Genomic DNA, 57,671 nt, shown 5'->3' on the forward strand with positions numbered 1-57,671 from the left:
AGGCAGAGCTAAAATAGTTATTTTTAACCGTATACACATTAATTTGTAATCATTACAATTACAGAAATGAAATTTACAAATAACTATATTTATATAATTTTTTTCGGTTCATATTTTTATTTAGCAGTAAATTATCGAGCATAATCGACAAAATTTTTCTATTTACGCATTAAAAATTTAATGTTTTAATGAACAACATAACTGGTATGACCAGACAGAAAGGAGAAGGTTACGCTAATAGGAATTATAGTGAAGTTATAAGTAACATTATGTTGGGAATATTTTTCTGAATAGTCTTTTTGTTTATGAGAGGTCAAGAATCAAATTGGTAATAAACGTGTTCTAAGTTTCTGCATAACAAAAGTGAAGTTATTCCGCAATAAAAGTATAAGCAATGTACAGTATAATTTCACCTTTTGTTGTCTAGTAAGGAGTTTGCTGACAAAACTAAGAGGGATATTATCAAATTGAAATTAAACAATGTTATGACAAGATTAACTGTAAGCATTGGTTTATTGATCCTCACGATTCTGTAAGTTAAACCGCAACTTTAGGAAAGAATTAATAATTTACTACTCATAGGGTGCCTGATTCAAATATAGTTAATAAATTTTTGTTATTTATATTTTAAAAAATAGAGTATCGAAATGAGAGATAAATAAAATCCTTACATCCTATTAGAAGTAAAAAACAACGATATTAACGTATCTGAAAGATTTCTCCTTCTTCTCCAGTTTACAAAGAGAGCGGTCGTACAAGTTATATGAATTAAGTTATAAAAACAATGGTAAAGGAGTGTACGGAATGAAAACTAAAATAATGACAGGATTTTTAATAACATCCATTGTAACTGGAGCAACTATTCCTATCAATACTCTCGCAACACCAATCGTTCAAGCAGAAACTCAACAAGAAAACATGGATATTTCTTCATCATTACGAAAATTAGGTGCGCAATCTAAATTAATCCAAACGTATATTGATCAATCTTTAATGAGTCCTAATGTACAGCTAGAGGAAGTCCCAGCTTTAAATACCAATCAATTCCTAATCAAACAAGATATGAAGGAATGGTCATCGGAACTCTATCCACAGTTAATTCTATTAAATTCAAAAAGTAAAGGATTTGTAACAAAATTTAATAGTTATTACCCGACATTAAAATCGTTTGTAGACAATAAAGAAGATAGAGAAGGGTTTTCGGATAGACTTGAAGTACTTCAAGAAATGGCTATGACGAATCAAGAAAATGCGCAACGACAAATCAATGAATTAACAGATCTTAAATTACAGCTTGATAAAAAATTAAAAGATTTTGATACTAATGTGGCAACTGCGCAAGGCATACTAAGTACAGATGGAACAGGAAAAATAGATCAGTTAAAAAATGAAATATTAAATACCAAAAAAGCAATTCAAAATGATTTACAGCAAATTGCATTAATACCAGGGGCTTTAAATGAACAGGGATTTGCTATATTCAAAGAAGTTTATAGTCTTTCAAAAGAAATTATTGAACCAGCTGCTCAAGTAGGGGTGGCAGCGTATAACAAAGGAAAAGAAATTAACAACTCTATTCTAGAAGCGGAGAAAAAAGCGGCGCAAGAAGCGACAGAACAAGGTAAAACTGCTCTAGAGATTGAATCAGCAAAAAAAGCAGCTCGTGAAGCAATTGAGAAAAGCAAACAAGGTGAAATAGCAGCCGCAGCCGCAGCAAAAACACAAGAGTATGACCTGATGAAGGTCATTGATACCGAAAAGATTAAGAAAACATTTGGTGTTTTTGCTGAAGTAAATAAATTAACAGCAGAACAGCGAGCATATTTAGATGATTTAGAGAAACAAAATCAAAAAATATATGATTTAACAACGAAACTATCAATAGCTGATTTACAAAAATCAATGCTTCTTCTTACACAAAATGATTTGCATACGTTTGCAAATCAAGTAGATGTAGAACTGGATCTACTAAAGCGCTATAAAGAAGATTTAAATCTAATAAAAAATAGCATTACAAAATTATCTACTAATGTTGATACAACTAACGAGCAGTCTCAAAAAGATACATTAAGACAATTAAAAAATGTAATAAGTTACCTTGAAGAACAAGTATATAAATTTTAATATTGCGTTTTTGGGGAATTCATAAAGATTATAAGCATTTAGCGAAAGAAGGAGAATAGTCATGAAAAAATTTCCATTCAAAGTACTAACTTTAGCTACATTAGCAACTGTTATAACTGCTACTACCGGTAACACTATTCATGCATTTGCACAAGAAACGACCGCTCAAGAACAAAAAGTAGGCAATTATGCATTAGGACCCGAAGGACTGAAGAAAGCATTGGCTGAAACAGGGTCTCATATTCTAGTAATGGATTTATATGCAAAAACAATGATTAAGCAACCAAATGTAAATTTATCTAATATCGATTTAGGGTCAGAGGGGGGAGAGTTGCTCAAAAATATTCACCTTAATCAAGAGCTGTCACGAATCAATGCGAATTACTGGTTAGATACAGCGAAGCCACAGATTCAAAAAACTGCTCGTAATATTGTAAATTACGATGAACAATTTCAAAATTATTACGACACATTAGTAGAAACTGTACAAAAGAAAGATAAGGCAGGTCTAAAAGAGGGTATAAATGATTTAATTACTACAATCAATACAAATTCAAAAGAAGTTACAGATGTGATTAAGATGCTACAAGACTTCAAAGGAAAACTATATCAAAATTCTACAGATTTTAAAAATAATGTTGGTGGTCCAGATGGGAAAGGTGGATTAACTGCAATATTAGCAGGTCAACAGGCAACGATTCCACAACTTCAAGCTGAAATTGAGCAACTTCGTTCTACTCAGAAAAAACATTTTGATGATGTATTAGCATGGTCAATTGGTGGTGGATTGGGAGCAGCTATTTTAGTTATTGCAGCTATTGGAGGAGCGGTAGTTATTGTTGTAACTGGCGGTACAGCAACACCGGCTGTTGTTGGTGGACTCTCGGCTCTTGGTGCAGCTGGTATCGGTCTAGGAACTGCGGCTGGTGTCACAGCATCTAAGCATATGGACTCCTATAATGAAATTTCTAACAAAATCGGAGAATTAAGTATGAAAGCAGATCGTGCTAATCAAGCAGTTCTTTCACTTACTAACGCGAAAGAAACATTGGCATATTTATATCAGACTGTAGATCAAGCGATATTGTCTCTAACAAATATTCAAAAGCAATGGAATACAATGGGCGCAAATTATACAGATTTATTGGATAATATCGATTCTATGCAAGACCACAAATTCTCTTTAATACCAGATGATTTAAAAGCCGCTAAAGAAAGTTGGAATGATATTCATAAAGATGCAGAATTCATTTCAAAAGATATTGCTTTTAAACAGGAGTAGAACTGAAATTTAAAACCTAAATTGGAGGAAAATGAAATGATAAAAAAAATCCCTTACAAATTACTCGCTGTATCGACGCTATTAACTATTACAACTGCTAATGTAGTTTCACCAGTAACAACTTTTGCAAGTGAAATTGAACAAACGAACAATGGAGATACGGCTCTTTCTGCAAATGAAGCGAGAATGAAAGAGACCTTGCAAAAGGCTGGATTATTTGCAAAATCTATGAATGCCTATTCTTATATGTTAATTAAGAATCCTGATGTGAATTTTGAGGGAATTACCATTAATGGATATGTAGATTTACCTGGTAGAATCGTACAAGATCAAAAGAATGCAAGGGCACATGCCGTTACTTGGGATACGAAAGTAAAAAAACAGCTTTTAGATACATTGAATGGTATTGTTGAATACGATACAACATTTGATAATTATTATGAAACAATGATAGAGGCGATTAATACAGGGGATGGAGAAACTTTAAAAGAAGGGATTACAGATTTACGAGGTGAAATTCAACAAAATCAAAAGTATGCACAACAACTAATAGAAGAATTAACTAAATTAAGAGACTCTATTGGACACGATGTTAGAGCATTTGGAAGTAATAAAGAGCTCTTGCAGTCAATTTTAAAAAATCAAGGTGCAGATGTTGATGCCGATCAAAAGCGTCTAGAAGAAGTATTAGGATCAGTAAACTATTATAAACAATTAGAATCTGATGGGTTTAATGTAATGAAGGGCGCTATTTTGGGTCTACCAATAATTGGCGGTATTATAGTGGGAGTAGCAAGGGATAATTTAGGTAAGTTAGAGCCTTTATTAGCAGAATTACGTCAGACCGTGGATTATAAAGTAACCTTAAATCGTGTGGTTGGAGTTGCTTACAGTAATATTAATGAAATGCACAAGGCCCTTGATGATGCTATTAACGCTCTTACTTATATGTCCACGCAGTGGCATGATTTAGATTCTCAATATTCGGGCGTTCTAGGGCATATTGAGAATGCAGCTCAAAAAGCCGATCAAAATAAATTTAAATTCTTAAAACCTAATTTAAATGCAGCGAAAGACAGTTGGAAAACATTACGAACAGATGCTGTTACATTAAAAGAAGGAATAAAGGAATTAAAAGTGGAAACTGTTACTCCACAAAAATAGGGAAATATTAATTCTGTTGTAAAGTGAACTAAAACATAGAAAGTCTATGATTACACTGTTAAACAGAAAAGTAATAATTAATAAATCCTTATATAACAGAAAGGCGGAGTCTCATTAAAGACTTCGCCTTTCAATTATATATAAGTATGATTCGAATAAAAAATAACCTTGTAGTTTAATTGCTTTTTTTAAATTTGCAACAGAATCGGTTAATTTGAAGTAGATTATATACATTTTCTTTAATACTTAATGATTTGAAGGCTGCTAAAGAAAGTTCAAACGATATTGATAAAAGATGTAGAAATCATTTTGAAAGACATCGCTTTTTAATAAGATTAGAACTTGAAACCATGCCTTATATAGGAGGAATACGAAATGATGAAAAAAATCCCTAATAAACTACTCGCTATATCAGCGTTTTTAACTATAACAACTACTTATGCAGTCATACCACTAGAAACTTTTGCAATTGAAATTGAACAAACGAACAATGAAAATATATCTCTTTCAGCAAATGAAGAACAGATGAAAAAAGCTTTGCAAGATGCTGGTTTATTTGCAAAAGCTATGAATGAATATTCTTATTTGCTAATTAATAATCCAGATGTGAGTTTTGAAGGAATAACTATTAATGGAAATGCAGATTTACCTAGTAAAATTGTACAAGATCAAAAGAATGCAAGAGCACATGCTGTTACATGGAATACACAAGTAAAAAAACAGCTTTTTGATACATTGACAGGCATTATAGAATACGATACAAAATTTGAAAATTATTATGAAACATTAGTAGAGGCGATCAATACTGGAAATGGAGATACTTTAAAAAAAGGGATCACAGATTTACAGGGAGGAATTCAACAAAATCAAAAGTCTGCAAAAGCATTAAAAGAAGAATTAATTCAATTAAAAAATGCTATTGGAGAAGATGTTAGAACATTTGGAAGTCATAAAGAGACATTGCAATCGATTTTAAAAAACCAAGGTGCTGATGTGGAGGCTGACCAAAAGCGTCTAGAGGACCTTTTAGGACAAGTAAAATATCAGAAAGACATAGAATCTAAGGGCTTAGACATGGTGAAAATCCCCTTTATTCCAACCTTGATTGCTGGTGGCATAATGATAGGTGATGCAAGAGGTAAGTTAGGTTGGCTAGAACCTGAATTAGCAAAATTACGTCAGACTGTAGATTATAAAATAACATTGAATCGTGTAGTTGGAGTTGCATTTCATAATATTAGTGATATGCATAGTATGCTTGATAGTGCTATCACTGCTCTTACTTATATGTCTACGCAATGGGAGGATTTAGATTCTCAATATTCGGGTGTACTGGGACATATTGATAAAGCTGATCAAAAAGCTGATCAAAATAAATATAAATTCTTAACCCCCAGCTTGAATGCAGCGAAAAACAGTTGGAAAACATTAAAAACAGATGTTGTCACTTTGCAAGAAGGGATAAAAATTGCAGAGAAAAAAGAACAGGATTTTTTGAATCAGCTTCGTCCATCAAACGTTTTCTACTTTTATAAAAAAATTCATAACGCATACACTTTTGAAATAAAGACTGGAACAAATGCGCCAAATGCGTCTTATAAAGTTATGAATTTAACTAAAAACACTGTTCATAATATGTGGAGTGGAGGGGCTAATACTAACATGTGGGCTGATTGGCTTTCATTCAATCCAAATGATGAATTTGCGGTAGTAGCAGTAGTGGATGGTAAAGAATATGTTGTGTATAAAGACAAAGTACAAAATATAATGAACTGAATCTGAAAGTAACGAAGTAATTGGAGCTGGAGAATAAACTAGACACCAAGTTAATTGAAAAATCTCCTTATATCCTAGAATATTTTGCTCAAGAAAAAGAATTTGTTCAGCGAAAAAGTAAATATTGAACCAAGGAGTTAGTTGTATTATGTGTATGGTTTTACCGAAAGGTTTCAAGTACATTACTCATACAATTATGTAGTTATCCTGAAGCATCTACAGGTGTTCTTATCGACCTTGAAGAACTACTTAGCTTCCTAAGTGGAGTGACTTTATGCAAAATTAAGTGAACGTTTTTGTACATAGATTAGTTGACATTTATATAGATTTTTTTCATTTTCAAAGATAGTTTTGTTTTTTATGTTATTTTTCAAAAATTACTGTTGAAGTTTCTATATTCATGACTCAGTATATAATCATTGTTTGATGAAATGACATACCACGTCCCTTAGAGTTTCATACGTATTACGATAACTTAAAGAAAAAAGATAATAGTAGTCAACGGTTACTATTATCTTTTTTGAACTATTTTTCATTAAAATATCTCATCTGCTGTGCTCCTTATTTACTTTTCCAGATTTTATCCTAGTTTAAAATTTATGCATTTGAACTGTTTATACAATTTGTAGGATTTTTAGCTTTTTTGTCGAATACACTTAATGCAAGGAGGGACATTACATGATTATTAAAGATTATTTCATCAACCTTTCTATTTTTTCTTTATTAGTTAGCGCAGCAATATTTATTCAAGTGTTTACAATTAATTCTAGTCGATATTTCGAAAAGCTCTATGGAGGGATTATTGCAGTTACGTTAATGTTCTTTTCTTTTCCATACATGGGATTTTCCTACGATCTTCGAGTTGTTCCTCTTATTCTATCTTTTATTTACTTTGGTCGTATTGCTGGTTGGATTACGTTAATTAGCATAATTGTAATGCGCATCTTTTACACTGGAGGGTATTGGGAACCTCCTGTGATTGCTTATTTAGGTATGGGGATTCTATTTTCTACTTTTAAAACTTATTTTAAAAAACTACATCCTTTTAAAAGTGCATCGTTATATTTTTCTGTTTTTATTGGAATAAAGTGGTTAGTTGGCGTATTATTTAATACTACATTACTTTACACAGGAGGCCTATTATATATAGCGTTAGGACTTTTAATTGGGCTATTTCTTATGGAAGCCTACCAGAGATTGTATCATTTAACACAGGACTTATCTAAAATGAATCGAGAATTAAAAAAATCGAAGCAAGAACTTGCAGATACCGTACATGAGCTTCAAGGAGGAATTTTTAAATTTAAAAAAGTGGGTAAGCACTTTATACACACTTTATGTGATGGACAGTTTTATTATCAAAACGGGTTTTATTCTGAACAGGTGGTAGGAAAAAGCTTACGTACTATTGATGCTTCTATTGTTCCTCCATATTTAGTTCCACAATTGATGAAGTACTATCTTCAGGCATGGGAAGGAAAAGAAATTATATTTGAATTACCTTGGCCAAATGATAAAACTATTATTCTTATTGCGCTTAGGCCGATTAAACGAAATGGACAAGTTATTGAAGTTGTTGGTTCTACAGTTGATATAACCGAAAGGAAAAAGGTAGAATCAGAATTAAGCGCTACCAAAGAATTATTGGAATCATTTATAAAGCACAATCTAGATGCTATTACCATTTCTGATCGAGAAGGGCATATTTTACAAGCGAATAAAGCTTATGAAAAGATATTTGGGTGGTCATCACAAGAAATCATAGGTAAGAGATTACCTTGTGTACCAGATTTTTTAATGGAAGAATCGCTTAGAAATATTCAGAAAATTCTAACAGGAGAATCTGTGGTTACTAGATTAGAAACTGTTAGACAAAGGAGTGATGGGAGTCTTCTTGATGTTAGTCTGACAGTTTCCCCTATACTAGATGTAAGAGGAAATGTGATAGCTTTATCAGCAATATGTAGAGACATCTCTGAAAGAAAACAAGCAGAAAGAGAACGACATCGATTACACCAGCAATTAAGAGATAGTGAAATGAAGTACCGTGCACTAATCGAACAAGCAACTGATGCGGTATATGTAGTAGAGCTGAATGAAGAGAATGCTCCAAGTCGATTTATTGAGGTAAACCCTGTTGGGTGTAGAAGGTTTGGATATAGTAGAGAAGAGTTGCTCTCATTATCATTTTCAAATATAGTACCACAAGATTCTCAAATGATCGTAAGGTTATTAGAAAAAATTAAAAAAGGACAAACTTCCTTCACTTTGCAAGATGAATATGTTTTTCCAACAGGAAAAGTAATAACAACTGAGTTTAGTGTTCGTGTTTTTAACTTAAATGGTAAAAAAGTTTTCCTAAGTATTTCTCGTGATATCACTGAACGGCTAAAAACAGAAGAATTATTACGAAAATCTGAAAAACTTGCTGTTGTAGGACAATTAGCGACTGTAATGGCTCATGAGATTAATAATCCATTAACTGCAATGAAAGGGTTCATGCAATTACTAAAATCAACGGAAAGTGAGAATAATCAGGGTTATATTAATATAGTATCATCAGAGATTGAGCGTATAGAGAGCATTACAACTGAATTTATGGCGGTAGCCAAACCACAGGTGGTAAAAATGCAACCTAATAACATTAGTGTGCTAATGGATCAAGTTTTAATGCTACTACAACCTCAAGCAATGATGCATAATATAAAATTTAGAATCGATCTTAACCCTGGTATTCCATTGATTTCATGTGAAGGAAATCAATTAAAGCAAGTATTTGTTAATATATTAAAAAATGCAATTGAATCTATGCCGATGGGAGGAGAAATTCTCATTCAATTAAATATACTTGATAATAATCAAGTAAGTATTCGTTTTATCGATCAAGGGTGTGGGATTCCAAAAGAACGTATACCATACCTCGGAGAACCTTTTTATAGTATTAAAGAAGAGGGGATTGGCTTAGGGTTAATGATCTGTTATAAAATCATTGAAACACATCAGGGAAAGGTATTTATTGAGAGTAAAGTGAATAAGGGGACTATAGTTGAAGTCACGCTCCCTATTTGTACACTTCAAAATTAATATATTCTTTTTACTGAAATTTTTTAAGAAACCATACAAAATGTAATGCTAATGTTACTTAATGAAATAATAAAGAGAAGAATACTGGTAAATGTACCCTATAGAATAGACACTTGAAAAAACCTGTTATAAAAACATCCTTTCTTTAGAACCAAAAGAAAGGATGTTTTTAATATTGTAATTTTTCTTGGAGACATTTCAATTTTTTACTTGTAATACATTTTTTAACTAATTTTGGTTAAGTTAGTTAAAAAGGAATTATTTTTAATGAGCATATTGACATATAAATATCCCTCATTTTTAAAATAGAAATTTCTAAAAACTATATATAGGTTCTTTTTGAAAGGAAGGGTATTATCAATTGAAACCACATGAAAAAGTACCTGTTCACTCTATAAAATCTTTGCAGGAATTAATGCAATTACTAAAAAAATCTAAAGATTTTATAACGTTGGAAATTGCTTCTAATAATTCCTCTATAGTCATTTCATATTTTAGAACATTAATCGATTTAAATATATTTCATGAAGAGGTTTTGACTTATATAAAAGAGAAGAGCTTCGATTCGTTACAAGATATTCACTCTGTCTTACCTTTTGAGAATTCAAAAATAACAAATCAAATGGAAGATATTCAGGATAGTATTTTAAATGGCTATATACTTATTCAGTTCGATACAGATAAATTAAATTGTTTGTTAGTAAATGTGTCAAAGAAAGAAAAAAGGGATATTACAAAAGCTGAAATTGAATATAATATTGTGGGTCCGCAAATCGCATTTGTCGAAGATTTAGATGTAAATTTAAATTTAGTACGTAGAAAGCTTCCAACACCTTATTTACAAATGAAAGAATTGAAAGTAGGATCTCTCTCTAACACAACTGTTGCGATTGTATTTATTGAGGGAATTGTAAATGATCAAAATCTACAAGAAATTATAAAAAGGGTAAGTCAAATAAAAACAGACCATGTTTTGGATAGTACTTATTTGATGCAGTTAATTGCAGACAACCCGAATTCTATATTCCCTCAATTTTTGAATACAGAACGTCCGGACCGTGTGGCAGCTGTATTAGCAGAAGGGAAAATTGCACTTTTTGTAGATGGCTCGCCTTATGCCATCACTCTTCCAACAACATTAATTGATTTTTTTTCTACGACAGAAGATTACACCATGCCTTGGATTATAGCCTCTTTTTTTCGTCTATTAAGGCTTTTTGCTTTTATATTTTCTGTCTTAACGACGCCATTATATGTCTCGATCTTAACATATCATTACGAGCTTATCCCAAAAGAACTTCTTGAAACGTTAATCATATCGAGAAGTAAAGTACCTTTTCCTCCATTAATTGAAGCACTTTTTTTAGAAATAACAATTGAATTACTGAGAGAAGCGGGGGCACGTTTACCAACTAAAGTGGGTTTAACTGTCGGTATAGTAGGTGGTATTGTGATTGGACAAGCATCGGTAGAAGCAAGTCTTACAAGTAACGTACTTATTATCATTGTTGCACTTTCAGCTCTTAGTTCATTTACAGCACCAATATATCGTATTGGTAATACAATTCGAGTAATTCGTTTTCCTTTTATAATATCTGCACACCTATTGGGCTTATTAGGAATTGTTTTAACAAGCTCTTTGCTTTTAGCACGTTTATTACGTACAGAATCATTAAGACGTCCTTATTTGTTTCCTTTTTATCCTACACGCCCTACAGATTGGAAAGACAGTATTATACGTATGCCGATCTCAGCGATGTTTCGACGTCCTATTTTTTCAAGGTCTAAACAGCGTTTTCGCTTTAATCCAGAAGAGGTAGAGAAAAATAAAATACTATCAAGAAATGATTTTGATGATTGAATTTAACAGGGAGGAGCATTATGAAACAGATCCCAATTGAGTATCAAGTCTCTCCATATATGGTATTTTTTTTAATTATTACTATACAGATGGGAGTTGGTATGCTTGGTTTTGAAAGGATTAGTGCAAAATTAGTTGGAAATGATGCGTGGATTAGCACGCTACTTTTTGGAATATCTGTTAATCTTATGATTTGGATCATATATCAGATTTTAAATCAGGGCAATGGAGACATCATTGCAATCAATCAAAACGTACTTGGAAAATGGATTGGTGGATTGCTCAACTTCATTTTTTTATCCTATATTGTATTGTTAGGTGCAACAACACTACATACTTATATAGAAGTAGTACATGTTTGGATGTTTCCTTCAATTTCATCTTGGGTTATAGCGGGGGCGTTTTTGGGTCTATGTTATTACATTGTGACTGGAGGATTTCGTGTAGTTGCCGGAATCGGCTTCTTTGGAATCGTTATCCCAAGCATTCTAATCTTCACATTTTTTTATCCTTTGCAGTATACAGATTTCCGGAATTTATTTCCAATTGCACAGCATTCATTCCTAGAAATTATGAAAGGAATGAAAGGAAATATGTTTAGTTTTTTTGGATTTGAAATGTTATTGTTGTACTATCCATTTATTAAAAAGGCAAGAACGTCTCAAAAATATGCGCACTATGCAAATTTAGTAACGACTATTGTCTACACATACCTTATGATTTTAACTCTTGCGTTTTTTAGTGAAAAGCAACTTGCGAACGCGATATGGGCATATTTAAGCATGATTAAAATTATACAATTTCCCTTTATAGAGCGGTTTGAATACATTATTGTTTCTGTTTGGGCTTTTTTTATATTACCGAATGTTTCCTTTACATTATGGGGAGTAAGTCGTGGTATAAAAGAGGCACTGGGAATAAAGCAAAAATATGTTTTGCCAGTTATCATCCTATTCATCTTTATTTTGTCATTTTTCTTGAATAACCGTAATAAAATTAACTTATTAAATACTTGGACAGGTCAAATTGGCTTTGTATATATATATGTATACCTACCTGTACTATGGCTAATTCAAACGGCCAAAATAAAGTTAAGGAGATAAATATGAAGCGCTGGATACTTTTCCTTATATTGGGTGTCTTCTTAATAGGTTGTGCTAAAACAAAAATTGTGGATGACATTGATTTAGTTCAAGTTGCGGCATATGATACTGAAGCAGAAGGTAAGCTAAAAGGAACCTTTGCGATTTCAGCTTATAAAGGAGGCGGGGAAGGTGAAACAAAAATCTATTCAGCATCAGGCCAGACTGGTAGAGAAGTTCTTGCAAGAGCATCCGAAAAATCTTCTGGACCTCTAGAGTTGGGGCAATTGCGTGTTATTATTTTTAATGAAAAAATAATTGAAAAGGGAATGCAGGAAATTTTAGAGACTTTGAACCGCAATCCTAGTGTAGGAAATGCAATTTATTTAGCAATTACAAATGTAAAAGGGGAATCACTATTAAAGGGGAACTATTCTAAAGAAAAAGAAATTGCTTCTTATCTATCCTCTTTACTGGAGCAAAATATGAACAATGGAACGCAACCAAAAACAAACTTTTTTATGTTTTTAAATCAACTTGATGATGATGCGAGAGATTCCTATTTACCGATGATATCTAAAAAAGGGAATGTGTTGGAGTTAAATGGAATAGCACTTTTTAAAAGATGTAAAATGGTTGATAAAGTGAACCCTAAAGATTTATTTGTATTTAAATTGTTGACAGATAATTTTAAACAAGGTACATACCAATTCAAACTACCTGGTTCTTCAAACACTTATGCCACGATAGAGAATATAAAAGCTAGAACAAAATATAAGATGGAGGGGAATAGTAAGCATCCATTCGTAAATGCTCATATTCAAGTTAAAGCTGAAATTCAAGAATTTACAAAAACAAAAAATCTAGATAATCCTAAAGAAATAAAAAAATTAGAAAAAATTATGGAAAAAGAAATAGAAAAAAAAGCAACTACATTGATAAAGAGATTTATTAAAAAAGACACAGATCCTATAGGACTTAGAAAGCTTGGTAGAACTCACGTAAGAAAATGGAACAGTCAAGAATGGGAAGAATCCTATAAACATTTACGTTTTCGTGTAACAGCTGATGTAAAAGTAACCCAATCTGGTGTTACAGAATAAATAAATCAAATAAGATATGGAAAATTTCAATAAAAAAATATAGTCTCGCAGGAGATTAGGGAGAAGAGAAACTATTAACAAAGCATTTCATAAACATTAAGATGCTTTGTTAATAGTTTTTATACTTTTATAGCCATATCACTAATATGGGGTATAGAATTCCAGAAGGCTGGCGGATATGTGGTGAAAATGTGTATGCTTGTCATAGTATTCACTATATAGCACTGACGTCCTATTTTTATGTCTTTTCAATATGGAATGAGAAAAATGAATGTTTATCGTGGGATGCAACAGTTGCATGGTGTAAAAAGTTAGGCCTTGCACACGTTCCATTGTTATATCGGGGCCCTTATAATGAAAAGGTAATTTATTCCATTTTAACTTGGTGAACGGTAGAGAAAATACAATGAATTGTAAATGAAATCTGTACGGGAATCTAGTACCGTATAGTACAGTGCATATGAAAAACTCCTCAATGCTATCTCTCAAAAAATAATAATTCTCGGCTTTATAAACTGTATTTTCAAAAATATTGCGAGCTTGTAAGAAAGATGAAAGGTAATTCAATATGAGATAAACAACTTTACTACTACAATGAAAAACAGAATCATTCTTAAAAATCATGAGATACGATATCAAGTTATTTGCGTGTTTAATTCATTTTACTAAATATTCCAGTTTCAATAAGGAAAGTCGAATCAGACTATTAACGAATGGTATATTATTCGTATTTTGGAAAAGTCAAAATGAAGACAAGTATCTTCTATCAAATCTCATTCTTGGTGTATACATTTGAAGGGAATTTCTCATATGAAATTAGTAAAAGTAAAAGATCTTAGTTAGGAGAAGGATGATAATGTTAACAAATTCTATGGGAAGGTGAAGAAAGAAGGTAGCGTAGGCCTAATCATTAGGGGGCAGACGCCTCTCTTTTTTTATGTCGCAAATAGCATTAATTCGTTAATTAATTTATATGAGATTATCTTAAATAAGTTAGTTAAGAAAGAAAAATAAAAGTGAGTAAAAAGATAAAAATACACAGGTACGTAAAAAATAAGGAAGTTGTATTTGCAAGTGTTTTAGTTGGGTGTGATATCAATTGTATTGGTAAAGGTGAATATTACGTTTAAATTGCCATGGATGGAAAAGGAGGAGTTTCAAAATCTATGGATGGTAAAGTGACGCGAAAGGAGTATGAATATACATTATCGGGTTTTGATAAGGAAGGTAAAGAAAAAGAGTTAGAATTTATTGCACAAAAGAATCTTCGTAAAGAAGCATTCCTACGTGTATATTATTCAGATAAAAAGGTGTAACAGCTTGGGAGGAAGTGCAGGAAGACGAGCTCCCGAAGAAAGCAAAAGAAAAACTAGGTGTGAAATAATCATTTATTTATGATGGTGGATTCTTCTAGGTTGAGGGTCCGCCGTTTTTTATTATATGTTATGTTGTAGTTTTTATATAAAGCATATTGAAAAGATAGGTTAAATCTTCTGGAATAATATCTCCATAATTAATAACTTGTACAATAACCTTTCAATTATCACTAAATCCATTCATATCAACAAGTTGTGCCATATATCCGTTTGTAGCAATATCTTTTAAAGTACGCTAAAAATACCTTTTATTTTATCTTATCTTTATCTTATCTTTACCTTATCTTTAAATTTTTATATTAAACTTGAAACCTTAAAGTATTGATGTATGAGTCTAAAAAGGGCGGGAGATAGGTGTTCATTACATAGTTTGTATATAACCAATTACCTTTGAAAAATTGAATTTCTTATACGAGGAGGAATATATGAAGGATACAAGTAAAAATCAAATTATAAAAGCGTTCCTTATTAGTATTTTAGGCTTAGGAACAATACTTGGAATGCTATATTTTAATCATAAAACCAATATTCAACAAAATAAAGCGCAAGCCACCGAAAAACGTGTATTGCAATATGAGTCTACCTTAAAAAAAGAATTAGAAAAATATAATTTAGGAGAGAAAACACCAATTTTATTAGGAATTATGTATCAAGAGAGTAGAGGTGAGGGAAACGACCCTATGCAGTCATCCGAATCACTTGGATTAAAGCCAAATGAAATTCAAGAGACAAGCTTGAGCATTAAACAAGGGGTAAAGCACTTTGCTAAAATGTACAAATATGGAACGGACAAAGATGTTAGCATAGATACAATTATTCAAAGTTATAATATGGGGCCAGGGTATATTGATTTTATTGCTAGTCAAGAAGTTAAACAACACTCGGAGGATTCGGCCAAAAAATTTTCTAAGATGAAAGTTGATCAAAATCCAGCGATGTATACTTGTGGTGAAAATAAAAATAATTTTAGGTATCCATATTGTTATGGTGATTTCACATATGCCACAAAGGTAAATGAAAAAACAAAACTTATTGAAGAACTTCTTCGAAATGTACATAGCTTTTCTAAATAAGTTGCAGAATGAAATATAATGATACCATCAGTTATTAACAATAATATCTAAGAAAAAACTACTTTCTTTCTTAGTTTGCATAATTTTCAAAAACAAATCCCGTGGATGTTAATATTTGTTATATAATATATTTGTCAAAACATTACCCCTAAAGTTTCTAAATTCAAGCTGTAAGATAGTTTGTTTGGCCCGTATTTTCACCTTGAAAGTGGAGTTTAAATATAGTTGCAATTTTTTGAGGGGGAAAAGTAAATGTTTATAAAAACAGAAAGATTATTAATACGAAAATTTGAGTTCAAAGATTGGCAAGCTGTTCATGAGTATACATCAGATATCAATGTTATGAAATACATACCTGAAGGGGTCTTTACTGAAGAAAATACAAGAAACTTTGTGAATGAAAACATTGGTGAAAACGCTAAGAACTTTCCTGTAGTATTAATTGATAAAGATATTCTGATTGGCCATATAGTCTTTCATAAATATTTTGGTGAGCATACATATGAGATTGGTTGGGTGTTCAATCCTAAATATTTCAATAAAGGATATGCTTCTGAAGCAGCAAAAGCTACTTTGAAATATGGCTTTAAGGAAATGAAATTACATAGGATTATAGCTACATGTCAGCCACAAAATACCCCATCATATCGAGTAATGGAGAAGATTGGAATGAGAAGAGAAGGCTATTTCAGGAAGTGTATACCACATGGGAATGAATGGTGGGATGAATATTATTACGCTATTTTAGAAGAAGAGTAGTGCCTAGGAACGCATCATTTAAATTGACACTCCTATTCTTAAATAGGCAAGTTGGCTATTTAAGAATAGGGATCCTTGCTACTAAAGGCGAACTTTATTTCCGGTATCGCTGACGTGCAAAACTTTGTATAATCTGATCTTATCTCTAAATCACAACTGTTACTCACATCACCATCAAGTTAAAGTTTCATTTTATTTTGCTAACTTGATGGTGATGTGACGTAACATTAATTATTTGAAAATTTTAAAAAGTCACCTTAGTCATGTTAAAGGGACCTTGATCACGCAAATGATATGTAAGCCAATTTATTTTTGATATACAGATTATTTGTATAATAATTTTTATAAATAATTGCTAAATAGTGAATTTACATAAATGCTTTTAGAAGTTCTTGAATTAATGGGATTGCTCCACCTATAAATTTTAAAACTGCCATTGCGATTTCCATATTATTCTCTCCTCTTTTTCGTATTAAGATGTGATAAATCTTTATAACCTCATCATAGTAACCGCTTATAATAATAACAATACATTTTCGTATGCAATATTGCATATTTATACATTGGATCTCTATTATTCATTTTTTAATGGTACTATAGCGAGGTGAGAGTCTTTAAGAGTTCTCCTTAATAGGAGGAAATATGGAAAGAGTGCAAGCGATTTACAGTAATCAAAAATTTAAGAGTTGGGTTAAACAGGTATTAGCTGTAGGAGGAGTAATAGGGGGCTGTTATTTGGTGTTATATGTTTTCTGTTTCTTAGTTATCATGTAAATATTATACAACTAAACTAGTAGAGTCTTGCCTAGAGAGGTAAGGCTCTTTTATTGTAGTACCTGGAGATGAGCAAACTACATACAATATCTCTCAGGTTTTTCAGATCACTTTGTATAATTCCTTGTTTAGAACACTAATTTCTATTATTGAAACTAAATAAACATCTATTTAAAAGTTTCAATTTATATTGAAAACAGAATTCCATTGATAAAAAATATGTTTTTACTAGATACATATTAAAAAGACAAGCATAAATTATATTAGATTTTGGCAAAGTCTTTTTGACTTGGAAAAGGATTTAAATCTTACTTATAGATTTGATTCCTTTTTATATACTATAATCATTATATTTCTACGTAAATATAATACATTAATAATGATTTAAAAGCAAGAATTTTAGTAGCGGTACGTTCACACATCCATCAACTTAAGATTTTAAAGTAGCTCTTAAACAAAAAAATTCTTTTTTTAATTGATTAATTAATAGTAAACAAGGAAGGTTGGCAAATTAACAACTAAAGAGATTTCTTCAGGTAAGCTAATAAGTAATCTATCAAAAAGTCCTTTACAAAATTTATACCTAAGTCAATTATAAGATCATGTAAATTTAAAATAATGTAAATATTATACATTTTTGTAAAAGGCACTCATTGACACTTGTGTATATAAGTAACTATACTCGTTACATCAAATTGAATGTGTGATAATACGATTTTATTATTATTACAAACATGTAAATATAAAAATAGAAAATCCCAATTTGATAAATACAATGGTAGAGGTGTTTATTATAATGAAGCACAAATTAATTGCAACAGGTATCCTTGCAGGATCTATATTATCCTATTCTTCTAATATTTTAGCAGATACTCATACATTCCCTGATGTTCCTGTATGGGCCGATAAATCTGTTAATTATTTAGTTGATAAACAGGTATTGAATGGTTATCCAGATGGAACTTTTGGTTCAAATGACTCATTGGACAGAGCTTCGGCTACAAAAATTATGACAAAAGTTTTAGGGATACAAATTGATCCTAATGCAAAACCATCTTTTACTGATTCACAAAATCACTGGGCTACTCCTTATATTGCTGCTGCTGAAAGAGCTGGTATTGTTAAGGGTGAAGGTAATGGAATCTTCAATCCATCTGGAAAAGTAACTCGCGCTGCTATGGCTACGATGCTAGTAAATGCATATAAACTACAAAGCACAGCAAATCATAACGAGCAGGTTAGATTTGAAGATTTAAAAGGGCATTGGGGAGAAAAATACGCCAATATTTTAATAGATTTAAAAATCTCTAATGGTACCGAGAACGGTTGGCAACCAAATAGATTTATAACACGTGCTGAAGCTGCTCAACTTACTGCAAAAACAGATATGTTACAACAAAATTTAAACGATGAAAAAGAGATTATTACTGCTACCTCATATGAAGATTTAAATTTAACAGTGGCTTCGAAAATTACAGCTCAAGAGATTGATAGTTTTATTGCGAAATATCATTCGGATAGCCCTTTAGTTGGCCATGGGCAAGATTTTATCAATGCGCAAAATCAATATGGTGTGAGTGCTCATTATTTAGCAGCGCATGCGATTTTAGAATCTGGATACGGAAAATCAGAAATCGCATATCAAAAACATAATCTATTCGGTCTACGTGCATATGATGGAGATCCGTTTAAATATGCGAAATATTTACCAAGCTACGGCGATAGCATTGCTTATAATGCTAATTATGTACGAGAAAGATATTTGGAAGAAAGTGGTATGTATTATAACGGGCCAACATTAACTGGCATGAACGTGAAATATGCATCAGATAAAGGCTGGGCTAAGAAAATTGCAGGCATTATGGAACGTATTAAACCGTTTCGTGTAGAAGACTATACATATGCAAAAAAATTACCAAAGAATCCTGAAACATTAGATGTCGACGCGTTATCTAATGAAATTCCATATAAAATGTATGCAGACAATTCAAGCTCAAATGTTGTATCATCAGCTACTTACTATCAGGTACCTTATCCATTTAATTTAAAAATTAAAAGTAGACCAGATGTAGCTGTCGAGGAGAATAAAGTTGGTACAGTAACTCCTGGAACAACCATCTTTATTTATCGTGAAGATCCAAATGGATGGGTAGAATTCTCTTTTGAAGCGAATGGAGAAAAATACTGGACATTAAAAAGTAAATTAAGTATGTAATTAAAAAGATCTATTTCACTACTTTTAATCGTTTAGATTATAATCGCATATAATTGAGAGATAAGTTTTTTACTTTCTTAAAATAAAGTTATGTATACAAGAAAAGTTAGAGAATTATTTTCTCTAACTTTTCTTCGCTAGTATTTGAAATTAAAAAGATGGTGGAGTTACTCCAAATATAACAGTGACTTTGTTTAAAGAGTTGTTTTCCCATTTATGCTTTGCATAAGGTGGGATTTTAACACTATCACCTGTATTGAGAAGTAAAACCTCATCATTTAGATATAGTTTCACTTGTCCTTCCATAATAAATGCTATTTCTTCCCCTTTATGTGCCACAGGCTCCATAGATGAAGCAGTTTGAGGTAACAGATTCATTAAAGCCAATTCTAGTGCTCCATCTAAATTAGGAGATAATAGCTCATACGAAACATTGCCGCTTTCAGGAAAAGTTATTTTTTTCCTTTGGTTAGCTCGTACAACTAATTCTTCTGTATTGGTATCCTCTAAGAAAAAATTAAACAATGGAATATTTAATCCTACAGAAATTAATTTTAGTGTTTGTAATGAAGGGTTTGTAATTCCTTTTTCAATCTGACTTAACATGGAAGGTGTTATATCAGCTAACTCCGCTAAAAGCTTACTGGTTAATCCGGCACCTTTTCTAAATGTCATAATTTTGTGACCAACATTAATATCGTTCATATATGTAATCCCCTTTAAATAAGTAAATAAAATTAAATTATTATTAATTTTATTTACTTATACTTAATATATTGTTAATATATACTTAATTATAATAAATTATGATTAATTTTAAAATATCGTATGTACATATGGCAGCAGCTGCGAAAAAGTGGGAAAAAGATTTACTTAGAAACAAAGGGGCTACTATTTTTGAATATACAGCTGGTTATAGTAAAGCAGTAGAAGAAGGAGGAACATAAGTTAATAAGAATCAAATGTGCTATTTTATTAACGATGAAAAATCAAAGTATGTATTTTAAGGTAATGCAGTAGTTGCTACTCGTCTGAATAATTGATATACAAATAAAAGTTGATGGATCGCATCCTCTATTTGTATATCTACCATGTGGAGTAGGATTTGGTGGAGCTTCGTTAAGTTTAAAAATTATGGTATGGGATCATGTACATGTAATTTTTGCTGGGCTACCCATTCTTCTTATATGCTAATAGGTATGATGACCGGATTGTATGATGAGATTCCCATACAAGATTTTTAATGAAAAGGATTCTAATAAGTAAAGGACAACTTAAGAGTAGACTTCAATGCTGTATTGTAAAATTTTTAAGGAAGTGAAAAAAGTATGAAATCAGCTTTAAATAGTATTATGATCTCCTCGATTTTTGCAGTAGGAGGGATCCTTTCGCTTTTGTTTAATTTAATGGGGAATCAAGATTGGATCTGGAATTGGGTAGGGCTATTACTAGCATATCTATCTTTGGGCATTTTAATCGGTTTATATAATAAAACTGTGGATCACAAAACATTTCCTAAAATACTAAAAAGAACTTTGTTTATTTCCTTTAATGTTACTATATTAGGGATAATAATAGGGGTAACATACCAACTATTAGGAAAGTGGAATCTTACTATAATGATGTATTATTGGTTGATAATTTTATTACTACATTTAATTACTGTAATAACATTAGTCATCCTAGTATTCGAAAACGGTAATAGTAAAAATTACAGCTTACTATATAGTTTTATTATACTTTTAAACATTGTCCTTACCTTAGGACCAGTATTATTTCCAGTAGTTCTAACTATTATAGGAAATGCCATGAACGTTAGTGCAGGGCACTAATTTTCACCTATATAGATTATTAAAATGATTAGTCCAAAATTGAGATTGGTTAAGTTAAAAAACTTAATAAACAAATAGGATAGTAAAACTAAACGACATAAAGTGGAATGATTTGATAGAAAGAAGATTATAATATGAAAATTAAGCTTAAGAAAAAAAGAATTATAAGTGTATTGTTGGCTATTACATTAGTAGCAATAGGGTATTACATGTTTCAATCTATTACAAATCCTAAGCTGGTAAATGCGAAAGAGGGAAACAGTGTTCAACAAGTGAGCAGTCTACCTAAAAATGAATTAAAAAAACCAATACCTAATCGTTTTGATGGTAAAGAAAGAAAAGTTGCATATTTAACTTTTGATGATGGACCAGGAAAATATACAGCTAACCTATTAGATGTATTAAAGAAAAATGATGTGAAAGCAACGTTCTTTTTAATTGGCGATAATGTGAAAAGGTTCCCAGATTTAGTGAAACGAGAGCATGTAGAAAACCATTATGTGGGCATGCATAGTATGACACATGATTTTAAAAAGTTATACACCAATCAGAAATATGTGAAGGAAATGAAAGAGGATCAATCTTTAATTAGAAATGTTATTGGAAACTCCCCGAATTTAACACGCCCACCATATGGGTCAATGCCTGGATTAAATGAATCACTTCGAAATGAAGTGGTCGGAAATAATTTAAAAGTATGGGATTGGACAATTGATTCTCTAGATTGGAAATACAATAAATTACCTGTGGATGTAGCGGCCGCAAAAATTGTTCAAAATGTCTTAGCAGGTGCAACGTCTTCAAAAGAAATTGTTTTAATGCACGATATTCATCCACAATCTGTCGCGGCAGTTCCAGCAATTATAAAAGGATTAAAAGAAAAAGGGTATGAATTTGAAGCTTATGATGAGAACAATCATTTTCCAATAAACTTCTGGCATGATAATTGTATATAAAGAGATATATTAGTTAAAAGAAAATCAGAATCGAATAAGCAATTCATATAGGGTTTAAATATTTGTAAGAGCGTGTTTAGATAGATGAAAACACGCTCTTTTTACTGAACTATTTTATTGTAGATTTAAGTATAGGCTTTCTAATTTCAGAAAAATTCATATGATTTTTTCATTCACTTCTACATAAGCGTTGGATATTTTGTATGTTTGTTTAGAGTGAAAAGAACTCATAAAAAACCGCTATTATTCATGTACTTCTTCATATATTTGCACCGCACTTATTTTTTGTATGTGGTTAAAACTAGTTTTTAAGAAGCATATGTTTTAGCAACTGCAGAAATTCTGTATCACTTTTATCATTTTTTATATAATCCTGTTCGTAGTTAAAAATCATTCGTACTAACATAAAAGCTGTAAGCGGTAATGGTACCTTATGCAAAGCTCCTTGCTGATAACCTTTTTCGAGCAAATTACTTATCATGTTAATTGCTTCTTCTTCAGATTGTTTAAAACAAGTTGTAATTTCAGGTGAATGGTACTCTTTATATTCTTGAAAGAGTGTAGAAACAAACGGATCTTGATGATATTCTAGGCTGATATAATGAAGAATTTTTTGTATTCGAAGTAAAACATCTTTTTCTTCTTTATATAAATTAAATAATTGTGAGCGTTTGAGCTGAATATGACGCATATAGCAGTCACATAATATTTCAGTTTTATCTGTATAGTAATAATAAATAGTACCTTTACCAACTTTAGCTGTCTTTGCAATTTCATCAACCGTTGTGTTACGGACACCACGCGTAGAGAACAGTATTGTGGCAGATTGAATGATTTTTATTTTTTTATTTTCTTTTTCTAATTTGATCATTGTCTACACCCTATCCTTGAAATATTTAGCGAAGTTTTCTATCTTTACATTCTGTATTAGTTCATTTGTAATTTTGTAACTCCTAATAGAAAGTCCTCTATTTGCTTCTTATAGAATAACATACACCATTCTTATTTCTAGTATATAACTATAATAGAATGCAACTGTATCACTTAAGATAAAAATGAAAGTTTAAGGTAATAATTTTTTAATCGGACGATGATTTCTTTCTTGATTTAATTATTTGATTTTTTATTCAATTCATTTTATTATATAAACATGACTAAAAGACGTTTTTAGTCGGATTTTTTTACGGAAAACCGACTGATATTCGATTTTAGTCGGTTTCTATACTATTTGAGAGAAGGTAGACACTATGTGTGGAATTGCAGGGTGGATAGACTGGTCTAAAGACCTGTCTAATGAACAAGAAACGTTAAAAAAAATGACAGATGCTATCATTCACCGAGGACCTGATGCAGAGGGGCATTGGTTTTCAAAACGAGCGGCATTAGGTCATCGACGTCTCATCGTCATTGATCCTGAAGGTGGCCTTCAACCTATGCTCTATAAAGATGGAAATGATATGATTGGCCTTACGTTCAATGGAGAAATTTATAACTATCAAGAATTACGTAAAGAACTTGAGGAGAAAGGTCATAAATTTCAGACCAAGTCGGATACAGAGGTATTACTACATGCTTACTTAGAATGGCAAGAAGATTGTGTTCAACATCTAAATGGGATTTTTGCTTTTGGTATTTGGGATGAAAGATTTGGGAAATTGATGCTTGGTCGTGATCATCTAGGTGTGAAACCTTTATTTTTTGCTCAAAGGGGAAGCGCAATTCTCTTTGGTTCAGAGTTAAAAGTTTTACTTTCGCATCCATTTGTAGATGCAGAGGTAGATAAAGAAGGACTTTCTGAAATATTTTGTCTTGGGCCAACACGTACTCCTGGTCATGCTATTTTCAAGGATATACATGAAGTGCGTGCTGGGCATTACATGACGTTTACCTCTAATGGCTCGACTACGACACAGTATTGGAAACTTGAAAGTAAAGAACATGTAGATGATATTGATACAACAGTTGAGACAATCCGTTCCATTTTACAAGATACGGTAAAACGTCAGTTAATTGCTGATAAACCAGTGGTATCTATGCTTTCTGGAGGTTTAGATTCCAGTGGTTTAACAGGTTTAGCAGGAAACGAATTTGGGAATAAAGGGGAACGTCTTCATACATATTCCCTGAATTTCATCAATGATGAAAAAGACTTTGAGCAAGACTTCCTTCGTTTTGATCGTGATGAACCTTGGGTGAAACGTGTGGCTGAATATGTAGGAACAAAGCATCATTCTATAGAGTTAGGATCAGATAGTTTAATAGAGCATTTATTAACTCCAATGCGAGCGCGTGATCTACCTGGAGTTGGAGAATTAGAAACGTCTCTTTATTTGTTATTTAAGGAAATGAAAAAAGATGCAACAGTTGCACTTTCAGGCGAATCCGCAGATGAAGTATTCTCAGGATATCCATGGTTCCATCAAGAGAAGTTTCTAGATGCAGAGATATTCCCTTGGAGTGTTAATTTATGGTATAGCACAGAAATTCTATCAGAGGATTTTAAAGCGAAGATTAGCCCTGAAAAATATCAAAAACAAAAATTTGAAGATGCGGTTGCTGAGGTTCCTTTTTTAGAAGGTGAAAGTGATCTGCAAATGAAGCAACGTCAAATGTCTTACATGTTTATTACACGTTTCTTGCCATTTATGCTAGAACGAAAAGATCGCACAAGTATGATGAATGGCTTTGAAGTACGAGTTCCATTTTGCGATTACCGGCTTGTAGAATACCTATGGAATGTCCCATTCGAAATGAAAAGCATAGACAATATTGAAAAAGGTATTTTACGTAGAGCTTTTGAAAATGTACTTCCAGAGGATGTACGTTATCGCAAAAAAAGTGCATATCCAAGCACTAAGGATGCCTCTTATCTACAAGGTATTAGTGATTGGATGTTACATGTGTTGAACAATCCTGAATCACCTATTTTGCCATTAATTAATGTAGAAAGAGTTCGTGCTATTGCAGAAGGAAAAGACGAAGTAATTTCAGGTAATGATGCACGAGGTATAATAGATTATTTACTTCAAGTTAATAGTTGGCTAGAGGAATATAATATTAAATTAATATGGTAGATGTAATTTTCAAATAAAGAGAATAGCTGAAACATCAATGACCTAAGTGAACCGCACCTCCAATGTATTAGATAGTTATCTAATAATTGGAGATGTGGTTTTATTATTTTGATTTGCAATAACCCTAATCAGTTAGTTAATTAGAATCAAATAAGAAACATAGAAATAGGGGTAATAATATGAATTGGAGGTTCCTTCCTGAGAATAGGGAGTCTCTTTAATCTCGCTACCGATAATTAAATAATATGTTAATTAGATTTGATTATTGTATGCATCGCCTTTTCTTCAATAAATATTAAGTGATAAACTTCATATATAGTATATAAGGAGATTATCTCATGGGTTATTTGTAAATATTAGATGGGGAGTATTTGATACATACATAACCTAAAGATTTAGATGAAATTAATATAGATAAGTATTTACTACGATTGCCTTCCTATTTTTCTTAGAATTTTTTTAGTGAATCAAAATTTAAATTGCGTATACATCTTTTGTACTAGTAGACCTAAGTCTAAAAGTATGTACAATTACACCATTTGACTAATGGGTAAACTTCACAAACTGATATATACTAGTATTGTGTCTTGCCTTTTTAGGTGTAGTACACAGCCGGTGATTGGCTAGTGGATGTTCTTCCATTTTGCCAGTGCCGGTTTTTTGTTGGATAATAGAGAAAATGAAGTTTTTATAAGGAAAGAAGGGGTTGTTTTGAAAGATGTAAATTCTATCTTTATGAGAGAAAAGATTGCTAGTTTTTATCTTTATTTTATTTCTTTTCTTGGTTTGGTTACTATAACTATATCTTTACTTGAAATTAAAATCCCTTCTCATCTAACAATACTAATATTGTTGTTACTTTTTATGGGGATTGCAGAGTATTTTCCTGTAAGATTTTGGAGAGGAACTAGTTCGCTTACCTTTCCGATAATTTACGCTATGAGTTGGCAGTTTGGAATCCATATAACTATTGTTGCTATTGTACTCGTTACGCTAATTATTCATCTGCATCGCCGTTCACCGATACAAAGAATGTTATTTAATAGTACTCAGCATGCACTTAGTTTGATCTTGGCCGAATGGCTCTCAAACAAATGTATGTCCTTATTAATTAATAAAATAGATATGTCGGTTCTGTATGGAAATTTAATATCTTTATTATTATTTTGTGTATTTTTTTGTTTTTTCAACAATCGCTTTTACGATTTGTTAATGATACTTCTTCTGCAGCCATATTCAATTTATCAGTGGTATAAAAAAACTGTAACGGTATTTCTTTGCGAAACTTTTGGTTTCTCTTATGCGGCACTGATGCACGTATTAATTAGTACATATAGTGTGGAAGTAAACGAGATTACAGTACTGTTTTTCTTTTTTCCACTTGTAGCAACTTCAGTGATAAGTTCTTTTTCTGTACGGATAAGGATGGAAAAGGAACGATTATATGAGTTATTTCTTATTACGACCGAAATTAGTCGAGGATTAACCGGAGGAAACTTGAAACATATTAAACAAGCACTCAAAGGTTTTTTTGGCATACAAGCATATGTAATATGGACAAAAGATGATGGGAACTGGAATATTCTATTAAAAGATGGGAAAGTCCGCTCTTATATATCTGATGATTCAGAAAAGTTCAGGGCGTTTGAAGGAATCTCTAAAAATCTTGTATTTAATGATTGGAAAATTGGTACGGCTCCTGGAGATGAAATATTTGATAGTGTTATACGATCACTTGTATATTTTCCTCTTATAGTAAATGATGAATTAATCGGAATGTTTGTTGCAGGGAAAAGTAGAAATGCGGGATTCTTTCCAGAAGATGTACAGTCGTTAGCTACATTTTCTAACCAATTAGCTAACGTAGTTAAAACAAGGATATTGATTTCTGAACAGGAAAAAAGAATGATCTTAGAAGAAAGAAATAGAATGGCTCGTGAAATTCACGATGGTATTGCGCAAACATTAGCCGGGGTGATATTCCAACTAGAATCCGCCCAGAAAAAATACCGTGATAAACCAATAGATATGCAGCAAGTAGTAGAGAAAAGCATAAAAGATTTAAGAGGAAGCCTAGGAGAAGTTCGTTACTCTATTTATGCTTTAAAACCATATCCAACACAACAATTAGGCCTTAAGCAGGCGATAGCAAGTAAAATAAAATCTTTAAAACAAGAATATGAACTAGACATTATCTATCATGAAAGAGGTCATGCGCGAGCGCTTAGCTTTTCAAAAGAAAGAGTGATATTTGATACATTACAAGAGAGTTTGCAAAACATTGTAAAACATGCACAAGCAAAAAAGGCTGATGTTTTACTCAGTTATCAAAGTGAGCACGTGCTTTTAAGGGTAAAGGATAATGGAGTTGGCTTTTCTCTGTTTGAGTCTATGGTTAAAACGAAGAATGAGCCACATTATGGTATATTACATATGAATGAACAAGCTGAACAATTAGGGGCTACTTTACAGATTGATAGTTCTGTAGGTAAAGGGACAGAAATTACACTGTTAATTCCAGATTCACAAACAAGGGGTGCGTAAAATGATTAAAATATTAGTAGTAGATGATCATGCTTTTTTACGAGATGCAATTCGGAGCATACTAGAGGATGAATCTGATATGAAAGTGGTTGGAGAAGCTAGCTCTGGGGATGAAGTATTGGGAAAAGTAGAAGAATGTGGACCAGATTGTATTTTGATGGATATTAACCTTCCAGGGAAAAATGGGATTGAAGCTACCGAGTTAGTGAAAAAAAATATCCAAATTGCCGAGTACTTGTGTTTACAATGTATGAGCATGATGAGTATTTAATGGATGCACTCCAGGCCGGTGCTGATGGTTATTTATTGAAGGATTCCTCATCAGAGCAGGTAGTAGCAGCAATTCGAATGTTATATCGAGGCGATTCCGTTATTCATCCGCGTATGACTAAAAAATTAATTACATATCATCAGCAAAAAATGAAAGTAGAATCAAATGAAAATGAACTGACGGAACGTGAAAAGGAAATTCTCTTTGAACTAGTAAAAGGACTTAGTAATAAAGAGATTGCTGAAGTTTTATATATTAGTGATAAAACAGTTAAAATTCACATCAATAAAATTTTTAAAAAGCTAAATGTGAAAAGTCGTTCGCAAGCAGTGATTTATGCAGTCCGAAATCAATTGGTTCCGCTAGATTAAATAAGAAATCTTTCAAAGAACTATCGTGTTGCTTTATTCTGTATCACAAAGAATAAAGGACAAGATAGTTCTTTTGTACTATGTAGGCATAGAATCCTTAGAGAAAAGATACTCCTTTTGTTCAATTTTCAGAATAATCTAAATGTGGAATAATAAAAATAGAATTACATTTTAACCTTGTTAATAATTCATTTTGTAAAAATATTTTGTTGAAAATAAATGATGGGGGGCTCTTATAGAAAGTGTAAAGTGAGTGATTATCTATATGAGGTATGGGGATGGCAGTAGTGTTGGAAATCTTTCATGATACAAAAGATTAAGATTAATAGAGTTTCCAATGCTAAATGGGAATTTAAGAATCAATTTGTTTCAAAAAATAATATTAAAAATGGGGAGATGCAATATGAAACGAGGGAAATTTGGAAAGATTCTTATTGGAACGTTAACAGCTGGAATGTTATTGTCTCAAGGAATTCCATATAACGTATTAGCGGAAGAGGTAAATACATCTACTTTAACTGGAATTGATGATGCAAATGCTATCTTAAAAGGCCTTACAAAGGAACAACGTAATGCCTTAAAAACGTTAGATACAAAACCGGGTTTTGTTATTTCGCCAGGTATCAATACCGCAAGTCCTAATAATGTGAATGTGATTATAGAATTTAAGCAAGCACCTAGCAAAATTGAAGTATTAAAACAAGCGGCTAAAGGGAAAAAGGTAGCTCTTTCAAATGCGGAACAAAAGGTAGAAGCATCACATAAAGGATTTAAAGCAGAGCTTGAACAGCTTCAAAAGAATAAAGAGAAAGGAACAAATGTAAAATCTGCAAAAATAACAAGAGAATATAAGAATGCTTTTAATGGTGTAGCGATTTCTTTACCAGCAAATATGATCGAAGACTTAGTTCGTACCGGTATCGTTAAGCGCGTATGGGAAGATCATGAGGTTAAAATTGATTTGCCGAAAGAAACAACTAAGACTGCTGTTGAACCGAAAGTGGCGGATAGTGTACCGCAAATTGGTGTGGACAAGCTGCATGATGAAAAAATAACAGGGAAAGGAATTAAGGTAGGTGTACTGGACACAGGTATTGATTACAACCACCCGGATTTGAAAGATGCATATAAAGGATATCGTGCAAAACAAGGTGAAGATCCAAGTAAAATAGATCCGAACTCCATAAAAGGATGGGACTTTGTTAATAATGATGCTGATCCAATGGAGACAACGTATAAGGATTGGCAAAATTCTGGAGGATATCCTGAGATTTATGAGGGGAGTGCATATTATACATCCCATGGTACGCATGTAGCTGGGACAATTGCTGCAGACAAACAGAATAGTGTGGATTATGCAGTGAAGGGTGTTGCTCCAGATGTAGATTTATATTCATATCGCGTATTAGGTCCATATGGAAGTGGACAAACAAGCGGTATTCTTGCTGCGATTGATAAAGCGGTGAAAGACGATATGGATGTTATCAATTTATCACTAGGAGCGTCTATTAATGATCCTTTATATCCTACTTCTGTCGCAGTGAACAATGCGATGTTAGCTGGTGTTGTTACAGTAGTAGCAGCAGGTAACAGTGGTCCGGAAGAAGGTACCATTGGATCACCTAGTGCAGCGGCACTTCCAATTACAGTTGGAGCCAGTGATGCTGCAATGACGATCCCAACGTTTTCTATCGATGCAGGTGATTTACATGTGGATAAGATGATGCTACTTGGAAAAAGCTTTACTGATAAGATTGAAGATTTGAAAGGTCAATCCGTATCAGTTGTATATGCAGGGCTTGGAAAATCAAATGATTTTACAGGAAAAGATGTAAAAGGAAAATTAGCTCTTATCCAACGCGGTGAGATTACATTTGATGAAAAAATTAAGCATGCTAAGGAAGCAGGCGCAAAAGCGGTAATCGTATATAACAATGTAGATGGTGAAATTACAAGTTATCTTGGGGAAAGTACTTCGTCTATTCCATCGTTCCGCTTAACAAAAGTAGATGGTGAGAAATTACAAGTAAAAGCTGTACAAGGAGATGTGTCGTTAGCGTTTGGAGAACTAAGTAATATAAAAACAGAGGGAGATCACTTAGCTGATTTTAGCTCCCGCGGTCCTGCAACTAAGACAGATGATATTAAGCCAGATATTGTAGCACCAGGTGTGTCTATTTTCTCAACTGTTCCTGAATATATTAATGATCCAAAAGATGGAGATAATTATCCGGTAGCGTATGGACGTATGTCAGGTACCTCTATGGCAACTCCTCATACTGCAGGGGTAGCGGCACTTATTTTACAAGAACATCCAAACTATAGTCCATTTGAAGTAAAAGAAGCACTCATGAATACCGCAGTTGATTTAAAGGAAGAGCGTTCTGTATTTGAGGTGGGCTCAGGACGAATTGATGCATATCGTGCAGTTCATGCAGATACATCTATCGAGGTTGTTGATAAAACATCAAACGTTGTAGGTGATGAAGAAGTAGAAATTGAAGAAAAAACAGGTTCTATTGCATTTGGGTATAAAAATCAAATTGAAAATGGGCCTATTAAAGATAGTCGAAAAGTTTTAATTAAGAACAGCAGTAAAACAGATGGGAAAGAGTTTAAATTAGAGGTGAAATTTTCACCTACAAGTGTAGGTGTGCAAGATGCAGCGAAGAATGGTGTGAAGCTAAACGTACCAGATTCTATTAAAGTAGCTCCTGGTGCATCAGAGGAAATTAACCCTGAAATTACCATTCCAGAAAACGCTGAATTTGGTAGATATGAGGGCTATATTCATATTTCAAATAAAAACAATGAAAAAGAAGTATATCAAGTACCATTTGCAGTTAAATTCACAGAAAAAGGGATTGCGTCTGTAGATTTACTGAGAGATGCAATGGCAACAGATGCTTCTAAATTCCATCCATTTATGGAAAGACCAAGTTCGCCGTTGTCATTTAAATTAAATAGTCCTCTCGAAACCATTGATGCAATTGTGAAGGACCGAACGACAGGGAAGGCATTAGGAGTCGTTGGTACACTTAATGCAAGTAGTCTAACACCGAATGTTGAATATATGATGTTTTCTGGTATGGGAGGGTATGTACTTCCATTCACAGGAAATCCAGCTCATCCAATTGCGGATAAACCTGTTATGTTGCCTGATGGAGATTACGAATTGAACTTCGTTGGATATGATAAAGAAGGAAAATCTTATACAAAAGGCGATAGCATTATCATTGATAATGTAATACCTGAAATGAAATTTAAGGATGTACAACCTGGTATACACGAAGTCAATGATTCTATGTTTAAAGAAGAAGACGGCCAGCGTGCATTATGGGTGCATGGTAATATTTATGATTCTACAGTAGATGCATTAAAGGCAAAAGGCTTGCAATATGATCAAAAAGCGAATCAAATTGTATATTATCAAAACTCAGCCTTCCCATCAGGTTGGTTGAATACAATTCAAGCAAATGGTGATTTTAAATTTGGAGTACTTCCAGAGGAAATAAATGAACCATTAAATTTAAAATTATTTGGATATGATCTTGCAACTGCAGGGAATATGGCAACTGGATATAAAGATTACGTCTTTGTAAAAGAAGGGACAGAATACGCTGTTCCAAGTTATGACAAAGATAAAATCAAATTAGGAGAGAAAATTACATTAACTTTGAATCTTAATAATGTAAAACAGCTTATGTCAGGTACATTTGAAATTCCTTATTACAAGCAGCTATTTAAATTTACAGATGTGAAACCAAATCCAGCACTTACGGAATATGTAGAACAACATGGATTGAACCTTAAATTAGAAGATCCGAAGATAAGTGAAGCAGGAGCTTGGGAAAACAAGGTGAAAGTTGGCGCATCATTGGAAGGAAAAGAATTTAAAGGATTAGATGGAGATAAACCATTTTTAGATGTTACATTCGAGATGACGAACGATGAATACTTTAATGATTTGACTGCATTTGGAGTAGATAAGTTCTCTTATACAAAAGTTGGTGCATCAGAAGGCATTGAGATTCCTGCGTTTAAAGATAAATCTTTTGCTATTGTTTCGAAACATTCAACGGTTACAGGATATATTGGCCCGGAAGCTTTCTTGAATGAAGAGGGGTATTTAGGTAAGAAAGACTATACAAAACTAGGAGCAAAAGTGTACGCAGTTGGAAAGAATGGAAAGAAATATACAGGAACGATTGGTGATAACGGACAATTTGAAATTCATAGTGTTCCAGTAAGCGATAAAGAATATGATATTTTCGTAGAAATGCCAGGTCATTTAAATAGTAAATTAACAACAAAAATAGGGAAAATGCAGGATGGAGAATTAGTGGGACAAAACTTTAGAGCTGACATGGATGATAACCTTGCAGGTGATGTAAACGGCGATAAAATGGTAGATATTCAAGATGCTAGAATAGCAGCTTTATCGTATGGAAAAGGAAAAGTATCTGTAAAAGATGGAGATATAAATCAAGATGGTGTTGTAGGTGAAACGGATGTTCGTTTAATTGAGAAAAACTTCTTGAAAAAGGGCCCAGATGCTAAAGGAAACGAGAAACCGAAAGAAAATGTAGGGCCAGTGACGTTAGAGAAAATTTTACGCTCTATCGGTTTAGAACCAAAAAAATAAGTGGACAAACTTCTAGAGTAAATAAAGGCATCAGACAATGGATATTAAATGAAATGGATTGGTTAACAAATGACCGGAAATGATTTACGGTAACATTACCGGTCATTTTAAGAGTCATAGTCGTTTGGGTACATGAAGTAACTAGTTTAAAGTAAGTTTGCTTTCATTATGGGACAAGGAAGTTGCTTAATTATTATTGTTGTTTGTGGGATGGAAATAAGGTTTGTAGTTTAAACTTTAACAATAGGGGGACTTGTGAAATGGGTATGAAGAAAAAACTTGGTATGGGTGTTGTAACTGCAATGCTTGGCTTATCCTTAATTGGCGGGGGAACATATGCATATTTTAGTGATAAGGAAGTATCACAAAACACGTTTGCAGCGGGTACTTTAGATTTGAGTGTGAATCCAGAAGTTGTTATTAATGTCGACAATCTGAAACCAGGTGATGAAATGGAACGTGGTTTTCAATTAGTAAACAAAGGAACCTTAGCAATAGGAGATGTGAAACTCCTGACAGATTACAGTGTAATCGATGCGAAAGGGGATAATGGAAATGCTGATTTTGGTGATCATATCCGTGTTGATTTCTTGTGGAACTTGGATAAAAATGAGGTTCCAATTTGGTCTACTACATTATCTGAATTAAAGGTAGCTACGCAAAATGGAAATATTCCTAATCTTGTAAAGAACGGTATTGTAGATCGAGAAGGAAATGGACTTGCTCCAGGTGATGATGATACATTTTATGTAATGTTTACATTCGTAGATAACGGTGAAGAACAAAATGTATTTCAAGGAGATGCGTTGAAATTAAATTGGACTTTTAATTCCATGCAAGCAAGCGGTGAAGAAAAGTAAGTGTAATAATTTGTATACTATATGTGTGAGACATATCGTATACAAATGAAAAGAACTGTTTTGAAATGAAGGCGTTTATCCTCAATGGTAAAACTCCTTATAAAAATATGGGTGAAAAACTTGATGATGATTTCCCTTTTAAAACACATCGTAAAAATATTTTGCGATGTGTTTTGTTGTAAGTTGGAGAGTACAGAAATATTAAATGATTATCCAGCTTTTGAGATACTTTGAGGGAATTTAGCACCTTACGCTAGCTTAGCAGCTTTCCTGAAGGGGATTTTGTTTTTTTACATGACGAAATGCTTAAAAACATAATATAAAATAAACATGTTTGATTTTCATTCATGTTTAATCTTTATAAACATCCATTACCTTAAACGTTTGACAAACTAGCATTAAGTCTGGAGTAAAATTAAGTCCATACCGACTTAATTCCCAAGTGAAAAATTTAACGTGCTCACTATACCAATAATCATAGCTTAAATCGCCTTCACCCTCAGATCTTGCAAAATTACTTGTTACTTCATTCATTTTTAGTAAATCGATCTTTGTATATTTTATAATTGCTAATGGATTATTGTCTCCATCCAATACAATATCGTACTGACCAACTTTTTGAATTTCTTCCCCTTCAAGCTCATAAACACAATGTGCAGCGCATGTTCCTGTTTTGATTCCTTTAACTACTAAACTTCCTAATTTATCTCCCATTTCTTTGGAACCATCTCCAAACATCCACGAATCTGGAACACTCATGTTTAATCCATTTTCTTTAGCGTACATATACCAATATTCTTCTATCTTATTAACTGACATCAGTCACTCATCTCCTTAATATTTAAATGTTTTGAATTTAACACGTGGCATATTATCTGTCAATATTTTAGAAGAACTTGCAATACATCTACATCAATAAATGTTTATAAAAAATATAACTCTTCGTAAACATATTTTCCATTCTGTATATTAATGCGAATAAACGAAACTCATACTGTTATTCTGCTGAAATCGTTACGGAAAAGTAAAATAGTGGATAAAAGAACAAACTATAAATAGTTTTATTTACCAATAATATTTTCTTTGTTTCGTAGCATATTAAACGTACAGGAGGTGATATATGATGGCAAACAATCGTAACAACTCTTTAGTGGTTGCAGGTGCAGAAAGCGCACTAGATCAAATGAAATATGAAATTGCACAAGAATTCGGCGTACAATTAGGCGCAGATTCAACTGCAAGAGCGAACGGCTCTGTAGGTGGAGAAATCACAAAACGTCTCGTTGCTATGGCAGAACAGCAACTTGGTGGATATAACAAATAATGCTAGGTATAAAGTAGAAAAAGGAGAGATTATATCTCTCCTTTTTTTGTAAAATATTCGATTAGGAATATTTTATTTGTTATCTATCTTGTCTCTTATTACTTGTATCTTCCAGCCACTTAGAAACATATTCTTGCATACGAGATTCTAATGATTGAATCGTTTCATTTGAGATAGTGAGTGCTTGATCCGCATACTTTTTCGGGAACATGTTGCGCAAAGTAGGTTCATTTTCAGCACCATCTCCTGGTTCACGGTAATCTTCAATGATGTAATCATCCCCATTTTTTGTGACCGTCACACGGACTGGAAGTAAATGTCCTGCTTGAGAAACTGTCTGTGTTTCGCGGTTGTATCCTTGCATGAGGGAATGAAGGTAGACATACATTTTTTCATCCTTCATTTCAGTTCCATAGATTACATGCGTCTCAAATTGTTTTTCTGTATGATTTAATTTGTCTTGATTCCAGGCAATGATACTTTCTGAAATAAGGGATTCTAATTTGCTGTTTAGCGGAATCTCCGTTACATCCTTTGCATCATTTTGGACAGAATCACACCCTGTTGCAATGAAAACGAGTATGACAATGCTTACGGTAATCATTATCTTTCTCAAAATCTTATTTTCATATTTTAATGCAAAACGTCTGCTCATCAATTCACTCCATTTCTCTTCGTGCTAATCATTCACTGACATAAATCTTTTATATGACAATAGTAAAACCGACTTCAAACTAGAAACTTATTCTATCCAAGGAAATATATCAAATTGTATAATACATACTATACCATTCTTACACATAACGGGAGAAATTCTATGAGAAAAGTTATAATGTATTGTGGAATCTTTATTATGATTCTTTTAAGCGGTTGTATCCGATTCGGACAAGACACTACAGATACCATTTATCTCATTCCAGAAGCATACGAAGGAGACCTATTGGTACTATATAATGTTCCAGGAGCTGAGTTGTTGCCAGAAGAAGATGGATTTCGTGTCGTCACTTTTTCTGCAGACGGGACCGCAGTTACATCTACAGCCGATATGAAATATGGGGAAGTCAATGACACGTATTACACGGTTAACAAGGAAGGTAAGCGCACCAAACTTGATGAAAGCTGTATACGCGTTGGTTCAAATGGAAGCACTACTGAAAACATTGGTAAAGAAAATGAGCATACATTCTCATACGCGAAATTGGAAGTTACAACTAGTGCTTGCTCACAAAGATTTTCATCATACGGGAGAGAAGTATCTGAAAATCAAGAACATCCTGTAGAGAAGAAATTGAGGGAATTATTGGTGCTCGTAAAAGAGCAGTATATGAAAGTGAAATACTAAATTTTCAAAAGGATGAATGGATGATGTTAGGGATAGGGTTGATTGTAGTAGGCGTTTTACTTGTCAGCGTTGTATCTTACCGAGAAATAAAGAAAGCAGGGGGCGTAACCTGGATTGAAATTCTAGTATATCCCTTTTTATTATTAATAGGCGCGTTACTCGAACATTTTGATCTGCCAGATTTTTTAATATTTTTAGGTTTGGTATGTATTGTTTTTGGTAGCTGTATGGTCATGGGCGTCAATATTCTATAACATTAAGAGCAAAGCATCTAGTTCAGATGCTTTTTTATTTTATTTTGTAGTTTTTATTTTTAATGTCTATCACACTAGTTACCCAGACATACAGGGTTCCAAGTGCTGGTAAAAAACTTAGCAAGTTGAATGTATTCTCTATAATATAGAATGAAATAAAAATGGAGGAAAAATAAATAGACAATGGAAGAAAAATGTATACGTCACGTTTTAAAGATTTTAAACTTTGCACTTTATTCACCTCAGCTTTTCTGGCATTATGTTTTAAATAAGAACCCGCAAGTTTGCATATTCTCTTGGTGATGATTTTTAAATATGTAACTCGATTCTAAAATACGGTATATTGAGTCACTATAAAAATCAAATATTAATTTTCTAAAATAATCTTATGCAAATCTTATTGCGTTAGAAACACAGCCCGAATCATAACAATTGTAAATGGATCTAATTCGTTATCGGCCATACCAGTATCCGTATCTTAACCAATGACAAATCCTATCATACCTTTTAAAATACCAACATGGATTGTGGCATCCACATTAACTGTTACAAATTTCATCACGTTTAATTTCGTTTCTATCGTAGTCTTGGATTTCCCATGTGATCATGCGTTCTGTAAGCTAATAAAAAACGCACCGTAACCCAGTGCGTTTCAGACAAATATACCTATATGTTTTACTTTGTAATTTGGAAGGAACCACCATAATAATATGAATTGTCTACTTTTAGTACTGCCACATATGTACCTGGTGTGTAAACCGTTGTAATTGGTGTTGTGAACCTAGAATAGTAGTGGTGCCCAGCCTCACCTGCAGAAATGGTTTTGTAGCGTTGCAATTTACCTTCTCCGTTCAATCGATAAATCTTTACAACACCTACATCTTTTCCGCCTATATACACCGTCGTATCAAACGTACCACCTTGTTTTAACGTACCAGGGGCTAATTCTTGTAGATAGTCCACATTGTGATGCAATAAGAAATACGTCTGCCATGGCCAATCATCCACAATAGCTGAAGCTTGCTTAATCGTATTTACTTCAGCGCGCGCTTTATCAGGTAGCGTACTGTCTAAAACGATAAAACCCGAAAAGGTTAAGGCACCGATTAAAGCAAATGAACATAATTTTTTCATATTAAATTCCTCCCGTTTATCTGACATTGTCATAGTCCACTTACAGGTATTAGGTTGTCATCCATTAATTGGATTATTATTCTAAAATCAATATATCATTTTCTTTCAATTTAATCAAATTAGAATTTTCTAACAAGTGATGAGGATAGATAAAATTCCATCTTTCTCCGTTTTTTCTATCATACAGAAGAAAGAACAGAGGCGATAAAGAAATTTTATTCCGCTCTCTTTTCAAATTAACAACATTTCCCGTTTGTACGGTACGAGACTATATTAAACATAAAATAGACACGAAAGGGGATTGGAATTAGCGAATATTTACATGGAATCTAGGAGATGCAAGCTCAACATTTCATAACGGATCGATGGTTCCATTTCAACAGACTCCGAATCCGACAGTAATTTTGTTCTGTTTACTCATGAGGTAACGGAAGAGAATTTAGAAAAACTTGCTACAATTGCTCATCAGTATACAGAGGATACCATCCATTGTTACAATTACGGCAGTGTAGAAAAAGTAGGATAAAAGAAGAAAACATACTGTTCCAAATTAATATTCCATGTGTTTTTTTGAACATACATTCCTTTATTTAATGTATATATTGAATATACGGATATATTGTGTTATGATGTGAATTAGAAACTCGCGTGTTTCAAATACAACATTTTTATCTTCTTGATGACCTCTTATCTTTCCGTAAGAGGTCTTTTTTTATCCCTCCTCATTTGCATAGCCGTTAAAATACTATGAACAGATACTAGGAGACTACTACACTGTGATACTCTCTAGTATTTTTTCTTTATCCATATTATCTATTGTTGAGTAAATGATTAATTGTTAATTTTTGTATAATCTTTATAAAATAATAAAGGGGTATATATGAATAGGTATGTCCTTTTTATGTAATGATAATGCGAATTGAAGTGTAATACTGAAACGGTAAGAATCAGGGCCGAAACAGATAGTTAGGAAAGTAAAACAGTAACAGCAGACAATACTTATAATGAAAACGTTCATAATGGACTGTCTATGGATGGAGAAAAAAATACGAAAAGATAAAAGGGGCAAATGAATATGAACAGAGCCTTTAAAGGTATCGTATTAGCAGGTCTAAGTGTTAGCGGGTTGTACAATAGAAACATATGTCCTAACGCAGTCCAGAATATAAGCATGTAGATAAAGTATTCTTAGCTGATAAAATGGTAGAAGACAAGAAGACTATAGCAATGAAGAAATTGAAAGAGAACTAAGAGGTTTAGCATCCTGACTTTCTAAATAACATGAGTGTTTCTATAGAATGAATCCTTAGGAGGGCTATTGTGGAACCTTTAATCAATGGTATTTTATACTTTGTATTTTTTTTTGGAGCACTGTTTCTTATACTGGGTACTGCATTGGTTTTATTTATCGTGGCTGCATTACTAATAATCTGGAAGGAGAATCTATCATTTCTAATGATTAGTTTAGGTATAAATATACTTGTCATTCCATTGTCTTTTTTTATTGGCGGGATGGCAACAGATTCCCCTGGTAGTACGATGCACGATTTTTGGAAAGTATTTTTCTTTATTCAGGTAATTCCGTTCCCTCTAGTACTGCTATCTTTAGTTTGGTGGCTTATTCGTCGAAAAAAAGCAAAAGTTCATGTGTAGCGTTTTTAATGCAAATAAGCTGTCCGTTTGGGGAGTTTATTGTATTTATTACTAAACGTGATTATTTCCAAAATGAATGCAATAACACTATACAGTTAAATAGAAGGTGAAACATATTGAAATCTTATCAAACGTTAGCCCACTTGTATGCATTAGGACTAGGCTGCGGGCTTTGGGATAGAGAGGAGGTAATTTCATGGTGCGATAGGTTGATTGAAGCAAATGAGCACCCGCCATATGAAATTATGGAGATATCTTTAATGTCTAAAGCAAAGCTGATATATATAGAATTGGCTTTACTGTCATATAGCCGCATAGTTGATGAAAAATACTCGGTAAATATCCTTCTTTCTGTCTTAAATGAAAAGTTAGTAGCTCAGAAATGTAATGTGAAACAAGCGCTTACTTGCTCCACTCGTTTACTAGTAAACAGAGGCGTATATTGGGAAGAGGAATATTTTGATTTATACAGCCTTGATGATAGCTATGATATTGCACAGGAAGGGATCCATTTTAATAAAGAAGATGTGATTACTGCTTATATCGATACATTAGGTGCTTTTCGCGTCCATTTTAACGAGTTTGAAGATCTATATTTGCAAGTCATGAAACAGAAGTGGCAAGGGTAGAAGGCAGGAAAAGGAATCATTGAATCGTAAGAGTTACTTCCTGTATTTATCACCAAATTTATCTAGCCAAGACGAATCTGTCTTCGTGTTGATGAATTTTTGTCTCTTAATAACTTAATGCTATCATCTTTAATTTTTCCGACAGCAAGCAAAGCTAGCATTTTTAATGCATAATCAGACGCTTGTAAAGGAGCATCACTAATTAAATTTTTACCAGAGAGTAATTTATTTAATTAGTAGAAAAAGGAAGGGACCTATTTGGCTCCTTCCTTTTTCTCATACATACATAACGCTTGTTGACAACTTATGAAATAATAGCATTCATCGCTATTAAAATATAGCACTAAAAGCGATTTAATGGATATGCAATTATACATATCTGTTTAATTGCATGAATGGGAACAAAATGATTTAACTCTTCCGGTATGGAAACAAATAGATTCAGGTATATTTAGGGTAAGAAGACCTGATTATTGATTGCTGGTTAAATCATATTTCTACGTATCTGAAACAAATTATTTCACTGGATTGTATGTTATAGATGGTGAGGGATTTATGAAATGTAGATTGTTTCTTGGTTTTTTGCTCGTGATTTTACTTTGAGGATACATCGGAAAAGAAGTTACGTTATATACGATTCAAAAAGGGTTATTAGTTAGTGCATCCATAGATACGCTCCGTTTCCTGTTTCCTATCCTACTAAATTACCATTCCAAGCAGATACCTTCTCTTTCAAACAATTCATCCATTGAATAAAGATAATTCCGCCATACGTATCGGAGGGCATGAAGCTTTCTTAATACCATTTGGAATATATTTCAATATACTTCCGATACTATAACAGATCGAAAATTTCTCTATTGGAGGTATATAATGGCATATCCATTTCGTAACTTAGTATTTGAAGGTGGCGGAGTAAAGGGAAGCGCTTATATAGGTGCCATCCGTGCACTAAATGAAGAAGGGATTTTACCAGAAATACAACGATTTGGGGGGACTTCAGCAGGAGCGATTACTGCATTACTTTTAGGTCTTTCCATTCCATTCGCAGATCTTGTAAAAATCCACAAAGACATGAATTTTAAAGCGTTTAAAGATGATGATTTTTCGATTGTACAAGATAATATTCGTTTATTTTTTGATGGTTTTGGTATCTATAAAGGGGATTTCTTCACTGAGTGGGTAGGAAAGATCGTTGAAAAGTGGACAGGGAGTAAGGACACAACCTTTCAGCAGTTATATGACAAAACAGGAAAAGACGTGTTTTTCCAAGGAACGAACATTTCTACACACCAGCTTCGTACGTTTTCTCGTGAAACGACACCTGATGTCCCGTTAGTAGTTGCTGTGCGGATTTCGATGTCCATCCCATTCTTTTTTAAATCTGTGGAATGGGATAAAGATTATTATGTAGACGGAGGTGTACTGGATAACTACCCAATTCGTTTATTTGATCGGAAAAGTTTTGTGAATAAAGAAGAACACTTCACGACCACAGATACGATTGACGAGGTTAATAAACTGGTAAGCAATACGGAGGATCATTCTACACTAAGAAGCTTACACACGAAATACAATGCATCTTTCTTTGATCCTGCAGATGAAATTGTCTACAACAAAGAAACACTGGGTTTCCGTTTAGAATCTCAGGCCGAGATTGCCATGTTAAAACATATCGCAACTTCAACAGAACATCATATTGGCCATTCTCTTATTCATTTTGCATGGAATTTGTCTCAAACGATGATCAAAGGTCATGAGAGCGGAAAAACAACCAAAGAAGATGCTGCCCGTACTGTATTTATCAATACATTCTTTACGCCGTCGTTTAATTTCGATATCACAGAAGAAGAAAAGAAAACACTCATGAATTCAGGCTATACTTCTACTAAAGACTATCTACATCAGTTTAATACGTCTGAAGTAAAATTGTTTAATCGACCATAAAGCCGAGTGCAATGCACTTGGCTTTTTTTAATTGTCCTGTAAATTCTTTTTTTAGTAGCTAATAAAAATTCAGATAGACTATGCATAGAACAAGAGAAAGGAGATAACAGAAAGTAATAAATATAAGTTTTGATGACTTCTTATTTTGTAAAACTAGGGTGTAGAAAGGGTGAAACAGGTGGAAGAAAAACGAATTATGATTTATACAATTTTTCGGCTAACACAGTACAAAAGAGAAGCCTAAAACGGTGGATAGGAATGTATCAAAAAATGAATAGAGTAGCAAGACGGATTTATTGTGAAAGTAGGGATTTTCCTTTTTCTTTCTACTGATAATAAAGCGTTATGTAGACTGGGAATGTATAAGGTATTCATTGCTATTCCTTCAAAATGCTGATGTTACATCATATTAAAATAACCTCTAATTTAAGTATTGAAATTCTCTAAATCTCAATGTATTATATTCTTGTATTTTCTCACTTTGCTAAGCCTAGAAAACATCATCACTTCTGAAAGAACTCGAACTCCAGCGGGTTCTTTGAATTTACTTGAACTTATTTTTGAATCATTGTATTATATTTCCGAGTCTTACTCATATAAATCATTATCAGGAGAATCTGCAAATTTGCAGGTTCTTTTTTATTTTATTGAAAGTAAAATTTTAGCCAGTCATTTATTTTCATATTTTTGGTTTTTATACGTGTTTGGTAAAAATCAATGAGTTGCAAAAAAATACTATGCTGAAATCTAGTTCGGTATAGCAATGTGCATATAAAAGATCCCACTTTGCTATATCCCCTAAAAAGAGTCATAAAAATCTATATTTTTTTAATTCAGTTGCATACTACAAAACTTCTTTTAAAAGAAATGTATGTACATACACATTATATTTTGTTCCATAACTCTCTAACTTTTGTTCACGAGAGTCTGTTAAGTAAAGGATTATTGGCGGGTGGTGCAATAGGTGCAGAAGATGTGAAAACAAATGAAAAAGTACAAGTTGCTGTTGCAGGTAAAGAGGGAAATATAACGTATAAAGAAATTGATAAAGCAGAATCTCCATTGTTATTTGGAATGTATCCTTTATGTTAAGATCCGAATGGGAAGTTTGTTTTTTCTGATAATTAATATTTATACAAATTGTGTAATTAGTATACGGAAGTGGTTTTAAATTTCATTAATGTATTCCTTTTCATCTGAATGAATTATTTATTGCAACAGATTTCCCGTCCAAAATAAGATGTTCAAACAAAAGACAATATAAGTATCTTTATAATGATTTTTCAATATAATCAATGTGTTTATGAAAGGAACTCTGTGTTATTTTTGCTTTTTTACTAACTAATACAGCTTCAAACAAAGGACACAATTGCTACATACTAAGTGTGATTTATTACCTATTCAAAATTCTGTCTATTCAATCTTTCTAAAAATAAAAAAAGATTAAACTTATAAATATACAAGTTATAATGAGGGCGTCGAGACACAATTTATTACCTCTAGAGAAAATATCAAACCTTGTTTTGGATTAAAAATTCTAAAGAACTTGCCAGTAATTTTTTAAAATTGGACATACTGATATGATTACTATACGGTGGATAGCGGATTAGAAGGAAAGTTTATTCAACTCAATAAAGAAAGCGTTATCAAATGAAACTTGTTTTGAATCGATCATTCTAACAACTTAGATTCAACTACAGCTAAAAATAATAAATTATGGGGGTGCTTATATGAACATAAATGTAGCATCTATTAAAGAAAAAAAGGTTATTAAATACAAAAGTTGTTTTGATGTGATTGGACCCATTATGATAGGTCCTTCAAGTTCACATACTGCAGGTGCATTGGCTATTGGAACAGTTGCTAATAAATTATTTCAAGGTCTTCCAAAAAAAGTTGTAGTAAAGTATTATGAATCATTCGCTGAAACCCATAAAGGTCACGGAACTGATTTTGCAATTATTGCTGGTATATTAGGCTTTGCTGCCGATGACAGTAAAGTGCCAGATGCTATTAAAATAGCAGAATCTAAAGGAATTGACATTACCTTTATTGAAAAATCGGGTGATAGTCCTGCCGGTCATCCAAATACGGCAGATGTATATGTAGAGGATGAAAGTTGCAGTATTAGAACGATGGGTATTTCGGTCGGTGGTGGATTGATTGAAGTCAAACATGTTGAAATTGATGGATTTAGCTTAGATCTGCAGGGGCCATTACCAGTTGTTATTGCGATTTCAGAAAGAGCTGACTTTGAATTTGTCTTACGCAGGATCTTTAAACAATATGATGTGGAAATTAACAACTTTCATAGTTTGGAAGATAAAACAAAATATTTATATGCATTCGCTTTAGATTCGCTATTGCCTGGTAATGCTCAGAAGGAATTAGGAAGTTTCAGTAATATAGCTAATCTTATTATTCTTTAATTACATTAAGGAGTGAAAAATATGTATATGGCCATAAAAGAAATTGTGGATGCAGCTAATAAAAGCCAAAAGCCAATTTATGAATTAGCAATCGAACAGGAAATCGAACAAACTAAAACTTCTTATGAAGAAGTTTGGAGTAAAATGGAACGAAATTTAACGACTATGCAACATGCAATAAATAAAAGTATTGAGGGTGACGGTGTATTTTCTCCAACCGGTTTAACCGGAGGTGATGCTGTTAAAATTAAAAACTATCGAGAAAATAGGAAAGCTCTTTCTGGAGATTTGATGGTGTTAGCGATCCAAAGTGCTATCGGTGTTAATGAAGTAAATGCTGCATTAGGAGCTATTTGTGCAACTCCAACAGCGGGTGCGAGTGGGACAATTCCAGGGGTCTTATTTAGTATTAAAGATACGTTGCAGTTAAGTCATGAAGATATGATTCATTTTCTATTCACTTCAGCGTTATTTGGAACGATAGTCGCAAACAACGCTTGTATTTCAGGAGCGTACGGAGGATGTCAAGCTGAAGTAGGAAGTGCCTCAGCGATGGCGGCTGCAGCTGCGGTAGAAGCTGCGGGTGGAACGCCACAGCAATCTTCTGAAGCTTTTTCGATTGCATTACAAAATTTACTCGGTTTAGTTTGTGATCCGGTCGCTGGTTTGGTAGAAATTCCTTGTGTAAAGAGAAACGCCATTGGAACGGCAAATGCTTTAGCAGCAGCGGACATCGCATTAGCCGGCGTAAACAATCTCATCAATGCTGACGAAGTGATTGAAGCCATGTATAGAGTTGGAAGACAGATGCCTCGCGAATTAAGAGAGACAGGTTTAGGTGGTATTGCAGCTACACCTACAGGAATTGCCATTAAAAATAAAATCTTTGGGGAGAAACAATTAAATCAATAAGTTATCGAGTGTATTGTGAAATTTTTAACAATCTTTACTCTATTGTTCGCCTAAGGATGTCTGTATATTGGGGGAGTTATCAATAAAATATACTACTATATAATTAAAATATTTTATAAGTGGTAATAAACCCTTCAGGTTGATGCTTCGCTAATTTTTTGATTTTTATTAACCTAGAAGGGGGATATTCGTTGTGGCGCACTATATAAGCTATTCATTTTTCAAGAACGGTCTATATTCCTATATCTTAAAAAAGAAAATTAAGAATAGGACACAAGGAGGAATTATTATATGGATGGGAATACTGCAAAAAACATAGAATTTCAAGCTGATAACACTGCAGTAAAAAATGAGAAATATCTAGACCCTAAAAAGTGGCATAAACAGGATACTACCTGGGCATTGAGCCTTTTTGGAACAGCAATTGGAGCAGGAGTACTCTTTTTACCGATTAATGCAGGTTCAGGTGGTTTATTATCATTGCTGTTAATTACCATACTTGCATATCCTGTTATGTATTATTCACATAGGGCGCTTGCTAAAATGATTTACGCTTCGAACTCTGCCGATGAGGGGATTACAGGTACAATAAGAGAGTATTTTGGAAATAAGGCAAGTATCATTTTTAATATTGTGTATTTTGTCTCCATTTATACGATCGTGCTGATGTACTCGGTCGCACTTACAAATACCGCTAGTAGCTTTATCGTGCATCAATTGCACATGTCGGAGCCTCCAAGGTCCATTTTATCGCTTGTCTTAGTACTCGGTCTTATCGCTATACTAAATTTTGGTCAAGATATAACTGTAAAGATCATGAGCATGCTAGTGTATCCTTTTATAGCTTCTCTCCTTTTTATCGCAATATCTTTGATTCCACAGTGGAATACGTCAATGCTTAGTTTTTCAAGTGTTTCTACTGCTTCAACAGGAACAGGATATTTAGGAACGATATGGATGATACTTCCAATCATAGTATTCTCGTTTAATCATTCGCCTATGATTTCGTCATTTGTTATGAAACAGAGAGCTACGTATGGAATAGATGCTACTGATGCTAAATGTGCTCAAATACAAAAAGTTTGTTATATTATGACATTCGTAGTTGTTATGTTCTTTGTTTGGAGCAGTACCTTAAGTTTGACTCCAAATGATCTTAAGGTGGCAAAAGAACAGAACTTGTCAATCCTATCATATCTTGCTAATGAGCTTAATTCGCCAGTAATCACTATTGCAGCTCCTATCATTGCATTTGTGGCTATTACAAAGTCTTTCCTTGGTCATTATATAGGAGCGTATGAGGTAATGCGTGACATGATTATCAAGTCCAGTAAAAAACGTGGGAAAGATATAGGAGAAAAAACAGTTAAGACAATGATTCTTACTTTTGTCGTATTAACATGCTGGTATGTTGCTTATACAAATCCAAGTATTCTTGGAATCATTGATGCCCTTAGCGGTCCGCTAGTTGCTGCTATCTTATGTATACTACCAATGTATGCAATCCATAAAGTATCAGTACTTGCTAAATACAAAGGGAAATCGAGCAATGTATTTGTCATTATTATAGGTATTCTTACTGTCCTAGCAAGTATTAAGTCATTATTCTAATCCACTATTGTTAGTATCGATGCAAAAATCGTGGGATATGGAAAAAAGAAAGATTCTTATCGGAACGGAATTCTATATTGTTAAACTAAAGAAATCATGGTTTTGGACAAACTCCTCACATTGGAGAGTTTGTCTTTTTTTATTATATGCATAACTTTTATCATTTTAACCAAGAAGACCCCTTCCTCAAGGAACGCGAAATAAGTAGGTGGGAGATGAATTGGCTAAAATGATAAACTGGTGACCCAGTATGTAGAAGTGAAAAAGGGGAAAACTATTGTATAATTATCGATAATTTAGGGGGCGCCAAATGAAGCATAATAAAGAAGTAACACTTGGGGATTACGTTCAATTTTCATATCGTAAAAATCCTAATTTGCAATTAATGGGATTTGTGGTGAATGTTTTACAAAATACAATTGTTGTAGATATTGCGGAAAGAATGGATATCGAGATAGATGATTTTAGGCAGGTTGTAAAGCATGGTTATTATAATAAAGTGGTTCATAAGCAAATAAAGAATAGTGTTTCATAAAAAAGTGCTCCTATATAAATTTAGGAGCACTTTTTATGGAGAGAATTTCCGCAAAGTTTTTTTGTCAGAGGTATAAAATTTTCATATGAAAATACGTTTTGAAGATATTTTCTTATTTGTTAATTAATAATTTTTTCAATCTTTATAGCTGTTATGAATTTAAAATATTATTCATAAAAATTTCACATAATTTTATTAAAAAGAAAAATACTAATACTTGTTTTAATACTTTACCTAGAGTTATTAAAACAAATTTACTAACTGCGAAACAAGGAGGCATCACTGTGGACATTCGTGAAGGATTAATTCCAACAGCTTTAGGTACAGCAGTGACAGCAGCAGGTTATGCTCTTAAACAAACTCGTGGAACTAATAAAATGATTGCAAATACAGTATTTGGTTTTGGTTTAGCACACGTCGTTTTAGGTGTAATCGATCTTGTTGAACATCGTCGTTAGAACGAAAGGCAAGCATTGATATATGCTTGCCTTTTTGGGAGTACATTTATTATTCATTTTTCAAATATGTTTGTATGACGTAATCATTATCAATGTAATTAAATAGTTACACTACAAGGAAATTAGAAAGTAAAACTGTGAGCATTGAATTTTATGAAATGAGATGGTGATGGAATGGAATTTTCTTCTGAAAGTAATACGTATCATGCTGGTGACATTGTTTATATTTTTTACCGAAATCCTCATACTCAAGACGTAGCTAACATACAAGCTGCAGCAGTTGTAAATAATCCTGAAAGACCTAATGAATTAGCACTATTTCTTTACGAAACGTATTATCCACTAACAAATGAGATGGCTATATATGCTACCGAAGATGAGGCAAACCAAGCTTACACTTACTATTATGGTGATATTTCAGAGGGGATGTTAGAATGAATAAGCCATTTATGCCTAAGCTCGTATATTTTGAACCGAAAGCACTAGATTATCCTTTGGGGAAAGAGCTGTTTGAGAAGTTTTCAAAGATGGATGTTGAAATTCGACATACTACTTCTCATAATCAAGTAAGAGATTTGCCAGGGGATAACGATTTTCAAAAGTATCGAGTAGCAAAATCCACGCTGGTTGTTGGTGTTAGAAAAACACTGAAATTCGATACTTCCAAGCCTTCAGCAGAGTATGCAATTCCTTTTGCAACGGGATGTATGGGACATTGTCATTATTGTTATTTACAAACAACGATGGGAAGTAAGCCTTATATACGAACGTATGTAAATGTTGAAGAAATTTTAGATGCTGCTGATAAATACATGAAAGAGCGTGCACCTGAAGTAACAAGATTTGAAGCGTCGTGTACTTCAGATATTGTAGGAATCGATTATTTAACGCATACCCTTAAACGGGCCATTGAGCATTTTGGAGAATCTGAATATGGGAAATTGAGATTTGTTACGAAATTCCACCATGTAGATCATTTACTTGATGCTAAACATAATGGAAAAACAAGATTTCGCTTTAGTGTAAACGCTGATTATGTGATTAAAAACTTTGAACCAGGAACTTCTCCCTTAGCTAAGCGAATTGAGGCAGCAGGAAAAGTAGCTAGAGCTGGATATCCTCTTGGTTTCATTGTAGCTCCTATTTACCTACATGAAGGCTGGAAGGAAGGATACTATCATATGTTTGAACGCCTAAATGCTGAATTACCTCTTGATGCACGGGATGATATTACATTTGAATTTATTCAACATCGTTTTACAAAGCCAGCTAAGAGAGTGATTGAAAAAAACTACCCGATGACAAAATTAGAATTAGATGAAGAGAAAAGAAGGTATAAATGGGGGAAATATGGAATCGGAAAATACATTTATCAAAAAGAAGAAGAAGAGGATATAAAAAATTATCTCTATTCCTATATGAAACAGTTCTTTCCTAATGCAAAACTAGAATATTTTACATAAAAGAAACGAACAAAATTCATTACATCATCAATCTAAAAAATTACTCACTCAAAAAAGTGATATTGGTCAACAATTCGCTAATAAATCATTTGAAAAATTTATATACGAAAGTCTTTTATGTAAAAATATGTTTCATTATGAGCTGAATCCCAACAGTTAAACAGAAAAATACAGTGGTTGCTCTGAGTTAATGGAGATAGAAGAAAGAGGATTTGTAGTAGGCGCGTCTTACGATATTGTTAAGGAAAAGAAATCAAATCCAATTATGAAAGGGACGTATCAGATGGTACTTCCCAGTAAGTTAGCGCAGCAAGGTGGAAAAGGGGCAGGGAATAATTATATTAATGTGAGTGCAAAAGCAGATAGTGTATTTGAACAAATACGAATTATTGCTAAAAAAATTAGTCGTGAATTATTTTTTCCGCATATACAAGTGATTATTTTTTCTGAAAAATTACTCTCGAATCCTAATGTTTTACAGAATACGCTAGATGTACATATTCGTGATCATGAAATGAGAAGAAACATCCGTCTATTTGTTTCTCGAGGGTACTTTGGCGGAGTTGCATTTTAGCGATTATAAACAAGTTATGGATGAAAAACGCTTAACGAAGGATATTTCAAAAGAGATGGAGCAAAGGATTCAAAAATCAATAAAGCTTGTTCAAAAAAATATAAGGTGGATGTATTAGCATTAGGAGAAGTATATAAGCGGAATAATTATAAAGAATGGAAGAAAATAAGTAAGAATTGGGATCAAGGTGAAAATTATTTTAGTAATGCTGACATTAATGTTTATGTTCATCCAGTAATTGAACATTCAGGCTCAACTTTACCGAAGAGAGTGAAATAAGGTGATTTAAGTCGTTAGCGGATTAGAAATACGCTAAACGATATTAATGCTGGTTCTGCATTTTCAATCAGTGCAGACTTATGTACTTTAAACGTGATTAATAAATTATATTTGGCTTATTATGATCCTTTGGTTAGCACTAGTTAGAGTTATAGTAAAAATATTAAGTAGAAACGACTTATTTTTAATAATAAGAGGAAATATGTTACTGAAAAGTAAGGAGACAAATTATTACTTTTCTAAAGAGTCATTAGGTCCGTACAATGATGCATTAAAGTGATTCATAAGGGATTCTGAATGCTAAGAGAGTGAGAATGAATTACAAAAGAAAGGTGCATAGGCGCCTTTCTTTTTTTGAAGGGATTTTTTGTTACGAGTTAGTACAAAATTGGGTTCAGGGGGTACTATAAAATTTTAGCTTGATGGCGATGGGGTAGCATCCACGTCTATCAACATCACTACACCTATATTTAATACTGCGTTACGTGCCTTTAATCAAGTGAAAAACAAGACCCATTTTGTAAAAACTGAAACCAACGTTTTCTAAACTGAATTTGAGCCATATCTGCATGAACATGGGCCTCCATTTTTAAAGCTTCTGGTATAGGTCTAGGATGTTGACTTTCTACAATAATTTGATCCTCTTTTAGTACTCTTAAACTAAATTTAGCTAAAATTTGGTCTAGTAAAGGGAAGTACTTTAAAAATGTCCTTCCGGTATATCCCATAATTAATGTCTCTTCTTCATCAATTGGTGTAAACGTAATATACGGAATAAATGACTCATTCTCCTGTTTGCCACTGTGAAGCATCCACTGATGTGGGAATTTGTATTCAAGGTAAGCATCACCATTTGAGAATATAAACTGATCCAGTGTTCCCTCCAGCTTATAATTGGTTGATTCGGCTTTTGTTTTTCTACCAATCGTTTTTTTATGTATATAAGCAAGATGAGCAGTATCCAGCACAGATTCGATTGATCGAGTAAGGTGTGCATTCCAAGTGGCGTGGAAGAAAGAGAGTTTAAAAGGAGTGTTCTCCATTACATGAAAAGTTTGCCATTCAGGTGGAGTTTCCTCACTATCAGGGTATATCCAAATCAACCCAATTTTTTCTCTTACAGGGTATGAGAAGGTATGAGCAAATTTCGGGATAGGTTTATTGGGTTGGGATGGAATTCTTACACAAGTACCACAACTATCGAATTCCCAACCATGGTAGGGACAGACTAGTTTACCATTTACTACTTGTCCCAGTGATAAGTCAGCGCCACGATGAGGGCAGTAAGGTGATAGAGCCTGAACTTCGCCTTTTTCATCCCGATATAATACAAAATCTTTGCCAGCAACTCTTTTTTTACTGGGATCTTTTTTATATCTTTTACATAACTCACAGCATACCAATTACGTGGGAATACTCTATTTATATTTAGAGTCATTTATTTTCTCCTTCTTTTTTATTCACCTAGTAGATATTAGTGGTGTCTACTGTATACTGTCTATTCTATGCTATAAAATATTTTAAATGTTCGTTTAAAATTAATAAATCTACAGTTTAATCAAATCATTATGAAAGCCTGCATAATCTCTCTAAATGTAACAAAAATGACTAAAGTACAATAGATTTTAAAAAGGAGAAAGTTTTATTTTATTGAAAATTGAGATATTAAGCAATATTCCTATTGCTATTAAATTCACCATTAAAGAACTTCCACCAAAACTTACAAATGGAAATGGAGTACCTGTAAGAGGAAATAGTCCCGTAATACCACCTAAATTTACAACTGATTGCATACCAATCATACATCCTATACCAATTGCTATAAAACTGCCGAATGGATCTACACATAATTGTGCAATTTTTAAGGAGCGAAGTACTATAGTCAAAACTCCAACCAATAGAATAAATACACCAATAAATCCTAGTTCTTCAGAAACTATTGCCATTATAAAATCAGTGTGTGGTTCTGGAAGATAACCTGTTTTTTGTATGCTATTTCCAAATCCACGACCAGTGATTCCTCCAGAGCCCATGGCAATAAAAGAGTTTACAAGCTGGTATCCATTTCCTTGCGCATCAAGAAAGGGATTGAAAATCGTAGTAATACGTGTCTTTTGAACTTCTGATAAACTATATTGAATCAAATAATATAAAATAGGTAACCATAAAATAGAACCGATGGTAGTTCTTTTGATTAGTAGATTTATATTTATTCCTGAACAAAGAAATATGCTAAAACCTATACCTAATATTAAAAGTGCAGATCCTAAATTTGGTTGTTTAAAGATAAGAAAAAAAATTGTAGCTAAAAAAAATAAAAGTTTTCCGATACCACTCCAGTTATTTTTAGTTTGTTCTTGTCGCAATGCAAAAAAACGGGCTGTTACAAGGATTGTTCCTAATTTAAGAAATTCAGCTGGCTGTATTCCAAAGATCCATGATTGAGCATTATTTACCACTTTTCCTTTCCATAAAACCATAATTAATAAAAAAATCCCCCCAACCATAATACAGATTGAGACTATTCGTTTTTTCCATATTTCATATGGGAGTAAAGCACAAATTATTAATCCTATTGTTCCTAAAAGTAGCTTTGTTAATTGAGAATCAACAAAATGTCTACTGTTATAACCGTAATGTTGGACAGCGACAATGGAGCTTGCACTATACATCATGATAATACCTAAAGTACATGTTATGAATAGAGGAAGGAGCAATAGATAATCGAGTTTTAATATTTTTTTCATTTTAATATCCTCCTGATTTAAAACAAAACATAATATTACATTTGCTAATGAATAGAATCTTGTTCTCGTCAATTACTAAATATGACTTTTGTTTAGGAAGATTCTATCGCTTATTCCCTGTTTTTTACGCAAAAATCCCCCTAGTATGTAACTAGAGGGATTCAAAATGGCATGACTAAATAAGGCTTTTTTCCCTCTAGTAGAGCTTTGGCACTATACAACGTAAAGTAATGAAAATTCATTACTTAGCTATCTTAAGAAGAGCCTTAATCCGACAATTCCTGTTCTACCCATTGGCGTCTTTCGACATTTTTGGGCAATAGCCTGTGTTTGCATAGGAGCCTCACCTAACAGGTTAAGCAATATAAATTTTATGTGTTTGTTTCGTGTAGCAAGCATAAATATATTTTTTTTGCTTGTCAAGCAACCATATTGCTAATTTTATTTGTTTTATTGCTTTATAGTTCTTTGAGAAATGATATGAAAAAATGTCTGTAATCATTCTGTATAAGTACATATTTTTGACTTGTAGTGTATCGTTTGATTAAGTAGTTTAACCATATAAATTTGATAAACAGTAAAGAAGATTTTAATCATAAAAGAAGATTTTTTTGTGAATGTTCTTTTGATATACAGAATGACTAATTATTCATCTTTTGTTATAAAGTTGGAATTTGATTAAAAACAATAAGTTTCATATGTTTTATTACGTTTCTTCGAATTAAATCTATTTGAATTCTATGTTTTTTAAGGGGAATTTTAAATTTATAATAAAATATAATTTCATTTTCTATAAAAGATTTTTTTATGAATGGAATTGAAAGTCAGTTGACAAATATTAAATTCTGGTTTAAATTTTGAAGTAATTCAATAAACTTTGTTAGGTGAGGCTCCTGTATAGAGAAACGCTGCTGCCCAAAAATGTCGAGAGACGCCAATGGGTCAACAGGAACGGTCGGATTAAGGCCCTTCTTAATGTAGCTGGTTATAAAAACCTATGCTATACAGTGCTAAAACTCAACGAGGGAGTGGTATACGATTTGGTAGAAAGGCACCTCTGTGATTTCGGCAGAGCTGTCTTAATAATCATTTATTTGTATTGTGATAAAACCTTTACTCCTTTTTGAGTAAAGGTTTTTCTGTTTAATGTTATTTATTTTTATCTTGTCTATATTCAAAAAGGAGGTAATTCTAAATAATGAATTGATTGCAATGTAACTATTATTGCTCTAATAAAAAATTTTAGACAGATAAAATAAAACAAAACCACTCATGAAACTCTAGAGTCTCCCTTAGCAATATGAGGAGGAGTTAACATGAAGAAATTATTAAAAGAATTACTTGTAACCAAAAATAATTTGGATGCAGAGAAAGTTTTACGTCTTCCGTCGTATGATGTTGCGCAAGAAGTAAAAAGATTTTCAATTGAAGATCAAATCATATTGCTAAATACGATTCCCGTATTAAAAAGCTCTAAAATTCTTCAATATATGAGTGCAGAAGAAAAATATAATATCTTAATTCACTTATCTGAAAACAAAGCTAAAAAGTTACTAAATTTACAACCGATTGATGAATTAGTAGATTTACTTCTAGCGGTTCATCCTGAAAAACAAGCTAAATTAATGGCGTATCTAGACAAAATTACAAAACATAACGTAAAAAAATTGATGAATTTCAAACCTGAAACGGCAGGAAGTCTTGTCACAAGTGATTTTGTTGCAGTTAGAGGAAATTGGTCAGTAAAAATGACATTGAAGTACATTAGGGAACATTCTGAAAATGTAGAATCAATATCTTATAGTTATGTTCTGGATAGTCATGGTTATCTTGAGGGAATCGTTTCCATACATGAGTTATTACTAGCAGCAGATGAAGAGATATTATCTACTATTATGATTCAAGAGGTAATTTCAGTACAAGCTGAAATTGACCAGCAAGAAGTTGTAAAAAAGCTACTGAATTATAATTTAGCAGCAATACCTGTGACAACAGCAAATAATAAAATGATTGGTATTATCACTTTTGATGACGTAATGAATGTTATGGAAGCAGAAGCTACAGAAGATATTCAAAAGTTAGGCGGAAGTGAGCCATTGAATCAATCTTACTTTGAAGCTAGCATTTGGAGCATTTTCTTCAAACGTCTACCATGGTTATTACTTCTTTTTGTTGCTGAGGCATATACAGGTACCGTATTAAAGTATTTTGAAGACGAAATTGAAACTGTAGTTGCCCTTGCTTTCTTTGTTCCATTATTAGTAGGTACTGGAGGGAATACAGGAACACAGGTTGTAGCAACAATTACACGTGCAATTGGTATTGGAGAGGTGAAATTTAAAGACATTTTCCGTGTAATGAAAAAGGAGTTTGCAATTGGTATGCTTCTTGGACTTGCACTTGGGATAGCTGGCCTCACTCGTGCTTATATGTTAGGAGTTGGAACAGAAGTTGCGCAAGTTGTAGCAATTACTTTATTATTTATTGTTATTTGGGCCTCTCTTGTAGCAGCTGTTTTACCTTTAATTCTAAGAAAATTAAAACTAGATCCTGCAGTTGTTTCAGGTCCATTTATTACAACATTTGTTGACGGAACAGGATTAGTAATTTACTTCATGGTTGCAAAAACGTTATTAAATTTATAAATATACACTGAAAAAACGAAATCCGGAATAAGTATGTTGCCTTAATTGCTAAAACATAGTGGGGAATTCAGGCATGGGGAAATCAAACACTTTTGTCTTTAGATAAATAATATTTTAATGGATTTATTGAATGTAATGAATGCTGGAGGATAAAACTATGAAACATCTAAGAAAAATCTTCAAACGAATTTTGCTTCTATTTTCTATTTTAATGATTATTGGCGTAGGAATACTATTTGGTACTAGCTATGGCCGAGAGCTTCGTATAACAATCGCTGGGAGTATATTAACTTCTCAGCATCCACAATATGCGAAATATACATTCCTATCCCAAAAGGAACTAGATAAATTGCAAGATAGAATTAATCATCCGAAATGGTCAAATAGTGATGAGCATATTTATAAAAAAATAGCAGGAAAAAGATTAGAAGAATTTAAAAATCAGCCATTAGAAATTGATGTAGAAACGATTAAAAGTAACAAAGATAGTCGCTTTCTTTTTGAAGGAAAATTAGTTACTATTAGCAATCCCTTCAATGTTAAACTTGTTAGCCATCAAGGAACACAGGGCGCTAACAGGGGAGAAAAAATTAGCGTAATGGCAAAGCGTAATCATGCACTTGTTGCTGTGAATGCAAGTGGATTTGCTGACGAAACAGGAAGGGGTGGAGGAAATGTTGCTACTGGAATTGTGATAGAAAATGGGAAAGCTATTGATACAAATATGGATAGAAATGCCCCTACAATTATTACGGGATTAACAAAGTTTGGTCAAATGATAACAGGAAATTATTCTACCCAACAACTGTTGGATAAACAAGTCGTTTCCGCAGCTGGATTTATGCCACAGTTAATTGTAAATGGAGAAAAAATGATTACAGAAGGAGACGGCGGTTGGGGGTCGGCTCCAAGAAGTATTATGGCCCAAAAAGAAGATGGTACAATTATGTTTCTAGTTATTGACGGTAGACAGACACATAGTATAGGAGCTACGTTGAAAGAGTGTCAAGATATTCTATATGAAAAAGGAGCTATAAATGCAATGGCAATGGATGGAGGTTCTTCTGCTACGCTATATTTAGGAGGAAAGGTTATAAATTCACCGTCTACATTATCCCATGAAGATCGTTATTTACCGAACGCTTGGGTGGTAACAGCAAACCAAAAACAAAAAATAAAGATGACAATTGATGGGAGAAAAATAGATACCAAAACATCAGATGAATTTGATGCGAACATTTCAACGAATTTATGAATTATTAAAAATACAACAAATACATGATTTTTATCCCGTTAGCTGGAAAATTGAAATTATTTTTAAAAATTAGAAAATCTTGTTTCATATTCATGATTTGCACAATATCAAACGAGAGTGATGAGGATTCCAAATTTACGGAATTCTTATCACTCTTTTTTAGTTTTTTGTAAATATGGAACAATATCCTTACTTTCACTGTCTATTAAGCGTTAAAACATTTTTTATTAAATAAATTAAGAAAGGAATCATCA

41 protein-coding genes, 7 pseudogenes and 2 riboswitches are annotated in these 57,671 nt (G+C 32.8%); of the genes and pseudogenes, 40 read left to right on the plus strand and 8 right to left on the minus strand.

Translation table 11 applies throughout. The annotated features are described in order from the left end of the window. Positions 1–804: 804 nt before the first annotated feature. From hblC to DN400_RS08760, 13 genes and pseudogenes are all read left to right on the plus strand, one after another. Positions 805–2,124 (plus strand): hemolytic enterotoxin HBL lytic component L2, encoded by a 1,320-nt coding sequence (gene hblC / locus DN400_RS08705; RefSeq protein ID WP_086388011.1) that lies wholly within the window; start codon positions 805–807, stop codon positions 2,122–2,124. A 61-nt stretch (positions 2,125–2,185) separates the two neighbouring features. Continuing rightward, positions 2,186–3,406, plus strand: coding sequence for a hemolytic enterotoxin HBL lytic component L1 (gene hblD / locus DN400_RS08710; protein ID WP_000714435.1), 1,221 nt, complete (start codon positions 2,186–2,188; stop codon positions 3,404–3,406). Positions 3,407–3,442: 36 nt separating this feature from the next. After that, complete coding sequence (gene hblA, locus DN400_RS08715; protein ID WP_000591969.1) at positions 3,443–4,570, plus strand: hemolysin BL binding component B; 1,128 nt, start codon at positions 3,443–3,445, stop codon at positions 4,568–4,570. A gap of 375 nt (positions 4,571–4,945) precedes the next feature. Further along, positions 4,946–6,346: a hemolysin BL regulatory component HblB gene (hblB, locus tag DN400_RS08720; protein ID WP_000976148.1), complete on the plus strand. Its 1,401-nt coding sequence runs from the start codon at positions 4,946–4,948 to the stop codon at positions 6,344–6,346. 20 nt (positions 6,347–6,366) lie between these two features. Further along, positions 6,367–6,594: pseudogene (locus DN400_RS29800) on the plus strand (hypothetical protein); the annotation flags it as partial. 430 nt (positions 6,595–7,024) lie between these two features. Then, positions 7,025–9,430 carry a PAS domain S-box protein gene (locus DN400_RS08725; protein ID WP_147801633.1) on the plus strand — a complete coding sequence of 802 codons (2,406 nt, stop codon included), beginning with the start codon at positions 7,025–7,027 and terminating at the stop codon, positions 9,428–9,430. 361 nt (positions 9,431–9,791) lie between these two features. Next, positions 9,792–11,291 (plus strand): spore germination protein, encoded by a 1,500-nt coding sequence (locus DN400_RS08730; protein ID WP_147801634.1) that lies wholly within the window; start codon positions 9,792–9,794, stop codon positions 11,289–11,291. A gap of 20 nt (positions 11,292–11,311) precedes the next feature. Further along, entirely contained in the window at positions 11,312–12,394 is a 1,083-nt protein-coding gene (locus DN400_RS08735; RefSeq protein ID WP_000809706.1) for a GerAB/ArcD/ProY family transporter, read from the plus strand. A gap of 2 nt (positions 12,395–12,396) precedes the next feature. After that, on the plus strand, positions 12,397–13,476 hold the full coding sequence (locus DN400_RS08740) for a Ger(x)C family spore germination protein (RefSeq protein WP_000832858.1): 1,080 nt from the start codon (positions 12,397–12,399) through the stop codon (positions 13,474–13,476). 143 nt (positions 13,477–13,619) lie between these two features. After that, a pseudogene (locus DN400_RS08745) lies at positions 13,620–13,850 on the plus strand (RNA ligase family protein); the annotation flags it as partial. A gap of 762 nt (positions 13,851–14,612) precedes the next feature. Then, positions 14,613–14,860 (plus strand): annotated as a pseudogene (locus tag DN400_RS08750) (YxeA family protein). 417 nt (positions 14,861–15,277) lie between these two features. After that, on the plus strand, positions 15,278–15,925 hold the full coding sequence (locus DN400_RS08755) for a lysozyme family protein (RefSeq protein WP_016512821.1): 648 nt from the start codon (positions 15,278–15,280) through the stop codon (positions 15,923–15,925). Positions 15,926–16,177: 252 nt separating this feature from the next. Then, entirely contained in the window at positions 16,178–16,684 is a 507-nt protein-coding gene (locus tag DN400_RS08760) for a GNAT family N-acetyltransferase (protein WP_000470143.1), read from the plus strand. A gap of 368 nt (positions 16,685–17,052) precedes the next feature. Here the strand turns inward: DN400_RS08760 and DN400_RS08765 are convergent, their stop codons facing one another. Then, a complete protein-coding gene (locus DN400_RS08765; protein ID WP_002094014.1) occupies positions 17,053–17,238 on the minus strand; it encodes a hypothetical protein in 186 nt (61 codons plus the stop codon). Positions 17,239–17,326: 88 nt separating this feature from the next. Between DN400_RS08765 and DN400_RS29810 the strand changes: the two genes are divergently transcribed. Together DN400_RS29810 and DN400_RS08770 are read left to right on the plus strand one after the other, a co-directional pair. Next, complete coding sequence (locus DN400_RS29810) at positions 17,327–17,458, plus strand: hypothetical protein (protein WP_000442767.1); 132 nt, start codon at positions 17,327–17,329, stop codon at positions 17,456–17,458. 796 nt (positions 17,459–18,254) lie between these two features. Beyond that, positions 18,255–19,673 carry an S-layer homology domain-containing protein gene (locus DN400_RS08770; protein WP_000680995.1) on the plus strand — a complete coding sequence of 473 codons (1,419 nt, stop codon included), beginning with the start codon at positions 18,255–18,257 and terminating at the stop codon, positions 19,671–19,673. Between the two features lie 150 nt (positions 19,674–19,823). Here DN400_RS08770 and DN400_RS08775 read toward each other — a convergent pair whose 3' ends face one another. Further along, the gene (locus DN400_RS08775; RefSeq protein ID WP_000997922.1) at positions 19,824–20,378 is read right to left on the minus strand and encodes a helix-turn-helix domain-containing protein; all 555 of its coding nucleotides are present in this window, start codon (positions 20,376–20,378) and stop codon (positions 19,824–19,826) included. A 101-nt stretch (positions 20,379–20,479) separates the two neighbouring features. On the opposite strand from DN400_RS08775, the gene DN400_RS08780 reads away from it, so the two are divergent. From DN400_RS08780 to DN400_RS08795, 3 genes are all read left to right on the plus strand, one after another. Beyond that, positions 20,480–20,620 carry a hypothetical protein gene (locus DN400_RS08780; RefSeq protein WP_003260087.1) on the plus strand — a complete coding sequence of 47 codons (141 nt, stop codon included), beginning with the start codon at positions 20,480–20,482 and terminating at the stop codon, positions 20,618–20,620. A gap of 381 nt (positions 20,621–21,001) precedes the next feature. Then, on the plus strand, positions 21,002–21,505 hold the full coding sequence (locus DN400_RS08790) for a DUF3902 family protein (RefSeq protein ID WP_000833542.1): 504 nt from the start codon (positions 21,002–21,004) through the stop codon (positions 21,503–21,505). Between the two features lie 134 nt (positions 21,506–21,639). Then, a complete protein-coding gene (locus DN400_RS08795) occupies positions 21,640–22,461 on the plus strand; it encodes a peptidoglycan-N-acetylglucosamine deacetylase (RefSeq protein ID WP_147801635.1) in 822 nt (273 codons plus the stop codon). Positions 22,462–22,762: 301 nt separating this feature from the next. Here the strand turns inward: DN400_RS08795 and DN400_RS08800 are convergent, their stop codons facing one another. Then, positions 22,763–23,332 carry a TetR/AcrR family transcriptional regulator gene (locus DN400_RS08800; RefSeq protein WP_000593066.1) on the minus strand — a complete coding sequence of 190 codons (570 nt, stop codon included), beginning with the start codon at positions 23,330–23,332 and terminating at the stop codon, positions 22,763–22,765. Between the two features lie 376 nt (positions 23,333–23,708). On the opposite strand from DN400_RS08800, the gene asnB reads away from it, so the two are divergent. The 5 genes and pseudogenes from asnB to DN400_RS08825 all read left to right on the plus strand — a co-directional run bounded on the left by asnB (position 23,709) and on the right by DN400_RS08825 (position 34,226). Next, positions 23,709–25,535, plus strand: a complete 1,827-nt coding sequence (gene asnB / locus DN400_RS08805; RefSeq protein WP_147801636.1) for an asparagine synthase (glutamine-hydrolyzing) — start codon at positions 23,709–23,711, stop codon at positions 25,533–25,535. Positions 25,536–26,246: 711 nt separating this feature from the next. Next, a complete protein-coding gene (locus tag DN400_RS08810) occupies positions 26,247–28,079 on the plus strand; it encodes a GAF domain-containing sensor histidine kinase (RefSeq protein WP_147801637.1) in 1,833 nt (610 codons plus the stop codon). 1 nt (position 28,080) lies between these two features. Then, a pseudogene (locus tag DN400_RS08815) lies at positions 28,081–28,721 on the plus strand (response regulator). A gap of 403 nt (positions 28,722–29,124) precedes the next feature. Beyond that, positions 29,125–33,366: a S8 family serine peptidase gene (locus DN400_RS08820; RefSeq protein WP_098837437.1), complete on the plus strand. Its 4,242-nt coding sequence runs from the start codon at positions 29,125–29,127 to the stop codon at positions 33,364–33,366. Between the two features lie 260 nt (positions 33,367–33,626). Continuing rightward, positions 33,627–34,226, plus strand: a complete 600-nt coding sequence (locus DN400_RS08825; RefSeq protein WP_016077688.1) for a TasA family protein — start codon at positions 33,627–33,629, stop codon at positions 34,224–34,226. Between the two features lie 351 nt (positions 34,227–34,577). Here DN400_RS08825 and DN400_RS08830 read toward each other — a convergent pair whose 3' ends face one another. Beyond that, positions 34,578–35,045, minus strand: a complete 468-nt coding sequence (locus DN400_RS08830) for an ASCH domain-containing protein (RefSeq protein WP_000115719.1) — start codon at positions 35,043–35,045, stop codon at positions 34,578–34,580. A 304-nt stretch (positions 35,046–35,349) separates the two neighbouring features. Here DN400_RS08830 and DN400_RS08835 point away from each other — a divergent pair, with 304 nt between their 5' ends. Further along, entirely contained in the window at positions 35,350–35,550 is a 201-nt protein-coding gene (locus DN400_RS08835) for an alpha/beta-type small acid-soluble spore protein (RefSeq protein WP_000002881.1), read from the plus strand. 79 nt (positions 35,551–35,629) lie between these two features. Here DN400_RS08835 and DN400_RS08840 read toward each other — a convergent pair whose 3' ends face one another. Further along, complete coding sequence (locus DN400_RS08840) at positions 35,630–36,205, minus strand: hypothetical protein (protein WP_000091041.1); 576 nt, start codon at positions 36,203–36,205, stop codon at positions 35,630–35,632. Positions 36,206–36,367: 162 nt separating this feature from the next. On the opposite strand from DN400_RS08840, the gene DN400_RS08845 reads away from it, so the two are divergent. Then, positions 36,368–36,892: a DUF6843 domain-containing protein gene (locus DN400_RS08845; RefSeq protein ID WP_001233341.1), complete on the plus strand. Its 525-nt coding sequence runs from the start codon at positions 36,368–36,370 to the stop codon at positions 36,890–36,892. 20 nt (positions 36,893–36,912) lie between these two features. Then, on the plus strand, positions 36,913–37,146 hold the full coding sequence (locus DN400_RS08850; protein WP_002094019.1) for a hypothetical protein: 234 nt from the start codon (positions 36,913–36,915) through the stop codon (positions 37,144–37,146). Between the two features lie 675 nt (positions 37,147–37,821). Here the strand turns inward: DN400_RS08850 and DN400_RS08860 are convergent. Further along, positions 37,822–38,280, minus strand: a complete 459-nt coding sequence (locus DN400_RS08860) for a DUF5065 family protein (protein ID WP_000732057.1) — start codon at positions 38,278–38,280, stop codon at positions 37,822–37,824. A gap of 1,320 nt (positions 38,281–39,600) precedes the next feature. On the opposite strand from DN400_RS08860, the gene DN400_RS08865 reads away from it, so the two are divergent. The 12 genes and pseudogenes from DN400_RS08865 to DN400_RS08935 all read left to right on the plus strand — a co-directional run. Next, positions 39,601–39,933, plus strand: coding sequence for a hypothetical protein (locus DN400_RS08865; protein ID WP_000433527.1), 333 nt, complete (start codon positions 39,601–39,603; stop codon positions 39,931–39,933). A gap of 116 nt (positions 39,934–40,049) precedes the next feature. Further along, positions 40,050–40,562 (plus strand): protein kinase, encoded by a 513-nt coding sequence (locus DN400_RS08870; RefSeq protein WP_147801638.1) that lies wholly within the window; start codon positions 40,050–40,052, stop codon positions 40,560–40,562. 873 nt (positions 40,563–41,435) lie between these two features. Beyond that, the gene (locus DN400_RS08880) at positions 41,436–42,509 is read left to right on the plus strand and encodes a patatin-like phospholipase family protein (RefSeq protein WP_000331130.1); all 1,074 of its coding nucleotides are present in this window, start codon (positions 41,436–41,438) and stop codon (positions 42,507–42,509) included. Positions 42,510–44,239: 1,730 nt separating this feature from the next. Beyond that, positions 44,240–44,938: an L-serine ammonia-lyase, iron-sulfur-dependent subunit beta gene (gene sdaAB, locus DN400_RS08895; RefSeq protein ID WP_098276683.1), complete on the plus strand. Its 699-nt coding sequence runs from the start codon at positions 44,240–44,242 to the stop codon at positions 44,936–44,938. A 21-nt stretch (positions 44,939–44,959) separates the two neighbouring features. Next, complete coding sequence (gene sdaAA / locus DN400_RS08900; RefSeq protein WP_147801639.1) at positions 44,960–45,850, plus strand: L-serine ammonia-lyase, iron-sulfur-dependent, subunit alpha; 891 nt, start codon at positions 44,960–44,962, stop codon at positions 45,848–45,850. Positions 45,851–46,141: 291 nt separating this feature from the next. Further along, on the plus strand, positions 46,142–47,461 hold the full coding sequence (locus DN400_RS08905) for an aromatic amino acid transport family protein (RefSeq protein WP_000348957.1): 1,320 nt from the start codon (positions 46,142–46,144) through the stop codon (positions 47,459–47,461). 310 nt (positions 47,462–47,771) lie between these two features. Further along, positions 47,772–47,996 (plus strand): DUF2187 domain-containing protein, encoded by a 225-nt coding sequence (locus tag DN400_RS08910; protein WP_000682216.1) that lies wholly within the window; start codon positions 47,772–47,774, stop codon positions 47,994–47,996. Positions 47,997–48,280: 284 nt separating this feature from the next. After that, positions 48,281–48,454, plus strand: a complete 174-nt coding sequence (locus DN400_RS08915; protein ID WP_000354585.1) for a hypothetical protein — start codon at positions 48,281–48,283, stop codon at positions 48,452–48,454. A 174-nt stretch (positions 48,455–48,628) separates the two neighbouring features. Beyond that, positions 48,629–48,892 carry a transcriptional regulator SplA gene (locus DN400_RS08920; RefSeq protein WP_000396091.1) on the plus strand — a complete coding sequence of 88 codons (264 nt, stop codon included), beginning with the start codon at positions 48,629–48,631 and terminating at the stop codon, positions 48,890–48,892. Further along, positions 48,889–49,917 (plus strand): spore photoproduct lyase, encoded by a 1,029-nt coding sequence (gene splB, locus DN400_RS08925; RefSeq protein WP_001039638.1) that lies wholly within the window; start codon positions 48,889–48,891, stop codon positions 49,915–49,917. Before DN400_RS08920 ends, splB begins: the two co-directional genes overlap by 4 nt. Before the next feature lie 172 nt (positions 49,918–50,089). Beyond that, positions 50,090–50,770 (plus strand): annotated as a pseudogene (locus DN400_RS29815) (Ger(x)C family spore germination protein); the annotation flags it as partial. A gap of 181 nt (positions 50,771–50,951) precedes the next feature. Then, positions 50,952–51,050 (plus strand): annotated as a pseudogene (locus tag DN400_RS08935) (HXXEE domain-containing protein); the annotation flags it as partial. A 211-nt stretch (positions 51,051–51,261) separates the two neighbouring features. Here DN400_RS08935 and DN400_RS08940 read toward each other — a convergent pair. Both DN400_RS08940 and DN400_RS08945 read right to left on the minus strand, forming a co-directional pair. Continuing rightward, positions 51,262–52,208: pseudogene (locus tag DN400_RS08940) on the minus strand (Rieske 2Fe-2S domain-containing protein). 187 nt (positions 52,209–52,395) lie between these two features. Beyond that, positions 52,396–53,517, minus strand: coding sequence for an FtsW/RodA/SpoVE family cell cycle protein (locus DN400_RS08945; RefSeq protein ID WP_098251412.1), 1,122 nt, complete (start codon positions 53,515–53,517; stop codon positions 52,396–52,398). A 185-nt stretch (positions 53,518–53,702) separates the two neighbouring features. Next, positions 53,703–53,879, minus strand: a riboswitch (M-box (ykoK) riboswitch). Positions 53,880–54,386: 507 nt separating this feature from the next. After that, positions 54,387–54,552: riboswitch (M-box (ykoK) riboswitch) on the plus strand. Positions 54,553–54,833: 281 nt separating this feature from the next. Between DN400_RS08945 and mgtE the strand changes: the two genes are divergently transcribed. Both mgtE and DN400_RS08955 read left to right on the plus strand, forming a co-directional pair. After that, on the plus strand, positions 54,834–56,162 hold the full coding sequence (gene mgtE / locus DN400_RS08950) for a magnesium transporter (RefSeq protein ID WP_147801640.1): 1,329 nt from the start codon (positions 54,834–54,836) through the stop codon (positions 56,160–56,162). Between the two features lie 157 nt (positions 56,163–56,319). Beyond that, on the plus strand, positions 56,320–57,417 hold the full coding sequence (locus DN400_RS08955; protein ID WP_065223734.1) for a phosphodiester glycosidase family protein: 1,098 nt from the start codon (positions 56,320–56,322) through the stop codon (positions 57,415–57,417). Positions 57,418–57,671: the final 254 nt, after the last annotated feature.

This window comes from Bacillus sp. AR8-1 (assembly GCF_008042345.1).
Taxonomy (GTDB): Bacteria; Bacillota; Bacilli; order Bacillales; family Bacillaceae_G; genus Bacillus_A; species Bacillus_A cereus.

Bases quoted from the DNA above. Each gene is read 5' to 3' on its own strand.
- DN400_RS08775 (WP_000997922.1), bottom strand. From the start codon at position 20,378: ATGAACGATATTAATGTTGGTCACAAAATTATGACATTTAGAAAAGGT.
- DN400_RS08755 (WP_016512821.1), top strand. From the start codon at position 15,278: ATGAAGGATACAAGTAAAAATCAAATTATAAAAGCGTTCCTTATTAGT.
- hblC (WP_086388011.1), top strand. From the start codon at position 805: ATGAAAACTAAAATAATGACAGGATTTTTAATAACATCCATTGTAACT.
- DN400_RS08850 (WP_002094019.1), top strand. From the start codon at position 36,913: ATGATGTTAGGGATAGGGTTGATTGTAGTAGGCGTTTTACTTGTCAGC.
- hblA (WP_000591969.1), top strand. From the start codon at position 3,443: ATGATAAAAAAAATCCCTTACAAATTACTCGCTGTATCGACGCTATTA.
- DN400_RS08765 (WP_002094014.1), bottom strand. From the start codon at position 17,238: ATGCAATATTGCATACGAAAATGTATTGTTATTATTATAAGCGGTTAC.
- DN400_RS08835 (WP_000002881.1), top strand. From the start codon at position 35,350: ATGGCAAACAATCGTAACAACTCTTTAGTGGTTGCAGGTGCAGAAAGC.
- splB (WP_001039638.1), top strand. From the start codon at position 48,889: ATGAATAAGCCATTTATGCCTAAGCTCGTATATTTTGAACCGAAAGCA.
- DN400_RS08840 (WP_000091041.1), bottom strand. From the start codon at position 36,205: ATGAGCAGACGTTTTGCATTAAAATATGAAAATAAGATTTTGAGAAAG.
- DN400_RS08800 (WP_000593066.1), bottom strand. From the start codon at position 23,332: ATGATCAAATTAGAAAAAGAAAATAAAAAAATAAAAATCATTCAATCT.
- DN400_RS08910 (WP_000682216.1), top strand. From the start codon at position 47,772: ATGAAGCATAATAAAGAAGTAACACTTGGGGATTACGTTCAATTTTCA.
- hblD (WP_000714435.1), top strand. From the start codon at position 2,186: ATGAAAAAATTTCCATTCAAAGTACTAACTTTAGCTACATTAGCAACT.
- DN400_RS08820 (WP_098837437.1), top strand. From the start codon at position 29,125: ATGAAACGAGGGAAATTTGGAAAGATTCTTATTGGAACGTTAACAGCT.
- DN400_RS08955 (WP_065223734.1), top strand. From the start codon at position 56,320: ATGAAACATCTAAGAAAAATCTTCAAACGAATTTTGCTTCTATTTTCT.
- DN400_RS08830 (WP_000115719.1), bottom strand. From the start codon at position 35,045: ATGTCAGTTAATAAGATAGAAGAATATTGGTATATGTACGCTAAAGAA.
- DN400_RS08780 (WP_003260087.1), top strand. From the start codon at position 20,480: ATGATTAATTTTAAAATATCGTATGTACATATGGCAGCAGCTGCGAAA.
- DN400_RS08770 (WP_000680995.1), top strand. From the start codon at position 18,255: ATGAAGCACAAATTAATTGCAACAGGTATCCTTGCAGGATCTATATTA.
- asnB (WP_147801636.1), top strand. From the start codon at position 23,709: ATGTGTGGAATTGCAGGGTGGATAGACTGGTCTAAAGACCTGTCTAAT.
- DN400_RS08880 (WP_000331130.1), top strand. From the start codon at position 41,436: ATGGCATATCCATTTCGTAACTTAGTATTTGAAGGTGGCGGAGTAAAG.
- DN400_RS08760 (WP_000470143.1), top strand. From the start codon at position 16,178: ATGTTTATAAAAACAGAAAGATTATTAATACGAAAATTTGAGTTCAAA.
- DN400_RS08725 (WP_147801633.1), top strand. From the start codon at position 7,025: ATGATTATTAAAGATTATTTCATCAACCTTTCTATTTTTTCTTTATTA.
- DN400_RS08740 (WP_000832858.1), top strand. From the start codon at position 12,397: ATGAAGCGCTGGATACTTTTCCTTATATTGGGTGTCTTCTTAATAGGT.
- DN400_RS08825 (WP_016077688.1), top strand. From the start codon at position 33,627: ATGGGTATGAAGAAAAAACTTGGTATGGGTGTTGTAACTGCAATGCTT.
- DN400_RS08845 (WP_001233341.1), top strand. From the start codon at position 36,368: ATGAGAAAAGTTATAATGTATTGTGGAATCTTTATTATGATTCTTTTA.
- sdaAB (WP_098276683.1), top strand. From the start codon at position 44,240: ATGAACATAAATGTAGCATCTATTAAAGAAAAAAAGGTTATTAAATAC.
- DN400_RS08945 (WP_098251412.1), bottom strand. From the start codon at position 53,517: ATGAAAAAAATATTAAAACTCGATTATCTATTGCTCCTTCCTCTATTC.
- DN400_RS08790 (WP_000833542.1), top strand. From the start codon at position 21,002: ATGAAATCAGCTTTAAATAGTATTATGATCTCCTCGATTTTTGCAGTA.
- DN400_RS08735 (WP_000809706.1), top strand. From the start codon at position 11,312: ATGAAACAGATCCCAATTGAGTATCAAGTCTCTCCATATATGGTATTT.
- DN400_RS08860 (WP_000732057.1), bottom strand. From the start codon at position 38,280: ATGAAAAAATTATGTTCATTTGCTTTAATCGGTGCCTTAACCTTTTCG.
- DN400_RS08795 (WP_147801635.1), top strand. From the start codon at position 21,640: ATGAAAATTAAGCTTAAGAAAAAAAGAATTATAAGTGTATTGTTGGCT.
- DN400_RS08920 (WP_000396091.1), top strand. From the start codon at position 48,629: ATGGAATTTTCTTCTGAAAGTAATACGTATCATGCTGGTGACATTGTT.
- hblB (WP_000976148.1), top strand. From the start codon at position 4,946: ATGATGAAAAAAATCCCTAATAAACTACTCGCTATATCAGCGTTTTTA.
- sdaAA (WP_147801639.1), top strand. From the start codon at position 44,960: ATGTATATGGCCATAAAAGAAATTGTGGATGCAGCTAATAAAAGCCAA.
- mgtE (WP_147801640.1), top strand. From the start codon at position 54,834: ATGAAGAAATTATTAAAAGAATTACTTGTAACCAAAAATAATTTGGAT.
- DN400_RS29810 (WP_000442767.1), top strand. From the start codon at position 17,327: ATGGAAAGAGTGCAAGCGATTTACAGTAATCAAAAATTTAAGAGTTGG.
- DN400_RS08905 (WP_000348957.1), top strand. From the start codon at position 46,142: ATGGATGGGAATACTGCAAAAAACATAGAATTTCAAGCTGATAACACT.